This is a genomic window from Streptomyces sp. NPDC104581, from assembly GCF_055583685.1.
This window is the reverse complement of sequence record NZ_JBVJNN010000020.1, coordinates 1-57,671: the sequence shown is the minus strand read 5'-3', so window position 1 is coordinate 57,671 and position 57,671 is coordinate 1. Positions and strand designations below refer to the sequence as shown.

The 57,671-nt window shown below is 71.2% G+C and carries 43 protein-coding genes; 23 read left to right on the top strand and 20 right to left on the bottom strand.

The window, feature by feature from the left end:
* Nucleotides 1-246: 246 nt before the first annotated feature.
* Entirely contained in the window at nucleotides 247-768 is a 522-nt protein-coding gene (locus ACZ61E_RS18250) for a universal stress protein (RefSeq protein WP_469700635.1), read from the top strand.
* Between the two features lie 77 nt (nucleotides 769-845).
* On the opposite strand, the gene glmS is transcribed toward ACZ61E_RS18250, so the two are convergent.
* From glmS to ACZ61E_RS18235, 3 genes are all read right to left on the bottom strand, one after another.
* Entirely contained in the window at nucleotides 846-2,675 is a 1,830-nt protein-coding gene (gene glmS / locus ACZ61E_RS18245; protein WP_469700634.1) for a glutamine--fructose-6-phosphate transaminase (isomerizing), read from the bottom strand.
* A 79-nt stretch (nucleotides 2,676-2,754) separates the two neighbouring features.
* A complete protein-coding gene (locus tag ACZ61E_RS18240; protein ID WP_078077226.1) occupies nucleotides 2,755-3,036 on the bottom strand; it encodes a hypothetical protein in 282 nt (93 codons plus the stop codon).
* Nucleotides 3,037-3,124: 88 nt separating this feature from the next.
* Nucleotides 3,125-4,036: a DUF4429 domain-containing protein gene (locus ACZ61E_RS18235; protein WP_469700633.1), complete on the bottom strand. Its 912-nt coding sequence runs from the start codon at nucleotides 4,034-4,036 to the stop codon at nucleotides 3,125-3,127.
* Nucleotides 4,037-4,213: 177 nt separating this feature from the next.
* Between ACZ61E_RS18235 and ACZ61E_RS18230 the strand changes: the two genes are divergently transcribed.
* The 3 genes from ACZ61E_RS18230 (at nucleotide 4,214) to ACZ61E_RS18220 (ending at nucleotide 7,282) form a co-directional block, all read left to right on the top strand.
* Nucleotides 4,214-5,971 (top strand): beta-N-acetylhexosaminidase, encoded by a 1,758-nt coding sequence (locus tag ACZ61E_RS18230; protein ID WP_469700632.1) that lies wholly within the window; start codon nucleotides 4,214-4,216, stop codon nucleotides 5,969-5,971.
* A gap of 164 nt (nucleotides 5,972-6,135) precedes the next feature.
* Nucleotides 6,136-6,435, top strand: coding sequence for a hypothetical protein (locus ACZ61E_RS18225; protein WP_469700631.1), 300 nt, complete (start codon nucleotides 6,136-6,138; stop codon nucleotides 6,433-6,435).
* 154 nt (nucleotides 6,436-6,589) lie between these two features.
* Entirely contained in the window at nucleotides 6,590-7,282 is a 693-nt protein-coding gene (locus ACZ61E_RS18220) for a lysophospholipid acyltransferase family protein (protein ID WP_469700630.1), read from the top strand.
* A gap of 58 nt (nucleotides 7,283-7,340) precedes the next feature.
* On the opposite strand, the gene ACZ61E_RS18215 is transcribed toward ACZ61E_RS18220, so the two are convergent.
* On the bottom strand, nucleotides 7,341-8,258 hold the full coding sequence (locus tag ACZ61E_RS18215; protein ID WP_469700629.1) for a siderophore-interacting protein: 918 nt from the start codon (nucleotides 8,256-8,258) through the stop codon (nucleotides 7,341-7,343).
* Nucleotides 8,259-8,260: 2 nt separating this feature from the next.
* Nucleotides 8,261-9,286 (bottom strand): ABC transporter substrate-binding protein, encoded by a 1,026-nt coding sequence (locus tag ACZ61E_RS18210; RefSeq protein WP_469700628.1) that lies wholly within the window; start codon nucleotides 9,284-9,286, stop codon nucleotides 8,261-8,263.
* 148 nt (nucleotides 9,287-9,434) lie between these two features.
* On the opposite strand from ACZ61E_RS18210, the gene ACZ61E_RS18205 reads away from it, so the two are divergent.
* Entirely contained in the window at nucleotides 9,435-9,812 is a 378-nt protein-coding gene (locus tag ACZ61E_RS18205; RefSeq protein WP_469700627.1) for a VOC family protein, read from the top strand.
* Between the two features lie 50 nt (nucleotides 9,813-9,862).
* Here ACZ61E_RS18205 and ACZ61E_RS18200 read toward each other — a convergent pair whose 3' ends face one another.
* From ACZ61E_RS18200 to ACZ61E_RS18185, 4 genes are read right to left on the bottom strand one after another with little or no spacing between them, the layout of a single operon-like run.
* The gene (locus ACZ61E_RS18200) at nucleotides 9,863-11,017 is read right to left on the bottom strand and encodes an acyl-CoA dehydrogenase family protein (protein ID WP_469700626.1); all 1,155 of its coding nucleotides are present in this window, start codon (nucleotides 11,015-11,017) and stop codon (nucleotides 9,863-9,865) included.
* A 2-nt stretch (nucleotides 11,018-11,019) separates the two neighbouring features.
* Complete coding sequence (locus tag ACZ61E_RS18195) at nucleotides 11,020-11,955, bottom strand: hydroxymethylglutaryl-CoA lyase (RefSeq protein WP_469700625.1); 936 nt, start codon at nucleotides 11,953-11,955, stop codon at nucleotides 11,020-11,022.
* Nucleotides 11,952-14,066 (bottom strand): acetyl/propionyl/methylcrotonyl-CoA carboxylase subunit alpha, encoded by a 2,115-nt coding sequence (locus ACZ61E_RS18190; RefSeq protein WP_469700705.1) that lies wholly within the window; start codon nucleotides 14,064-14,066, stop codon nucleotides 11,952-11,954. Before ACZ61E_RS18190 ends, ACZ61E_RS18195 begins: the two co-directional genes overlap by 4 nt.
* Before the next feature lie 40 nt (nucleotides 14,067-14,106).
* Nucleotides 14,107-15,738 carry a carboxyl transferase domain-containing protein gene (locus ACZ61E_RS18185; RefSeq protein ID WP_469700624.1) on the bottom strand — a complete coding sequence of 544 codons (1,632 nt, stop codon included), beginning with the start codon at nucleotides 15,736-15,738 and terminating at the stop codon, nucleotides 14,107-14,109.
* A gap of 88 nt (nucleotides 15,739-15,826) precedes the next feature.
* On the opposite strand from ACZ61E_RS18185, the gene ACZ61E_RS18180 reads away from it, so the two are divergent.
* On the top strand, nucleotides 15,827-16,441 hold the full coding sequence (locus tag ACZ61E_RS18180) for an SACE_7040 family transcriptional regulator (protein WP_469700623.1): 615 nt from the start codon (nucleotides 15,827-15,829) through the stop codon (nucleotides 16,439-16,441).
* Between the two features lie 28 nt (nucleotides 16,442-16,469).
* Here ACZ61E_RS18180 and ACZ61E_RS18175 read toward each other — a convergent pair whose 3' ends face one another.
* Complete coding sequence (locus ACZ61E_RS18175; RefSeq protein ID WP_469700622.1) at nucleotides 16,470-16,955, bottom strand: peroxiredoxin; 486 nt, start codon at nucleotides 16,953-16,955, stop codon at nucleotides 16,470-16,472.
* Nucleotides 16,956-17,034: 79 nt separating this feature from the next.
* On the opposite strand from ACZ61E_RS18175, the gene ACZ61E_RS18170 reads away from it, so the two are divergent.
* Nucleotides 17,035-17,823 carry a phosphatase gene (locus ACZ61E_RS18170; protein ID WP_469700621.1) on the top strand — a complete coding sequence of 263 codons (789 nt, stop codon included), beginning with the start codon at nucleotides 17,035-17,037 and terminating at the stop codon, nucleotides 17,821-17,823.
* A 121-nt stretch (nucleotides 17,824-17,944) separates the two neighbouring features.
* Here the strand turns inward: ACZ61E_RS18170 and ACZ61E_RS18165 are convergent, their stop codons facing one another.
* From ACZ61E_RS18165 to ACZ61E_RS18155, 3 genes are all read right to left on the bottom strand, one after another.
* Complete coding sequence (locus tag ACZ61E_RS18165; protein ID WP_469700620.1) at nucleotides 17,945-18,823, bottom strand: acyl-CoA thioesterase; 879 nt, start codon at nucleotides 18,821-18,823, stop codon at nucleotides 17,945-17,947.
* Between the two features lie 20 nt (nucleotides 18,824-18,843).
* Nucleotides 18,844-20,001: an acyl-CoA dehydrogenase family protein gene (locus tag ACZ61E_RS18160; RefSeq protein WP_469700619.1), complete on the bottom strand. Its 1,158-nt coding sequence runs from the start codon at nucleotides 19,999-20,001 to the stop codon at nucleotides 18,844-18,846.
* A gap of 103 nt (nucleotides 20,002-20,104) precedes the next feature.
* Complete coding sequence (locus tag ACZ61E_RS18155; RefSeq protein WP_469700618.1) at nucleotides 20,105-21,559, bottom strand: PucR family transcriptional regulator ligand-binding domain-containing protein; 1,455 nt, start codon at nucleotides 21,557-21,559, stop codon at nucleotides 20,105-20,107.
* 144 nt (nucleotides 21,560-21,703) lie between these two features.
* Here ACZ61E_RS18155 and ACZ61E_RS18150 point away from each other — a divergent pair, with 144 nt between their 5' ends.
* The 5 genes from ACZ61E_RS18150 (at nucleotide 21,704) to ACZ61E_RS18130 (ending at nucleotide 34,302) form a co-directional block, all read left to right on the top strand.
* Complete coding sequence (locus ACZ61E_RS18150) at nucleotides 21,704-23,212, top strand: sodium:solute symporter family protein (RefSeq protein ID WP_469700617.1); 1,509 nt, start codon at nucleotides 21,704-21,706, stop codon at nucleotides 23,210-23,212.
* Nucleotides 23,213-23,366: 154 nt separating this feature from the next.
* On the top strand, nucleotides 23,367-24,380 hold the full coding sequence (gene speB, locus ACZ61E_RS18145) for an agmatinase (protein ID WP_469700616.1): 1,014 nt from the start codon (nucleotides 23,367-23,369) through the stop codon (nucleotides 24,378-24,380).
* A complete protein-coding gene (locus ACZ61E_RS18140) occupies nucleotides 24,377-26,071 on the top strand; it encodes a thiamine pyrophosphate-binding protein (protein ID WP_469700615.1) in 1,695 nt (564 codons plus the stop codon). The genes speB and ACZ61E_RS18140 overlap by 4 nt, the downstream gene beginning before the upstream one ends.
* Nucleotides 26,072-26,299: 228 nt before the next feature.
* Nucleotides 26,300-30,205 carry an ABC transporter ATP-binding protein gene (locus ACZ61E_RS18135; RefSeq protein ID WP_469700614.1) on the top strand — a complete coding sequence of 1,302 codons (3,906 nt, stop codon included), beginning with the start codon at nucleotides 26,300-26,302 and terminating at the stop codon, nucleotides 30,203-30,205.
* Nucleotides 30,206-32,874: 2,669 nt separating this feature from the next.
* A complete protein-coding gene (locus ACZ61E_RS18130; RefSeq protein WP_469700613.1) occupies nucleotides 32,875-34,302 on the top strand; it encodes a S28 family serine protease in 1,428 nt (475 codons plus the stop codon).
* A 345-nt stretch (nucleotides 34,303-34,647) separates the two neighbouring features.
* Here the strand turns inward: ACZ61E_RS18130 and ACZ61E_RS18125 are convergent, their stop codons facing one another.
* The 3 genes from ACZ61E_RS18125 to ACZ61E_RS18115 form a co-directional block, all read right to left on the bottom strand.
* Nucleotides 34,648-35,448 (bottom strand): sugar phosphate isomerase/epimerase family protein, encoded by an 801-nt coding sequence (locus tag ACZ61E_RS18125; RefSeq protein ID WP_469700612.1) that lies wholly within the window; start codon nucleotides 35,446-35,448, stop codon nucleotides 34,648-34,650.
* 13 nt (nucleotides 35,449-35,461) lie between these two features.
* A complete protein-coding gene (locus ACZ61E_RS18120; protein WP_469700611.1) occupies nucleotides 35,462-36,436 on the bottom strand; it encodes a bifunctional helix-turn-helix transcriptional regulator/GNAT family N-acetyltransferase in 975 nt (324 codons plus the stop codon).
* A gap of 137 nt (nucleotides 36,437-36,573) precedes the next feature.
* On the bottom strand, nucleotides 36,574-37,635 hold the full coding sequence (locus tag ACZ61E_RS18115; RefSeq protein WP_469700610.1) for a LacI family DNA-binding transcriptional regulator: 1,062 nt from the start codon (nucleotides 37,633-37,635) through the stop codon (nucleotides 36,574-36,576).
* A gap of 124 nt (nucleotides 37,636-37,759) precedes the next feature.
* Here ACZ61E_RS18115 and ACZ61E_RS18110 point away from each other — a divergent pair, with 124 nt between their 5' ends.
* From ACZ61E_RS18110 to ACZ61E_RS18090, 5 genes are all read left to right on the top strand, one after another.
* A complete protein-coding gene (locus tag ACZ61E_RS18110; RefSeq protein WP_469700609.1) occupies nucleotides 37,760-38,911 on the top strand; it encodes a Gfo/Idh/MocA family protein in 1,152 nt (383 codons plus the stop codon).
* Complete coding sequence (locus ACZ61E_RS18105) at nucleotides 38,908-40,137, top strand: dihydrodipicolinate synthase family protein (protein WP_469700608.1); 1,230 nt, start codon at nucleotides 38,908-38,910, stop codon at nucleotides 40,135-40,137. The genes ACZ61E_RS18110 and ACZ61E_RS18105 overlap by 4 nt, the downstream gene beginning before the upstream one ends.
* An 86-nt stretch (nucleotides 40,138-40,223) precedes the next feature.
* A complete protein-coding gene (locus tag ACZ61E_RS18100; RefSeq protein ID WP_469700704.1) occupies nucleotides 40,224-41,015 on the top strand; it encodes a sugar phosphate isomerase/epimerase family protein in 792 nt (263 codons plus the stop codon).
* Between the two features lie 367 nt (nucleotides 41,016-41,382).
* A complete protein-coding gene (gene recD2 / locus ACZ61E_RS18095; protein ID WP_469700607.1) occupies nucleotides 41,383-43,605 on the top strand; it encodes an SF1B family DNA helicase RecD2 in 2,223 nt (740 codons plus the stop codon).
* Nucleotides 43,606-43,887: 282 nt separating this feature from the next.
* On the top strand, nucleotides 43,888-45,177 hold the full coding sequence (locus tag ACZ61E_RS18090) for a citrate synthase (protein WP_078077265.1): 1,290 nt from the start codon (nucleotides 43,888-43,890) through the stop codon (nucleotides 45,175-45,177).
* 588 nt (nucleotides 45,178-45,765) lie between these two features.
* On the opposite strand, the gene ACZ61E_RS18085 is transcribed toward ACZ61E_RS18090, so the two are convergent.
* Both ACZ61E_RS18085 and ACZ61E_RS18080 read right to left on the bottom strand, forming a co-directional pair.
* Entirely contained in the window at nucleotides 45,766-46,083 is a 318-nt protein-coding gene (locus ACZ61E_RS18085) for a heavy-metal-associated domain-containing protein (RefSeq protein ID WP_469700606.1), read from the bottom strand.
* A gap of 141 nt (nucleotides 46,084-46,224) precedes the next feature.
* Nucleotides 46,225-46,956, bottom strand: coding sequence for a TetR/AcrR family transcriptional regulator (locus tag ACZ61E_RS18080; protein WP_469700605.1), 732 nt, complete (start codon nucleotides 46,954-46,956; stop codon nucleotides 46,225-46,227).
* A gap of 161 nt (nucleotides 46,957-47,117) precedes the next feature.
* Here ACZ61E_RS18080 and ACZ61E_RS18075 point away from each other — a divergent pair, with 161 nt between their 5' ends.
* Nucleotides 47,118-49,412 (top strand): MMPL family transporter, encoded by a 2,295-nt coding sequence (locus ACZ61E_RS18075; protein ID WP_469700604.1) that lies wholly within the window; start codon nucleotides 47,118-47,120, stop codon nucleotides 49,410-49,412.
* Nucleotides 49,413-49,519: 107 nt separating this feature from the next.
* Here the strand turns inward: ACZ61E_RS18075 and ACZ61E_RS18070 are convergent, their stop codons facing one another.
* Together ACZ61E_RS18070 and ACZ61E_RS18065 are read right to left on the bottom strand one after the other, a co-directional pair.
* On the bottom strand, nucleotides 49,520-49,717 hold the full coding sequence (locus ACZ61E_RS18070) for a helix-turn-helix transcriptional regulator (protein ID WP_078077269.1): 198 nt from the start codon (nucleotides 49,715-49,717) through the stop codon (nucleotides 49,520-49,522).
* A 254-nt stretch (nucleotides 49,718-49,971) separates the two neighbouring features.
* Nucleotides 49,972-50,883 carry a sugar phosphate isomerase/epimerase family protein gene (locus ACZ61E_RS18065; RefSeq protein WP_469700603.1) on the bottom strand — a complete coding sequence of 304 codons (912 nt, stop codon included), beginning with the start codon at nucleotides 50,881-50,883 and terminating at the stop codon, nucleotides 49,972-49,974.
* Nucleotides 50,884-51,009: 126 nt separating this feature from the next.
* Between ACZ61E_RS18065 and iolC the strand changes: the two genes are divergently transcribed.
* The 5 genes from iolC (at nucleotide 51,010) to ACZ61E_RS18040 (ending at nucleotide 57,524) form a co-directional block, all read left to right on the top strand.
* The gene (iolC, locus tag ACZ61E_RS18060; protein WP_469700602.1) at nucleotides 51,010-52,116 is read left to right on the top strand and encodes a 5-dehydro-2-deoxygluconokinase; all 1,107 of its coding nucleotides are present in this window, start codon (nucleotides 51,010-51,012) and stop codon (nucleotides 52,114-52,116) included.
* Nucleotides 52,113-52,994: a Cgl0159 family (beta/alpha)8-fold protein gene (locus ACZ61E_RS18055; protein WP_469700601.1), complete on the top strand. Its 882-nt coding sequence runs from the start codon at nucleotides 52,113-52,115 to the stop codon at nucleotides 52,992-52,994. Before iolC ends, ACZ61E_RS18055 begins: the two co-directional genes overlap by 4 nt.
* A 101-nt stretch (nucleotides 52,995-53,095) precedes the next feature.
* Complete coding sequence (gene iolB / locus ACZ61E_RS18050) at nucleotides 53,096-54,088, top strand: 5-deoxy-glucuronate isomerase (RefSeq protein WP_469700600.1); 993 nt, start codon at nucleotides 53,096-53,098, stop codon at nucleotides 54,086-54,088.
* Nucleotides 54,085-55,971 (top strand): 3D-(3,5/4)-trihydroxycyclohexane-1,2-dione acylhydrolase (decyclizing), encoded by a 1,887-nt coding sequence (iolD, locus tag ACZ61E_RS18045; protein WP_469700599.1) that lies wholly within the window; start codon nucleotides 54,085-54,087, stop codon nucleotides 55,969-55,971. The genes iolB and iolD overlap by 4 nt, the downstream gene beginning before the upstream one ends.
* Before the next feature lie 53 nt (nucleotides 55,972-56,024).
* Nucleotides 56,025-57,524: a CoA-acylating methylmalonate-semialdehyde dehydrogenase gene (locus ACZ61E_RS18040; protein WP_469700598.1), complete on the top strand. Its 1,500-nt coding sequence runs from the start codon at nucleotides 56,025-56,027 to the stop codon at nucleotides 57,522-57,524.
* Nucleotides 57,525-57,671: the final 147 nt, after the last annotated feature.

Genomic DNA, 57,671 nt, shown 5'->3' with positions numbered 1-57,671 from the left:
CGTGTCGGGGCTCCCCGGAGGGGCCCCTTTACAGGTCCCTGTGTACGGACCATCCGGCGTTGCGATCCCTCACGGGCTCGGGCATGCTCCCTGGAACGCCGCGTATGGAGCGGCGGCGCGTGGGCAGAAGAGGAGTGTCGCCGTACCCTTGGGGGTAAGGGGTTGGGAAGATGATTCCCGGACACAGCTCCGTTGCCACGTCAATTGTTGCTCCTTCACACAAGGACCCTCTTCGCCGAGACATCGATGGCCGGTCACGAAATCCCCGAACCCGCTGACCGCGAGCAGCTGACCGACCCCGCGTCGGACCTGCAAGCGGTGGAAGAGACACGCCACTCCTGCGACCCCGCCTTCCGGCACGGAGTGGTGGTCGGCTTCGACGGCTCGACGTCCAGTGAGCGCGCCCTCGCGTATGCCATCGGGATGGCCCGCAGACTCGGCTCTGCCCTGATCATCGTGCACGTCGCCAACCGGCTGCCCACCACCGTCTGGGCGGGCTGCGAGCCCCCCGTCTTCGTGGACGTCCCCGACCACCGCACCGAGGTCCTCGGTCTCGAACTGGCCTGCGCCGACTACCTCTCCGAGGTGCCGTGGATCCTGGTCGAGCGCGGCGGCGACATCTGCCACGAACTCGAAGAGGTCGGCCAGGAGTACTCGGCCGACGCGATCGTGGTCGGCTCCACGCACGGCATCGTCGGACGCATCTTCGGCACGGTGGCGGGGCGGCTGGCACGACGGGCCCAACGGCCCGTCGTGGTCATCCCGTAGCCCCGCCTCCCGTACCTCCGCCGTCCCCCGCAGCCGTACTGATCCGGCGTCAGTCACCGCTCCGCGGCGCCGGGTTGCTACTCCACCGTCACGGACTTCGCGAGGTTGCGCGGCTTGTCGATGTCCCGTCCCAGCGCCAGCGCCGTGTGATAGGCCAGCAGTTGCAGCGGAATCCCCATCAGGATCGGGTCCAGCTCGGTCTCGTTCTTCGGCACCACGATCGTCTGGTCGGCCTTCGGCTGCTCCTGGTGCGCGACCGCCAGGATCCGGCCGCTGCGCGCCTTGATCTCCTCCAGTGCCGCGCGGTTCTTCTCCAGCAGGTCGTCGTCCGGCACGATCGCCACCGTCGGCAGCGCCGGCTCGATGAGCGCGAGCGGTCCGTGCTTCAGCTCGGAGGCCGGATACGCCTCGGCGTGGATGTACGAGATCTCCTTGAGCTTCAGCGAAGCCTCCAGGGCCACCGGATAGCCGCGTACCCTGCCGATGAACATCATCGACTTCGCGTCCGCGTACTCCTCCGCCACCTTCTTGATCTCGGCCTCGGACCCGAGGATCTCCTCGATCTGGGCGGGCAGCCTGCGCAGCCCCTCGATGATCCGCTTGCCGTCGGCGACCGACAGGTCGCGGATCCGGCCCAGGTGCAGGGCCAGCAGCGCGAACGACACCACCGTGTTGGTGAAGCACTTCGTGGAGACGACACAGACCTCGGGGCCCGCGTGCACGTACACACCGCCGTCGGTCTCGCGGGCGATCGCCGAGCCGACGACGTTGACCACGCCGAGCACCCGCGCGCCCTTGCGCTTGAGCTCCTGCACGGCGGCCAGGACGTCGTACGTCTCGCCCGACTGCGACACGGCGATGTAGAGCGTGTCGGGGTCCACGACGGGGTTGCGGTAGCGGAACTCGGACGCGGGCTCGGCGTCCGCCGGGATCCGCGCCAGCGACTCGATCAGCCCGGCGCCGATGAGACCCGCGTGGTACGAGGTCCCGCAGCCGAGGATCTTGATGCGCCGCACCCCGCGCGCCTCCCGCGCGTCCAGATTGAGGCCGCCCAGGTGCACGGTGGAGAACCGGTCGTCGATCCGGCCGCGCAGCACCCGGTCCACGGCGTCGGCCTGCTCGGAGATCTCCTTGTGCATGTACGTGTCGTGGCCGCCCATGTCGTACGACTCGGCCTCCCACTCCACGGTGGTCGGCGTGGCCGAGGTGCGCGAGCCCTCGGTGGTGTACGTACGGAAGTCGTCGGCCTTGATGGTGGCCATCTCGCCGTCGTCCAGCGTGACGACCTGGCGGGTGTGGGAGACCAGCGCGGCGACGTCGGAGGCGACGAACATCTCCTTCTCGCCGATGCCGAGGACGACGGGCGAGCCGTTGCGGGCGACGACGATGCGGTCCGCGAAGTCGGCGTGCAGCACGGCGATGCCGTACGTGCCCTCCACCAGCTTCAGCGACTGGCGGACCTTCTCCTCCAGCGTCTCGGCCTGCGAGCGCGCGATCAGATGGGTCAGGACCTCGGTGTCGGTCTCGGAGAGGAACACCACACCGTCCGCCTCCAGCTTCACGCGCAGCTCGGTGGCGTTGTCGATGATGCCGTTGTGGACGAGGGCGACCTTGTTCTCGGGGTCGATGTGCGGGTGCGCGTTCTCGTCGCTCGGGGCGCCGTGGGTGGCCCAGCGGGTGTGGGCGATACCGGTGGTGCCGGCGAAGCGCTTGGGCACCCGGGACTCCAGCTCGCGGACGCGGCCCTTGGCCTTGACCATCTTCAGGGCCGCGGGCTTGCCCGCGGCCGCCTTGCCGGTGATGACCAGGCCCGCGGAGTCGTAACCCCGGTACTCCAGCCGCTGCAAGCCCTCCAGCAGCAGTGGAGCGACGTCACGCCTTCCGATGTAACCGACGATCCCGCACATATCAGTCTCTGCCCCTCCGTCGATGCGTCAGTGTCCTGTGGTGCCCATGAGGCGCCGATCCGGCGGCCCCACGGCGTGCTCAGCCGTAGACGATGCGCCGGAGCTGTCTGAGGGACAGCTCCGGCGGCGCCACCGCGCGGTGCGGCAGCTCGGCCGCGATCCGCTCGAAGATCTCCGGGTTCTGCGCGCCGCCGCCCTGGAGCTCGCGGTGCCTGCGCCGGACGAACTCCTCGGTGGTCTCGTCGAAGTACGCCAGGACGTCCAGGACCACCCGGGCAGCCTCCCCGCGCGGGAGCGCGGTGCTGCGGACCAGATGGTCGACGAGGTCGTCGTGGGACGAGGGTGAACGGCGTTCGAGCACCCGTAGATACTGCGGGCGAATCAGACTCTTTGCAAGAATCCTGCCCGATATCGGGCAGGAGGGCTCATGATCTCCGCCGGAAGGGTCTTCAGAGACGCTTCAGTACGGCCTGCTTCGCGGTCGTGAACTCTTCCGCCGTCAGGATCCCGGCCTGGTGCAGCTCACCCAGCTCCCGCAGCCTGCGCAGCAGCGCGTCGTGATCGTCACCGCTCGCCGGGGCGGGAGCGGTCGCGGATGCCGGCGCGGGGACGGCGTCGGCGGGCCCGGGCGTCTTGGCCAGGAGGGCGGGCGCGGCGGCTCCCGCGTTCGGGTGCGGCAGCCGGGCGACCACGGCGGCGGCCACCAGCGCCATCAGCGGGTCCTTGCGGAAGCCGTACAGCTCCACGGCGTGCGGGTCGTGCTTGGGCGCCGGCGAATTGCCCCTGCCGACCCGGAAGCGCAGGAAGCCGTTCTCCATACCGGCGCTCGGCCGCCACTCCACCCCCTCCACGTCGCCGAGCGAGAGCGTGGTGGTGCCCCGCGAGGACTTCGACTCCTCGGTCTTCCAGTTCCACTCCAGCCGGATCTCCTCCCCGTCGAAGGTCGCCGTCCCGTCGCCCGCGCCCATCGTGATCGGCACGGCGGGGCCGGGCAGCAGATAGCGATCGGTGGGACCCGTGTCGACCTCGTCGAGCAGCAGCGAGTTGCGCACCTCGTCGACGAAGTACTCGGCGACACCCGCGCGGTCCTTCTCCACCGTCAGCAGGTACGGGTCGGAGCCGTCGTCCAGCTTGCCCCCGGCGACCCTCGTGAGCGGGTCGGCGCCGTCGCGCAGCCGCAGTCTGAGCCGCCCGGACTTGCGGTCCGGCTCGAAGGTGACACCCGCCAACGCCCGCAGCGGCACTGCGACTTCACCGAGTGACTTGCGCAGCGGACTCACGCGCTTGCCGCTCCCGGGCACTATGCGGACCGTCTCGCCGTCGAAGGTCCAGGTGCCGTCCGTCTGGATGATTTCCGCCATGCGCCGATTCTTCCATCGACGCCCGGGAGGTGGCCCGCCCTTGACCGCCGACGGGGCGCCGGGTTCCGATGGGGTCGTTCGGTTGCTCCGCACCACAGTCCTGAATTCCCTGAAGGGGCCTTGCCTGTGAGACAGCACGGAACGTCCCCCACATCCCCCACATCCCCCACAACTCCCGTGTCCCGGGCCTTCTCCGCGTCACACCCGCCCGCCGCGCGCCGGCCCGCGTCCCGCCGGCTGCGCGCGCCGCTCCTCGTCGCCGTCGCCCTCTTCTCCTGCGTGGCCGCATCCGGCGGAGTCGCCGCCGCGGACCCCGGAGACGGGGGCGGCGGCGGTGTGGGCGGTGGCGGTGGCGGTGGCGGCGGTGGTGGCTGGCGTACGGCGGCCGGTGCCGCCGAGTCCGCCCGCCCGCTCGGCGACGTCGTCCCCGCGCCCGCCTCGGTGCGGCCGGGCGGGACGGCGTACTCCCTCACCGGCTCGACCCGTATCCGGGTCGACGGCTCCCGCGAGGTGCGGAGCGTCGGCACCTATCTGGCGGGGCTGCTGAGGCCCGCCACCGGCTACGACCTGCGGATCACCGACGACCGCCCCGGCCGCGGTGCCCGCGGTGCCCGCGGTGACGACGGGATCCGGCTGCGGCTGGTGTCCGGCGACCGGGAGCGCGCGCTCGGCGACGAGGGCTACCGGCTGGAGTCGGACCGGGACGGTGTCACCCTCACCGCCCGCGAGCCCGCCGGGCTCTTCCACGGCGTCCAGACCCTGCGGCAGCTCCTGCCGGCCGCCGTGGAGCGCGACAGCCGGCAGCGCGGCCCCTGGAGGATCGCGGGCGGCACGATCACGGACAAGCCGCGCTACGCCTACCGGGGCGCGATGCTCGACGTCTCACGGCACTTCTTCACCGTCGACCAAGTCAAGCGCTACATCGACCAGTTGGCCCTCTACAAGATCAACACGCTGCATCTGCACCTCTCCGACGACCAGGGCTGGCGCATCGCGATCGACTCCTGGCCGCGCCTGGCCACCCACGGCGGTTCGACACAGGTGGGCGGCGGCCCCGGCGGGTACTACACCAAGGCCCAGTACCGCGAGCTGGTGCGCTACGCCACGTCCCGCCATCTCGAAGTCGTCCCGGAGATCGACATGCCGGGCCACACGAACGCGGCGCTCGCCTCGTACGCGGAGCTGAACTGCGACGGTGTCGCCCCGCCGCTCTACACCGGCACCGCCGTCGGCTTCAGCTCATTGTGCGCGTCCAAGGAGATCACGTACGACTTCGTGGACGACGTGGTGCGCGAGCTGGCCGAGCTGACGCCCGGCAGGTATCTGCACATCGGCGGCGACGAGGCGCACTCCACCAGCCACGAGGACTATGTGGAGTTCATGCGGCGGACGCAGGAGGTGGTGGGCACGTACGGCAAGAAGGTGGTCGGCTGGCACCAGCTCACGGGCGCCGATCCGGTGCGGGGAGCGGTGGCGCAGTACTGGGGCTACGACGCGACGGGCGCCGCCGAGCGCGCGCAGGTCGCCGAGGCGGCGCAGGGTGGCACAGAGCTGATCCTCTCGCCCGCCGACCGGGTCTATCTGGACATGAAGTACGACCGGAACACCCAACTGGGCCAGTCCTGGGCCGGGTTGGTGGAGGTGAACCGCTCCTACGACTGGGACCCGGCGACCTATCTCGCCGACGCGGGGGTCGCCCCGGGCGCGGTGCTGGGAGTCGAGGCGCCGCTCTGGTCGGAGACCCTGTCGACCAGCGACCACATCGAGGAAATGGCGTTCCCGAGGCTGCCGGGCGTCGCGGAGATCGGCTGGTCGCCGCAGTCGGCGCGGGACTGGGACACGTACAAGCACCGGCTCGCGGCGCAGGGCCCGCGGCTGACGGCGCTGGGCATCGACTACTACCGCTCACCGGTGGTGCCGTGGCCGGAGGGGTGAGCGGGGCCGTCCGTACGCGCGCCGGACGAACGCGCCGGGGGTCGTGAACCGGACGGCAGCGAACACGCTCGTGGAGGCGGGCGCCCGTGTGGGATCCTGTGTTCTCGCGCGGGCGCCCGGACAGCGTGCCGGACGGGGCGCCGGGTCTCGATAGGGTGCGGCGCATGTCTGTGAACATTCATCTCTCCCTCCGGGTGGACAAGCTCGAATCCCTCGCACAGGCCGAGAGGGTCAAGGCGGCGCTCGCGGAGGTCCTGCGGGAGCACTCGATCGAGCAGGACGTGCGGCTCCGGAAGTTCCGGGAGCCGATATCGGTGAAGGTGACGACGGGCAGATGGCCGTTGATCATCCGGGGTTTCGGGGTGTGGAGCACCACTTTCGAGCGCGACGTCACGGCGGCCGTCCACGGCGTCGTGCCGTCGGCCGCGATCGATCTGGAGTGGGGCTACCCGGACGAGGAATGAACGCGGGCGTGCGGCGGGCGGGTTGGCGGCGGGCCGGGACGGAGCCGCGGTTGAGTACGCGTACTCACGCCGCCGCCCGCGCTCCCGGCGACCATGAGAAGCCACCGCACGCGTGGTCCATGAACCCGTCCACCACGGAGCCCGGAGGCCCCTCATGCTCAGCCGTACAGCCGCCGCACTGGTGCCGTTCTTCGGCCGCCTCACGGTCACGCTGGACGGGGCCGCCGAACTGGCGCCCGGGAGCATCGTCGCCGCGAACCACACCTCGCTCAGCGACCCGGCGATCGTGCTCGCCGCGCTCCACCGGCTGGGCGTGGAGCCGGTCGTGATGGCCGCCGCCGGGCTGTGGCGCGTACCGTTCCTCGGCCGCGCGCTCGCCCATGACGGGCACATTCCCGTCCGCCGCGCCGACCCGGGGGCCGCCGCCTGCCTGGAGGACGCCGCCGCCGCGCTGGCGCGCGGCCGGCTCGTCGTCATCTACGGCGAGGGCGGCATACCGGACTTCGAGTCCGCCACCGAGACGCCTCCCCACCCGTTCCGCAGCGGCCTCGCCCGCCTCGCCGCCGCCACCGGCGCGCCGGTGGTGCCTCTCGGGCAGAGGGGGGCCCGGAGCATCATGTCGGGCAGCGGGCCGGGGCAGTTCACGAGCCTGGCGAGCGCGCCGCTGCGCCGCCCGGAGCTGCGCGTGCACATCGGCGCCCCGGTGCGGCTGACGGGCGATCTGCCGACGGCGACGGCCCGGGCCCGCGCCGCGGTCACCGCCGCGTGGCTGACCGCGGGCGGCCACGCCGTGACGCCGTCCGCCCCGGCCCCGGTTCCGGTTCCGGCGGTCGAGGCGGCTGCCTGACGACGGCCGTACGCGTCCCGTACTCGGCTGCGGATGATCCGCACGACTCGGACCGGCCCTACCCGGTCTTCGCCGCTTCCTCCCGCAACTGCTCCTCGCTCAGCCCCCGGCGCCAGTAGCCCACGAACGTGACGTGCCCGCGGTCCAGCCGCCGCTCCCGTACGAGATGACGCCGCAGTTCCTTCACCGTCCCCGCCTCGCCCGCGAGCCACGCGTACGGTGTGGCGCCGGGCAGTTCGGCGGCGCGCACCGACTCCAGGGCCGAGGGCGCGTTCTCGTCGCGCGCCAGCCAGTGGACGGTCGCGTCCGCCTCCGTCGGCAGCTCCATGCGGTCGGCCGCGAACGGCACGTCGAGCCAGACCCGCGCCCTCGTCCCGGCGGGCAGCCACTTCAGGACGGCGGCGGCCGCGGGCAGCGACGTCTCGTCGGCCCAGATCAGCACGGAGTCCGTACCGGCCGGGGGCCGGAAGCGGACCCCCGTGTTGTCGGCGGCCGCCGGTCCGAGGACCAGCACGCGGTCGCCGGGCGTCGCGGCCTCCGCCCAGCGGCAGGCCGGTCCGCCGTCGGGGTGCAGGGCGAAGTCGATGTCCAGCTCGTCGGGGTCGTGGCGCTGTTCGCGCGCCGTGTACGAGCGCATCACCGCGCGCACGTCCTCGGGCAGCGCCCGCCAGGCCGCCCACCAGCCCTCGCCCTCCTCCACCGGGACCACGGGCGCCGGCTGCCCCGGCCTCGGCAGGAAGAGGGACAGGCTCTGGTCGCGCCCGCCGGCGGCGAAGCCCGTGAGCCCCGCGCCGCCGGTCGCGTTGCCGGGGCTCGTGTCGCCGCCGAACGTGACGCGTACCAGGGACGGGCCGAGACGGCGGGTCCGTACGACCTGGAGGGCGAAGAAGCGGAACGGGGCGGTGCCGGCCGCCGCCGTCCCGGGGCCCGCGGGCCTGCCGGGCGTCGCGGGTGTCCCTGGCGTCGCGCTGGTCACGGTCAGGCGACCTTCCTGGCCTTCTCGATGGCGTCGGCGAGATCCTCCAGGATCGGCGCGCACTTGTCGTACGAGTAGATGGGCTCCGTCACCCGGGGGACCACCTGGCCCGCCTCGACCGCGGGCAGCCGCGCCCAGGTCGGCTTCGACGTCAGGGCCCCGGGCTGGAGGGCGGAGGAACGGTTGTCCATCATGATGATGTCGGCCGGGTACTTGTCGACGTTCTCCCAGCTCAACTCCTCGAAGAAGCCCTGCGCGTTCACCTTCGGCTCGACGAACCGCACGCCCAGCTCCTGGAGGTAGAGCGTGTCGGCGGACATCTTGGCGAGGGAGACGTAGAACAGGTCCTGGCTGGCCGAGCCGATCATCACCTTGATGTCCGGCTTGGACTTCGCCGCCGCCCGCAGCCGGCCCGCGGCCTTCTCGAACCGCGCCTTGGCGTCCGTCACCTTCTTCGCCCCGAGGTCCGCGCCCAGGGACTCGGCGAGGTCCGCGTGGCGCTGGATCGCCTTGGGGACGGTGGTCTCGGCCGCCAGGAGCGCCACGCTCGGAGCCAGCTTGAGGATCTTGTCCTTGGACTGCTCGGGGACGTACCAGAGTTCACCCTCGACCCACTGGGTGGTCACGAGCAGGTCCGGGGCGAGAGCCGCGTACTTCTCGACGTTGAACTCGCCCCAGACGTTGCCGAGTATCTCGACCTTGGTGACATCGAGGTCGCCCGCCTGGATGTCCGGCTCGCCGCCCTTGGTGGTGGTCGGCCCGAAGACGCCCTTGACCTCGATCCCGTAGTCGTGGAGCGCGGCGGCGGTGCCGGTGAAGGCGACGATGTTCTTCGGGACGCTGCCGGCCTCCGCCGTCTCGCCGCGGTCGTCCTTGAAGGACCAGGGACCCGCCTTCGCGTCACCGCCCGCGTCCGTACTCTTGTCGTCGCCGCTTCCGCAGGCGGCGAGCGCGACACCGAGACCGACGGCGCCGCCGGCGGCGAGCACGCCGCGGCGGCTGAGGGGCGAATGCAGGGCGTTGGGCATGTCGGTGTCGCTTTCGTACGCGCCGAGGTCCGGCCGATGGGCAGTTCAGGTAGGTTAGCCTAACCTTTCTTACCTTTGCGTACGGGGTGGGTGTCCGAGGTCCGGGGCACAGTGGGGGAGTCGGTCCACCTCTCCCAGGGAGTCAGCGATGTCGATCCGCCGCGTCGTGCCCAACATCCAGGTGCAGCCCGAAGGGCTGGCCCGGAGCCGGGAGTTCTACGGTCTGCTCGGCTTCGAGGAGGTCATGAACCTGGGCTGGATCATGACCCTCGCCCCACCGTCCGACCCCACCGCCCAGGTGAGCTTCCTGACGCGGGACGAGACGGGGCCGGTGGTCCCGGACATCAGCGTGGAGGTGGACGACGTGGACGCGGCGTACGCCGTCGTACGGGCGAGCGGCGCGGAGATCGTCCACCCCCTGCGCGACGAGGAGTGGGGCGTCCGCCGCTTCTTCGTACGGGACCCGGCCGGCCGGGTCGTGAACGTGCTGGAGCACGGGCAGCCCGCTGACCGCGCCGTCTCATGACGCGGCCGGCCGGGAGCGCGCCCCCGGCCGGCCCACGTCCCGACGGGTCCTTACAGGCCCAGCTCCCGTGCGATCAGCATCCGCTGGACCTCGCTCGTGCCCTCGCCGATCTCCAGGATCTTGGAGTCGCGCCACATCCTGGCCACCGGGTACTCGTTCATGAAGCCGTAGCCGCCGTGGATCTGGGTGGCCTCGCGGGCGTTGTCCACCGCCACCGTCGAGGAGTAGAGCTTCGCCAGCGCGGCCTCCTTCTTGAAGGGCTCGCCGTGCACCAGCCGGGAGGCCGCGTCGCGCCAGCCGAGGCGGGCCATGTGGGCCCGCGTCTCCATGTCGGCGATCTTGAACTGGATGGCCTGGTTCGCGCTGATCGGCCGGCCGAAGGCGTGGCGCTCCTTCGCGTACTTCACCGACTCGTCCACGCAGCCCTGCGCCAGCCCCGTGGCCAGCGCGGAGATCGCGATGCGGCCCTCGTCCAGGATGCGGAGGAACTGGGCGTACCCGCGGCCTTCTTCGCCCACCAGGTTCGCCAGCGGCACCCGGACGTCGGAGAAGGAGAGTTCACGGGTGTCCGACGCGTTCCAGCCGACCTTCGAGTACGGGGCCGCGACCGTGAAGCCGGGGGTGCCGGACGGGACGATGATCGAGGAGATCTCCGGCCTGCTGTCCTCCTTGCGGCCGGTGACGGCCGTGACCGTGACCAGTCCGGTGATGTCCGTGCCCGAGTTGGTGATGAAGCACTTCGAGCCGTTGATGACCCACTCGTCGCCGTCCCGGACGGCGGTGGTGCGCGTGCCGCCCGCGTCCGATCCGGCCTCGGGCTCGGTGAGGCCGAAGGCGCCGAGGACCTCGCCCGAGCACAGGCGCGGCAGCCACTCCCGCTTCTGCTCCTCCGTACCGAAGAGGTGCAGCGGCATCGCGCCCAGGGAGACGCCCGCTTCGAGGGTGATGGCCACCGAGGAGTCGACACGGGCCAGCTCCTCCAGGGCGATGCCGAGCGCCATGTAGTCGCCGCCCATGCCGCCGTACTCCTCCGGGAAGGGCAGGCCGAACAGGCCCATCCGGCCCATCTCGCGCACGATCTCGTACGGGAACTCGTGCCGCTCGTAGAAGTCGCCGATCTTGGGCGCGACGACGTCCTGTGCGAACGCCTCGACGGTACGGCGCAGTTCGTCGTGCTCGGGTGAGAGCCGGTGGTTCAGGGGCATGGCTAGGACTCCTTGTGGGAGAGGGCGCTGACGGTGCGGGAGGGGCTGGGTCGCCCCAGTTGTCCGGCCATCCACACGCTGGTGGCGGTGAGGAGGCCGAGGTCGACCCCGGTGTCGATACCGAGGCCCTGCAACATCCACAGGAGGTCTTCGGTGGCGAGATTCCCGGTGGCGCTCTTGGCGTAGGGGCAGCCGCCGAGGCCGCCCGCCGACGCGTCCACGGTGGTCACCCCGTGCTGGAGCGCGGCGAAGGTGTTGGCGAGCGCCTGGCCGTAGGTGTCGTGGAAGTGCACGCCGACCCTCGACAGGTGCACGCCCTCCTCGATCAGGGTGGCGAGCAGGCTCTGCACATGGCCGGGGGTGGCCACGCCGATCGTGTCGCCGAGGCTCACCTCGTCGCAGCCCATGTCGACGAGTGTCCTGACGAGGCGGGCGACCTGGTCGACGGGGACGGGGCCCTCCCACGGGTCGCCGAAGCACATCGACAGATAGCCCCGGACATGGAGCCGTTCGTCGCGGGCGCGGGCCACGACCGGCTCGAACATGGCGAGCGACTCGTCCAGCGTGCGGTTCAGATTGGCCTTGGCGAACGACTCGGTCGCGCTGGCGAAGACGGCCACCTGACGGACGCCGAGGGCCAGCGCCCGGTCCAGGCCCCGGTCGTTCGGGACGAGGGCGGGCAGCCGTACGTCCTCCAGATCGCGCACCATCGGGAACAGCCGCTCGGCGTCGGCCAGTTGGGGCACCCAGTCGGGGTGGACGAAGCTCGTCGCCTCGATGGTGGTGAGTCCGGCGGCGGCGAGGCGGTGGATGAACTCCGCCTTGATCTCGGTCGGGACGATCGCCGACTCGTTCTGGAGGCCGTCGCGCGCGCCCACCTCGTGGATCCGGATCCGGGTCGGCAGGCCCTCGTCCATGACGGTCATGGGGAGCGTCATTTCTCCTCCTCGGGAGCCGTGGGGACGGCGACGCCGGCCGCCGCGGCGGGGACGGCGGTGACCTCGACGGCGACCGGGCCCGCGGCGGCCGTACCGTCAGCGGCGGTGCTGTCGGTGGCGGTGCTCCCGGTGGGGGTGTTCCCGGTGGGGGCGGCGGGCGCGACCACGGCCAGTACCTGGTCCATGGCGACGGTGGAGCCCGCCGTCACGTCCAGCTCCGTGACTGTCCCGTCGTGCGGGGCCGCGACGACGTGCTCCATCTTCATCGCCTCCACCACCAACAGGCCCTGCCCGGCGACCACTTCGTCCCCGACCGCCACCTTGACGACGGTGACCGTGCCGGGCATCGGGGCCGTGAGCGCGTCGACGCCACCCGCGCCGGCGGCTCCGAGCAGCGCCGCCTCCACCGGATCGTGGTCCTGTACGTGCCAGCTGTCGCCGTCCCTGCCGAGCCAGTCGTCCGCCCGGTGGAAGGTGTGCGTCATCCCGTCCACGGTGACGGTGACCCGGTCGGCCTCCACACGGGACGCGCCGCTGCCGAGCAGCCTGTGGGTGACGGGTTCATGTCCCGGTACGCGCAGATGGTGGGCCACCGGCACGGTCATGCCGCCCATCCGCCACCCGTTCGGTGCGGAGAAGGGATCGGTCCAGCCGCCTCCGGAGCCGCCCTCCGGGGAACGAGCGGGGGCCAGCCCGTGCTCCCGGACCGCCGCCGCCGCTTCGTACACCTCGGCCGGCACCTCCGCCGGCACCAGTGTGTCCGCGTCCCGCTCCACCAGGCCCGTGTCCAGCTCGCCCGCCACCACGGCGGGGTGGGCCAGCAGCCTCCGCAGGAAGCCGGCGTTGGTCGGGACGCCCAGCGTCACCGTCTCCGCCAGGGCCGCCCGGAGCCGGCGCAGCGCCGTCGCGCGGTCCGGGGCGTGCACGATCACCTTCGACAGCATCGGGTCGTACAGGCTCCCGACCTCCGTGCCCTCGCTCAGGCCCGAGTCGGTCCGCACCCCCTCACCCTCCGGCTCGCGCAGCGACAGCACCCGGCCGCCCGCCGGCAGGAAGCCACGCGCGGGGTCCTCCGCGCAGATCCGGGCCTCGATCGCGTGCCCGGTGAGGGTGATGTCCTCCTGGGTGAAGGGAAGCCGCTCACCGGCGGCCACGCGCAGCTGCCACTCGACCAGATCCAGACCGGTGACCAGCTCGGTGACGGGATGCTCCACCTGGAGGCGGGTGTTCATCTCCATGAAGAAGTACGACGCCGGGTCCTCGCCCGGCACGATGAACTCCACCGTGCCCGCGCCCCGGTAGCCGCAGGAGCGCGCCGCCTGCACCGCCGCCTCGCCCATCGCCGCCCGTGTCCTCTCGTCCAGCAGGACGGACGGCGCCTCCTCGATGATCTTCTGGTGGCGGCGCTGCAAGGAGCACTCGCGCTCCCCGAGATGGACCACGTTGCCGTGCCCGTCGGCCAGCACCTGGATCTCGATGTGGCGCGGCCGGTCGATCCACCGCTCGACCAGGAGCGTGTCGTCGCCGAAGGAGGCGCGGGCCTCGCGCCGGGCCGCCGCGATCTCGTCGCGCAGGGCCGACTCCAGGCGGGTGAGCCGCATGCCCTTGCCGCCGCCGCCCGCCGACGGCTTCAGCAGTACCGGCATCCCGATCTCCCTGGCCGCCTCGGCCAGCTGGTCGTCGCTCAGTCCGCTGCCCGAGGAGCCGGGCACCACCGGCACTCCGGCCGCCGCCACGGTCTCCTTGGCGCGGATCTTGTCGCCCATCAGTGAGATGGCGTCGGCGGTCGGGCCGATGAAGACGAGACCGGCGTCCGCGCAGGCCCGCGCGAAGTCCGCGTTCTCCGCGAGGAAGCCGTAGCCGGGGTGGACCGCCTGGGCGCCCGTGCGGGCGGCGGCCTCCAGCAGCCGGTCGCTCACGAGATAGCTCTCGGAGGCGGGCGCCGGGCCGATCCGTACGGCGGTGTCCGCCTCACGTACGTGCCGGGCACCGGCGTCGGCGTCACTGAAGACCGCGACGGAACGGATGCCGAGCGCGCGCAGCGTCCGGATGACGCGCACCGCGATCTCGCCGCGGTTCGCGACGAGGACCGTGTCGAACATGCTGGTCATGGGCTGGGAGGTCCTGATCGTCCTGGTGGTCATCTGTCACTCACATCCGGAAGACGCCGAAGCCGGGGGCGTTGCTGTCCTTCTGGGGAAGCGGGGAGTTGGCGCAGGCCGTCAGCGCCAGACCCACCACCTGACGGGTCTCCAGCGGGTCGATCACCCCGTCGTCCCAGAGCCGCGCCGTCGCGTAGTAGGCGTTGCCCTGCGTCTCGTACTGGGCGCGCACCGGGTCCTTGAACGCCTCTTCCTCCTCGGCGGGCCACTGCTCGCCGCGGCCCTCGATCTGGTCGCGCTTGACCGTCGCCAGCACCGAGGCGGCCTGCTCCCCGCCCATGACCGAGATCTTGGCGTTGGGCCACATCCACAGGAAGCGGGGGGAGTAGGCCCGGCCGCACATCGAGTAGTTGCCCGCCCCGTAGGAACCGCCGACCACGACCGTCAGCTTGGGCACGCGGGCGCACGCCACGGCCGTCACCATCTTCGCGCCGTGCTTGGCGATGCCGCCCGCCTCGTAACTGCGGCCCACCATGAAGCCCGAGATGTTCTGGAGGAAGAGCAGCGGGATGCCGCGCTGGTCGCACAGCTCGATGAAGTGCGCGCCCTTCTGGGCCGATTCGGAGAACAGGATGCCGTTGTTGGCGACGATTCCCACCGGGTGGCCGTGGATCCGGGCGAAGCCCGTCACCAGCGTCGTGCCGAACTCGGACTTGAACTCCGCGAACCGCGAGCCGTCCACCAGCCGGGCGATCACCTCGCGCACGTCGTACGGCGTGCGCGAGTCGACCGGCACCGCCCCGTACAGCCCCGCGGGGTCGACCTTCGGCTCCTCGGCCGGCTCGACCTTCCAGGGCAGCGCCCCGCGCTCGGGGAGAGTCGAGACGATGGTGCGGACGATCCGCAGCGCGTGCGCGTCGTCCTCGGCGAGGTGGTCCGTGACCCCCGACGTACGGGAGTGGACCTCGCCGCCGCCCAGCTCCTCGGCGGTGACGACCTCGCCGGTCGCCGCCTTCACCAGGGGCGGGCCGCCCAGGAAGATCGTGCCCTGGCCGCGGACGATCACGGCCTCGTCGCTCATCGCCGGGACGTACGCGCCGCCCGCCGTGCAGGAGCCGAGCACGGCCGCGATCTGGGGGACGCCGGCGCCGGACATCCGCGCCTGGTTGTAGAAGATCCGGCCGAAGTGGTCACGGTCGGGGAAGACCTCGTCCTGCATCGGCAGGAAGGCGCCGCCCGAGTCCACGAGATAGACGCACGGCAGTCTGTTCTCCAGCGCGACCTCCTGGGCGCGCAGATGCTTCTTCACCGTCATCGGGTAGTACGTGCCGCCCTTGACCGTGGCGTCGTTGGCGACCACGACCACCTCACGGCCGCTGACCCGGCCGATCCCGGCGATCACCCCGGCGGCGGGCGCCTGGCCCCCGTACATGTCCTCCGCCGCCAGCGGGGCCAGCTCCAGGAAGGGCGAGCCCGGGTCCAGCAGGGTGTCCACCCGGTCGCGGGGCAGCAGCTTGCCGCGCGCCACGTGCCGGGCGCGGGACTTCTCTCCGCCGCCGAGCCGGGCGGCGGTGAGCCGGGCGCGCAGAGCCTCGGAGAGCCGCTGATGCGCCGCCTCGTTCACACGCCAGCTCTCGGAGGCCGGGTCCGCGGCGCTCGCCAGCACGGGTGCCTGCTGCATCGATCGAGCTCCCTCGCAGGGTTAATGAGCGTTAACGTATTCTGCTCAGGTTAACGACCGCTAACCCTCCTGTCTAGAATGGTTCTCCATGGGCACCAGGACCGCGGCACCGACGCGCCGCGAGCAGATCCTCAACGAGGCCGCCAGGCTCTTCGCCGAGCGCGGCTTCCACGGCGTGGGCGTCGACGAGATAGGGGCGGCCGTCGGCATCAGCGGGCCGGGCCTCTACCGCCATTTCGCGGGCAAGGACGCCATGCTCGCCGAGCTGCTCGTCGGTATCAGCGGCCGGCTCCTCGACGGCGGCAGGAAGCGGGTGGCGGCCTCCGCCGGAGACCCGGCGGCCGTGCTCGCCTCGCTGATCGACGGCCACATCGACTTCGCGCTGGACGACCGCCCGCTGATCACGCTGCACGACCGTGAACTGGACCGGCTGCGGGACAGCGACCGCAAGCTCGTACGGCAGCTCCAGCGCCAGTACGTGGAGCTGTGGGTCGGTGTCGTCCGCGAGATCCACCGGGACGTTCCCGAGCCGGTCGCGCGCGGCGCCGTGCACGCCGTCTTCGGCCTGCTGAACTCGACACCGCACCTGAGCGCCGACGGGCGCGGCACCCCCCGGCGGGCGGTGGCGGAAACGCTCCTGCGCCGCCTGGCGCACGGCGCGTTCGCCGCCCTCGGTGAGGAGGACGGCGCGCCGGGCGCGTGACGGGCGGTCGCCGGTCCGCCCGGGGTGGTCAGGCGCGCAGCGCGGCGAGCTCCCGGGCCAGGGTCTCCACCGACTGGAACGTCGCCCCGAGCAGCGACACGTGCTTCCAGCGCAGGGTGCCGTCCGGCGCGATCAGGAAGACCGCCCGGCGCAGCCCGATCCCGGGGGCGGCGATCCCGAACGCCCGCGCCACCGCGCGGTCGGTGTCGGCGAGCAGCGGGATCCGCAGGTGGTACCTGCGGGCGAACGCCTCGTGGCTGTCGACGTCCTGCGGGCTGATGCCCCAGACCTCGGCCCCCAGCTCCGTGAACGTCTCCAGGCCGCTGGAGTACGAGCACAGCTGCCGGGTGCACACGGCGGTGTCGTCACCCGGGTAGAAGGCCAGGACCAGGGGGCTGCCCCGGTGCTCGTCGAGGCGGTACTCCCTCCGTACGAAGGTGTCGTCGCCGTCGAGCACTCCGCCGGGCAGGGCGAAGTTCTCCACGGGACGGCCGGGACCGGGTGATGGCGGCACAGGGGCTCCTCTGTTCGTCGTGACGTCCGGTCAACGGGACGAGCGGCACCGCGCGGACACCTGACGGCACAATGGGGTCATGCCGATACCCAGCCGCGAAGCTCTCGTCGACCACCTCGTCCGCACGCGTATCGCCGGAGACGTGGCCACTCCCAGGGACAACAACCTCTCCCACTATCGCAAGCTCGCCAACGGCGACCGCCACTTCTGGCTGGGCCTGGAGCTCGGCGACCGCTGGAACGACGAGCAGGACGTGCTCGCCGTGATGGCCGAGCGGTGCGGAGTCAGCGACGATCCGGAGCACCGGCACGGCCAGGACACCATCGACCCCGAGCTGACCGTCGACGCCCTGGGGCGGATGGCCGCGCGGCTGCGCAAGGCGGCGGCGGGCCGGGAGCGGGTGCTGTTCGCCACCGGCCACCCGGGCGGGCTGCTGGACGTGCACCGGCAGACGGCGGACGCGCTGCGGCTGGCGGGCTGCGAGATCGTCCGGATCCCCGGCGGGCTCATGGCCGACGAGGGCATGGTCTTCCAGTTCGCGGGAGTCGCGATGCTGGAGCGCGGGGCCACGCTCTGGCACACCCACTCGCCCGAGCCGATGCGGGCCATCCTGGACGGCCTGGAGCGCGAGGGCAGACCGCAGCCCGACCTGGTGCTCGCCGACCACGGCTGGGCGGGCTGCGCGGGCCAGCGGGGACTCGACTCGATCGGCTACGCGGACTGCAACGACCCGGCCCTGTTCATCGGTGAGGCCGAGGGCACCCTCCAGGTGACGGTCCCGCTCGACGACCATGTGACGAACCCCCGCTTCTACGACCCGATGACGGAGTACCTGCTGAACGAGGCGGGCCTCACGAACACCGTCTGAGGCCCGGCGCGCGCCGCGTCCCCCCGGCGGCGCCCCCGGACCCCACGCGGCACCTCCACAGGAGGCCGCGCGCGACCGCGTCGTGGCCCCGGCGGGTCCCGGCGCCGAGGAGCGGCCCGGCTCAGCCGCGCTCCCTGGGCACACGCATGACGCCCTCCTGAATCACCGAGATCGCGAGCCGCCCGTCCTGGGTGTAGATCCGGGCCTGGCCCAGCCCGCGGCCGCCGGACGCGGACGGTGAGGTCTGGTCGTACAGCAGCCACTCGTCCGCGCGGAAGGGGCGGTGGAACCACATCGCGTGGTCCAGACTCGCCCCGACGATGTCACCGGTCGCCCAGCCGCCCCGGCCGTGAGCGAGCAGCACCGAGTCCAGCAGCGTCATGTCGGAGACGTACGTGGCCATGCAGACGTGCAGCAGCGGGTCGTCGGCGAGCTTGCCGGCCGTGCGGAACCACACCTGTGAGCGGGCCTCGCGCGGCTCCCCGGCCGTGGCGTACGGCGGGGCGTCCACATAGCGCAGATCCACCGCCGCCCGCGCCTCCAGCAGCCGGCCGGCCACGGACGGGTCGGTGAACCGGTCCGCGTACCTCGGCAGCAACTCCCGCGCCGTCGGCAGGCTTTCGGGATCCGGCGCGGCCGGCATGCCGCTCTGGTGCTCCAGGCCCTCCTCGTACGTCTGGAAGGACGCCGACAGGTGGAAGATCGGCCGGCCGTGCTGGACGGCCACCACCCGGCGTGTGGTGAAGGACCGGCCGTCGCGGATGCGGTCGACCGTGTAGACGATCGGCGCGCCCGGATCGCCCGCCCGCAGGAAGTACGAGTGCAGGGAGTGCGCCGGGCGGTCGGCGGGGACGGTACGGCCCGCCGCCACCAGGGCCTGTGCGGCGACCTGGCCCCCGTAGACACGGGGGATCGCCGCGGGGCGGCTGAGGCCGCGGAAGATGTCCTCGTCGATCCGCTCCAGGTCGAGCAGATCGACGAGGGACTCCAGTGCGTTCACCGCTCTGATCGCTCGACGTTCTACAGACCCATGGACTTGGCGATGATCATCTTCATGACCTCACTGGTGCCGCCGTAGATGCGGTTGACGCGGTTGTCCGCGTAGAGACGGGCGATCGGGTACTCGTTCATGTAGCCGTAGCCGCCGTGCAGCTGGAGGCACTTGTCGATCACGCGGTGCGCGACCTCCGTACAGAAGAGCTTCGCCGACGCGGCCTCGGCGGCGGTCAGCTCGCCCGCGTCGTGCGCTTCGAGCGCGCGGTCGCAGACGGCCTCGGCGGCGTCGACCTCGGCCTTGCAGGCGGCCAGTTCGAACTTGGTGTTCTGGAAGGAGGCGACCGTCTTGCCGAAGACGGTGCGGTCCTGGACGTACTCCTGGGCGAACCGGATCGCGGCCGACGCCTGCGCGTACGCGCCGACGGCGATGCCCAGCCGCTCCTGCGGCAGGTTCTGGCCGAGGTAGGAGAAGCCCTTGTTCTCCTCGCCGAGCAGGTCGTCGACGGGCACCTTGACGTCGCTGAAGGACAGTTCGGCGGTGTCCGACGACTTCAGGCCCAGCTTGTCGAGCTTGCGCCCGACCGCGTACCCCTCGGACCTGGTGTCCACGACGAACAGCGAGATGCCGTGCCTGCGGTCCTCCGCGCTCGGCGGGGCGGTGCGGGCGCAGACGATGACGCGGTCGGCGTGCACGCCGCCGGTGATGAAGGTCTTCGCGCCGTTGAGGACGTAGTGCGAGCCGTCGGCGGAGAGTTTGGCCGTGGTCTTCATGCCCGCCAGGTCGGAGCCGGTGCCGGGCTCGGTCATGGCGATGGCGTACATGGTCTCGCCGGTCACGAAGCCGGGCAGCCACCGCTTCTTCTGCTCCTCGGTGGCGTACGCCTTCACATACGGCAGGCAGAGCGCGACATGCACACCGGAACCTCCGAAGGAGACACCTGCGCGGGCGCACTCCTCGGAGACGATCGCCTGGAACTTGAACGACTCCTCACCCGCGCCGCCGTACTCCTCCGGCACCTCGATCCCGAAGACGCCCAGCTCGCCGAGCTTGTAGTAGAACTCGCGGGGGACCAGGCCCTCGGCGTACCACTCGTCGTAGACCGGCACGACCTCGGCCTCGATGAAGGCGCGCAGGGTCTCCCGGAACGCCTCGTGGTCCTCGTTGTAAACGCTGCGGCGCACGGAAGCCCTCACTCTCGCTCTGACTCGCTGTCTAAGCGCTTGCTCATTTCAAAGTTACCCGGCGGTTCGCACGGGTGTCCAGGGACTGGGGATGTCGGCGCCGTCACAGCCGCCGCAGCGCGAACCAGAGGTCCATCCGGACGTCCGCCTCGTCCAGGTCCGCGTTCAGCAGCGCCGCGCAGCGGGCGATGCGCTGGCGCACCGTGTTGCGGTGGACGGTCAGGGCCACCGCCGTACGGTCCCAACTGCCGTGCAGGGAAAGCCAGGTGCGCAGCGTCTCGGTCAGTGCCGGTGAGCCGGCGATCGGGGCCAGGCGGGCTCGGGCGTGGGCCGCGGCCTCTTCAGGAGGCACGAGCGCGGTGAGGGCGTCCGGGCCCGGCTCGCGGTGGTGGACCAGGCCGGCGCGCGTGGCCTCCGCGTGGCGCAGCGCTCGCCCCGCGTCTGTGTCGGCCTCGGCCAGTGCCGCGGGGCCGACGGGGGCGCTCGCCCCGAGCGTCCAGCCCGGCTGGGCGGTGACCGGCCGGTCGGTGAGCACACGGACCGTCGCGCCGTCCGTCTCCGCCAGGGCGCTGCCGAGCGCCGCCGCCAGCGCGGACGGGGCGAAGGGCGTGTCACCGCCGTGCGCGTGCACCACCGTCCAGGGCCCGGGGCCGAGCAGCGGAGCCGCCTCGGCGGGCGTGGCGCCCAGCAGCAGCCGTACGAGGGCCGCCGAGCGCCCGGCCTCCGCCGCGCCCTGGTGCGGCGCCGTGAGCAGCGACAGCAGGACGACGGCCATGCCCGTGACGGTGTGGTCCCCGGCCTCCCGGCCTCCGGCGGCGACACCGAGGACCAGGCCCTGGCCGCCGCCCAGCGCGTACGCGGCCAGACGCGCGCCGCCGACGGTGTCGGTGGCGGAGGCCGGCGGGGACGCGGCGCCCGGTGGATTGACCACACGGGCCAGCCGGGCCAGCGCCGTACGCGATCCCGGCGCCGGGTCGCGCCCCGTGGCGTGCAACTCCGCGCCGTCCGGGGCGAACAGCACCGCGCGCCCGCCGAGCCGCACCGCGAGCTGCCGCAGCACCGCGGGGACCGGATCCGGCCGGGCCGCCGCCGCGGCCAGGCCCTGCTGGGCCTCGGTGACCCGGCGCAGCTCCCGGTGGCGGGCCTCCGCCATCAGCCGCCACACCCCGCGCGCCACGGTGGTGAACGGGGTGCGCCGGGGGATCTCCAGCAGCGGCAGCCCGTGCCGGCCGCACGCCTCGGCCAGGCTGTCCGGCACCGTGTCGTACACCGGCGCGACCCCGAAGCCGAGTGCCGCCGCACCCGCCTCCACGACCCTCTTCACATAGGTCTCGGCGTGCGCGTCCGTCAGCTGGACGCCCGCCGTCAGCAGCAGCTCACCCCCGAGCAGATACGGGTAGGGGTCGGCCATCTCCGAGGTGTGCACCCAGTGGACGGCCACCCGCTCGGTCCGGGTGTCCGGCAGGCCCGCGATCAGCCGCAGGCCGAGCGAGCCGTCCGCGAGCAGCGCGGCCAGCGAGACCGGCGGGGTGGGAGGCGGAGCGGAGGGTTCCGGCATGGACGGTCCATCCATCGGCGGCGGAAAGAATGGATGAAACGTACACTTCAGCGTTCCATTCCGGCCACCTACCGTCGACTCGCACAAGGCCCGACACGGACCGGACCCCCCGGTTCCCCCCGGAGTCGATCAGGAGGAAGCCCCATGGCTGTGGACTACGCGGTGATCGTCGTCTATCTCGCCGGCATGCTCGCCATGGGCTGGTGGGGCATGCGCCGTGCCAGGTCCAAGGCCGAGTTCCTGGTGGCGGGCCGCCGGCTCGGCCCCGGGATGTACTCCGGCACGATGGCCGCCATCGTCCTCGGCGGCGCGTCGACCATCGGCGGCGTCGGCCTCGGCTACCAGTACGGTCTCTCCGGCGCCTGGATGGTCTTCACCATCGGCCTCGGACTGCTGGCCCTGTCGGTGTTCTTCTCCGCACGCATCGCGCGGCTGAAGGTCTACACCGTCTCCGAGATGCTCGACCTCCGGTACGGAGGACGCGCCGGCATCATCTCCGGACTGGTGATGTGGGGCTACACCCTGATGCTCGCGGTCACCTCGACCATCGCGTACGCCACGATCTTCGACGTCCTGTTCGACATGCACCGCACCGTCGCGATCGTCCTGGGCGGCGCGATCGTCGTCGCGTACTCGACCCTCGGCGGCATGTGGTCGATCACGCTCACCGACATGGTGCAGTTCGTCGTCAAGACGATCGGCGTACTGCTGCTCCTGCTGCCCATCGCCGTCGTCAAGGCGGGCGGGTTCGGCGAGATGAAGGCGCGGCTTCCCACGGAGTACTTCGACCCCCTGGGCATCGGCGGCGAGACGATCTTCACCTATGTGCTGATCTACACCTTCGGCATGCTGATCGGGCAGGACATCTGGCAGCGGGTGTTCACCGCGCGCGGCGACTCCACCGCCCGCTGGGGCGGCACCGTCGCCGGTACCTACTGCCTGGTCTACGCGATCGCCGGAGCCGTCATCGGCACCGCCGCCAAGGTCCTCTACCCCAAGCTGCCGAGCGCCGACGACGCGTTCGCCACCATCGTCAAGGACGAACTCCCGCCCGGCGTGCGGGGACTGGTGCTGGCCGCCGCCCTCGCCGCCGTCATGTCGACGTCCTCCGGCGCGCTCATCGCCTGCGCCACCGTCGCCAACAACGACATCTGGGCGCGGCTGCGGGAGCTGTTCGGGCAGCGGGCCGGCCGGCCCGAGGTGGCGGGGGAGCGGGACGAGGTACGGGACAACCGCGCCTTCATCCTGGTCATGGGCATCGCCGTCATCTGCATCGCCATCGCCCTCAACGACGTCGTCGGGGCGCTGACCGTCGCCTACAACCTGCTCGTCGGCGGCCTGCTGGTGCCCATCCTCGGCGGCCTCCTGTGGAAGCGCGGCACCGTGCAGGGCGCGCTCGCCGCGATGGTCGTCGGCGGGATCACCGTCATCTCCCTCATGGCGGCGTACGGCATCCTGGCCAACGAACCCATCTACTACGGACTGCTCGCCTCGCTCGCCGTGTACCTCGTCGTCAGCCTCCTCACGAAGCCGACGGACCCGGACGTGCTGGCCGCGTGGCGCCGCCGTCTCGCGGGCGAGGGACCGGGCGGCGCCGAGCCCGGACGGGACGGCGCCCGCGAGCCCTCCGTCCCCGCCACGAGCACGGGCTGACCAACGGCGCGGCACGGCCGCACTGCAACCGGCACGGCCGGGCAGGACCCGGGCACGAGCCGAGCCCCGCCCACCTGCGGCGCCCCCTGTCGGCGCTGTCGGTGGCGCGGGGCATCCTGGACACGTACACGCACCACGAAAGGGCGCCACGAGCATGAGCAGCGCAACAGGACCCGACACCCCCGGCGCCACGGCGGCCGAGAGCCGGGAAGACGGCCCGCGCGGGCCCGTCGACTCCTCCCGCGTGCCCCGGTTCGCGGGGCCCGCCACCTTCGCCCGGCTGCCCAGGCTGGACGAGGTCGGGACCACCGACGTCGCCGTCGTCGGCGTCCCGTTCGACAGCGGCGTGTCCTACCGGCCCGGCGCCCGCTTCGGCGGCAACGCCATCCGCGAGGCGTCCCGCCTGCTGCGCCCGTACAACCCCGCCCAGGAGGCGTCGCCGTTCGCACTCGCGCAGGTCGCCGACGCCGGTGACATCGCCGCCAACCCGTTCAACATCAACGAGGCCGTCGACACGATCGAGGCCGCGGCCGACGGCCTGCTCTCCACCGGGGCGCGCCTGATGACCCTCGGCGGCGACCACACGATCGCGCTGCCCCTGCTGCGCTCGGTCGCCAGGAAGCACGGCCCCGTCGCGCTGCTCCACTTCGACGCGCACCTGGACACCTGGGACACCTACTTCGGCGCCGAGTACACCCACGGCACCCCGTTCCGCCGCGCCGTCGAGGAAGGCGTCCTCGACACCGAGGCCCTCTCCCACGTCGGCACCCGCGGGCCGCTGTACGGAAAGAAGGACCTGGACGACGACCACCGCATGGGCTTCGGCATCGTCACCTCCGCCGACGTCATGCGGCGGGGCGTCGACGAGGTCGCCGACCGGCTCCGGCAGCGCATCGGGGACCGCCCGCTGTACATCTCCATCGACATCGACGTGCTCGACCCGGCCCACGCGCCCGGCACCGGCACGCCGGAGGCCGGCGGGCTCACCTCCCGCGAACTCCTCGAAATCCTCCGGGGGCTGGCCTCCTGCCACCTCGTCTCGGCCGACGTGGTCGAGGTCGCCCCGGCGTACGACCACGCGGAGATCACGTCCGTCGCCGCCTCCCACACGGCGTACGAACTGACCACGATCATGTCCCGCCAGATCGCGGAGGACCGCGCGAAGTGACACACGACCACCACCACGAGGTCCCCCGCTACACCCCCGAGCAGACCGCACGGGCCCTGAACCCGCCCGCCGGGCGCAACGGCGGCGACCTCGTGATCGAGACCCTGCACGGCCTCGGCGCCACCACCGTCTTCGGCCTGCCCGGCCAGCACGCCCTGGGCATGTTCGACGCCCTGCGCCGCTCCGGCCTCGACTACGTCGGCCTGCGCGTCGAGAACAACGCCGGATTCGCCGCCGACGCCTACGGCCGTGTCACCGGCGAGGCCGCGCCCCTGCTGCTGTCCACCGGACCGGGCGCCCTGACCTCGCTCGCCGCCCTCCAGGAGGCCGCGGCGGCGTCCTCACCCGTACTCGCGATCTCCAGCCAGATCCCCTCGGCGGGCCTCGGCGGCGGCAGACACGGCTACCTCCACGAACTGCGCGACCAGCAGGCGTCGTTCCGCGACGTCGTCAAGTCCGTCCACGTCGTCCGGGCGCCCTCCCAGATCCCGTCCGCGATCGCCGCGGCCTGGGAGTCCGCGCTCACCGCACCGCACGGACCCGTCTGGGTCGAGATCCCGCAGGACGTCCTCCTGAAAGAGACGACACTGCCGCTCGTGACCGCCGTCGACGCCACCCCGCGCGAACTGCCGCCGCGCCCGGAGCTGATCGCCGTGGCGGCCCACGCCCTGTCCCACGCGGAGCGCCCCGTGATCATCGCGGGCGGCGGGGTCGTACGGGCGGACGCCGCCGGGAAGCTGCGGGCCGTCGCCGAGAAGCTGGCCGCCCCCGTCGTCACCACCTTCGGCGGAAAGGGCGCCTTCCCCTGGGAACATCCGCTGTCGCTCCAGTCCTGGCTGGAGGACCGGCACACCACCGACTTCCTGGAGGACGCCGACGTGGTGCTGGTCGTCGGCTCCGGCCTCGGGGAGTTGTCGTCGAACTACTACACCTTCCGCCCGCGCGGCCGGGTGATCCAGATCGAGGCCGACCTCGGCAAGCTGGAGTCCAACCTCCCGGCCCTCGGCATCCACGCCGACGCGCGGGAGGCCCTGTCGGCGCTCCTGGAGTCGGTGACGGCACGCACCGGCCCGGCGGCCGGCGAGTCCGCGCGGGACGCCGTCCGTACGGTGCTGGCGAAGGTACGGAGCCGGATCGACGCCCAGGACCTGGCCCTGGAACAGCGGGTGCTCGCCTCCGTACGAGAGGCGCTGCCCGCCACCTCCCCGAGCTTCTGGGACATGACGATCCTCGCCTACTGGGCCTGGTCCGCCTGGCCCGGCCCGATGCACTCCGGCCAGGGCGCAGGCGGTCTCGGCTACGGCTTCCCGGCGGCCCTGGGCGCGGCGGCGGCCGACGTCGGCAGGCCCGTCCTCGCGGTCTCCGGCGACGGCGGCGCCATGTACTCGATCGCCGAGCTGGCCACGGCCCGGCAGTACGACCTTCCCGTCACCTGGCTGATCGTCGACGACGGCGGCTACGGCATCCTGCGCGAGTACATGACCGACGCCTTCGGCGAGACCACCGGCACCGAGCTGGCCCGCCCCGACTTCGTCGCACTGGCCGAATCCTTCGGGGTGCCCGCGGTCCGTACGACCCCCGAGGCGCTGCGGGACGACCTCGCGAAGGCGCTGGCGGCCCCCGGCCCGTCCGTGGTGGTCCTCCCGGCCCTCCTGAAGCTGTTCGCCCCGACCCACCTGCCCACACCGTAGCCACCCGCCGGGCGCTGCCCTCACCGGCCGGACCGCGCGGCCCCCGGCGCCCCCGGACCGGACCCGGTCATCAGTCCTAGGTCCTCCGGCGGGCGCATGGGACCAGCGACGGGTATTTGTTGCGGTGGGATGAAATCCGCACGTGGCCGCGTTGATGTCATCCGGCAGGTGGCCCACGGGGGACGCCCGCGTACCGAACGAGCGGCAGGGCAACGGGAGGCGGCAACAGTGGCGGCGCAGCGGACAGAACCGGAGCGTGCGAAGCCCGGTGAGAGCACGGCGGACGAGCCCCGGACGGCGGGCTGGGCCCGCCGTCTCACCGGCTACGCCTGGCGCTACCGGCGCAACGTGATCCTCGCCCTCGGCTCCTCCCTCGCCGGCATGGCCGTCATGGCCCTCGTCCCGTTGATCACCAAAGTCGTCATCGACGACGTCATCGGCACCGGCACCCGGTCCATCGCCGTCTGGACCACCCTCCTGATAGCGGCGGCCCTCGTCATCTACGCCATGACATACATCCGCCGCTACTACGGAGGACGCCTCGCCCTGGACGTCCAGCACGACCTCCGTACGGAGATGTACGACACCATCGCCCGGCTCGACGGCCGCCGCCAGGACGAGCTGTCCACCGGACAGGTCATCGGCCGCGCCACCAGCGACCTCCAGCTCATCCAGGGCCTGCTCTTCATGCTGCCGATGACCATCGGCAACGTCCTGCTCTTCATCATCTCCCTCGTGATCATGGCGTGGCTCTCGCTGCCCCTGACCCTCGTCGCCCTCGCCGTCGCACCCGCCCTCTGGTACATCGCCCGCCGCAGCCGCACCCGGCTGCACCCCGCCACCTGGTACGCGCAGTCGCAGGCCGCGACCGTCGCGGGAGTGGTCGACGGATCCGTCTCCGGCGTACGCGTCGTCAAGGGCTTCGGCCAGGAGGACCAGGAGACCGGCAAACTGCGCGCCGCGGGACGCAAGCTCTTCGCCGGACGGCTGCGCACCATCAAGCTCAACTCGCGCTACACACCCGCCCTCCAGGCCGTCCCGGCCCTCGGACAGGTCGCGATGCTCGCGCTCGGCGGCTGGCTCGCCACCCGCGGCCAGATCACCCTCGGCACGTTCGTCGCCTTCTCCACCTACCTGGCGCAGCTCGTCGGCCCCGTCCGCATGCTGGCCATGGTCCTGACCGTCGGCCAGCAGGCACGCGCCGGCGTCGAGCGGGTCCTCGAACTCATCGACACCGAACCGTCCATCGAGGACGGCACCAAGGACCTGCCCGCCGACGCCGAGGCGTCCGTCGAGTTCGACGACGTGACGTTCTCGTACGCGGACGGCCGCACCGTCCTCGACGGCTTCTCCCTGGAGATCCGCCCCGGCGAGACCGTCGCCGTCGTCGGCTCCTCCGGCAGCGGCAAATCCACCGTCTCGCTGCTCCTGCCGCGCTTCTACGACGTCACCCACGGCGCCGTCCTCGTCGGCGGCCACGACGTACGCGAACTGACCCTCGACTCCCTGCGCGCCGCCATCGGGCTCGTACCGGAGGACAGCTTCCTCTTCTCCGACACCGTCCGCGCCAACATCGCCTACGGCAAGCCCGACGCCACCGACGAGGAGATCGAACGCGCCGTCCGCGCCGCCCAGGCCGACCGCTTCATCGCCGAACTGCCCGCCGGTTACGACACCACCGTCGGCGAACAGGGCCTGACCCTCTCCGGCGGCCAGCGCCAGCGCATCGCCCTGGCCCGCGCCATCCTCACCGACCCGCGACTGCTGCTCCTGGACGACGCCACCTCCGCCGTCGACGCCCGCGTCGAGCACGAGATCCACGAGGCGCTGCGCTCGGTCATGGCCGGGCGTACGACGCTGCTCATCGCCCACCGCCGCTCCACCCTCGGCCTCGCCGACCGGATCGCCGTACTCGACGACGGGCGCCTCGCCGACATCGGCACCCACGAGGAACTCCAGGAACGCTCCGCCCTCTACCGCCGCCTGCTCACCGACCCCGACGAACTCGGCGGCGTGTCCCCGGGCCACATCCCGGCGGTCGTCGCCTCCACGGCCGCCGAGGACGACCGCACCGTCCAGCAGGAGATGGACGCTGAGTTCGACGCCGAACGCGGCATCACGCCCGCCCTCTGGGTACGTGAGGAGGCCCCCGCCGAGGAATCGGCGGCGCCCGGCGCCACCCCCGAACTCCTCGCCCAGGTCGAGGCGTTGCCGCCCGCCGACGACGTCCCGTCGATCGACGAGGCCCGCGCCGTCGGCTCCGAGTCGTCGTACGGGCTGCGCAGGCTGCTGCGCGGCTTCGGAGCGCCGCTGGCGGTCAGCCTCGCCCTCGTCGCCGTCGACGCCGGCATGGGCCTGCTGCTGCCCGTCCTCATCCGGCACGGCATCGACGAGGGCGTGGAACAGCTCGCGCTCGGCGCCGTGTGGGCCGCGTCCCTGCTCGGCCTGGTCGTGGTGCTCGTCCAGTGGACGGCCCAGATCGGCGAGACACGGATGACCGGCCGGACCGGCGAACGGGTGCTGTACTCGCTGCGCCTGAAGATCTTCGCCCAGCTCCAGCGGCTCGGACTCGACTACTACGAGCGCGAGTTGACCGGCCGGATCATGACCCGTATGACGACGGACGTGGACGCGCTGTCCACCTTCCTCCAGACCGGACTCGTCACGGCCTTCGTCTCCGTCGTCACCTTCTTCGGCATCCTCGTCGTCCTGCTCGTCATCGACGTGGAGCTGGCGCTGGTCGTCTTCGCGACCCTGCCCGTGCTGATCGTCGGCACCGTCTTCTTCCGGCGCAAGAGCGTCAAGGCGTACGAGCTGGCGCGCGAGCGGATCAGCGTCGTCAACGCCGACCTCCAGGAGTCGGTGTCCGGGCTCCGTATCGTGCAGGCGTTCGGCCGTGAGAAGGACGGCGCGCGGCGGTTCGCCGAGCGCAGCGACCACTACCGGCAGGCGCGGGTGCGCGGCCAGTGGCTGATCTCCGTGTACTTCCCCTTCGTCCAGCTGCTGTCATCGGTGGCCGCGGCGGCCGTCCTGATCGTCGGCGCCGGCCGGGTGGAGGCCGGGACACTGACGACCGGCGCGCTCGTCGCCTACCTCCTGTACATCGAGCTGTTCTTCGCGCCGGTGCAGCAGCTGTCACAGGTCTTCGACGGCTACCAGCAGGCCACCGTCTCGCTCGGACGCATCCAGGAGCTGCTGCGCGAACCGACGTCCACGGCGGAGGCGGCCGAACCGCTCGGCGTGCCGTCGCTGCGCGGCGAGATCGCCTTCGAGGACGTGCACTTCGCCTACGGGAACCCGGAAGCCGGACTGGCCGAGGGCGGCGGCGCGGGCGACCCGGACGAAGCCGTCGTCCTGGCGAAGGCCCCGGTCCAGGAGGAGACCGCCCTCATGGGCGTCAACCTCCGTATCCCCGCCGGTCAGACGGTCGCCTTCGTCGGTGAGACGGGCGCGGGCAAGTCGACGCTCGTCAAGCTCGTCGCCCGCTTCTACGACCCGACGTCCGGCCGTGTCACGGCGGACGGCACCGACCTGCGCGACCTGGACATGACCGCGTACCGGCACCGGCTCGGTGTCGTACCGCAGGAGGCGTACCTCTTCGCCGGCACCGTGCGCGACGCCATCGCCTACGGGCGGCCGGGCGCGACCGACGCGGAGGTGGAGTCGGCGGCCCGCGCGGTCGGCGCGCACGAGATGATCGCCACGCTGGACGGCGGCTATCTGCACGAGGTCGCCGAGCGGGGCCGGAACCTCTCGGCCGGACAGCGGCAGCTGATCGCCCTGGCCCGCGCGGAACTGGTCGACCCGGACGTCCTGCTCCTGGACGAGGCGACCGCGGCGCTCGACCTCGCCTCCGAAGCCCTGGTCAACCAGGCGACGGACCGGCTGTCTGGCCGGCGGACGACGCTGGTGGTCGCGCACCGGCTGACGACGGCCGCACGCGCGGACCGGGTGGTCGTGCTGGACCACGGCCGGGTCGTGGAGGACGGTACGCACGGGGAGTTGCTGACGCTCGGCGGCTCGTACGCGCGGCTGTGGAGCAGCTTCATCGGCGAGCCGGATCCGGGGGCGGGCCCCCGGACCGGACCGGGGTCGGAGCCCGAGGAGGAGCGGGCCACTGTCGCGGGGGCGTGAGGACGAGGGCGGGGCGTCACCACCGGAGGGTGGGGCCCCGCAGGGACGTTCTCCGTACGGAGGCAGCCGGCGGGCAGGGGGGTGTGGTCACCGGCAGGGGAGGGGACCGGCCGGCCGGTGCTGGGGGCACCGCGCGGCAGGACCGCTCCTCCCCTGCCGGGTGGTGAGGGGCGGCCGGCATCCGGTCGGCCGGGCGTCGGCGAGCCCGTTCCCCGACCGGATGTCGTCGGGCACCTTGAATGCGGGGCAGGGGAACGGCAATTGGCCGTGATTCGGCAGCCGCCCGAATGACATGAGCCGCTGATGACGCGTCAGGGATTCACCGGGACTGCCTTCGCGGTGCTTCATGAATACCGCGTCGCCTGTGCCGTTCACAGCGGGCCGATTGTCGTTCCGGCCCGGACAGGAGAAGACCTTCGAGGCGTCCGGTGAACTCAATTCGAGCTGGATGAGGAGCTGTGCGGCCGTCTTTTCCTTGTGACCGCCGACAGCCGGCGCGCAAGGGCTGTCCCGCCGATATTGATCCTTTTCGCCTGCCACATGCGTTTTCTATCGCGAGGGGCGGGCGGTGGACAACGAAATTGACCGCCATCGGCCACCCCGGTCGGGGCAGGGCGGGACGGGTGACGTGCCCGATCGCGGAGCCGGTCCCGTGAGGGGCGGCGTACGGGCCGCACGAGGGCCGGGTGCCGTACGGGTACGGGGCGCCGTCGTACGGTCGTTCCAGGGGGTCGTACGGGCGCCGTGGGACGCGTGGTCGGTGCGACTCGGGCGCGGGCCCGGCGCGGTCCCGGCCCGGGGGCCGGCGTGGGCGTCGACGCACCCCCGGCGGGGCGGCAGAACGCCGTGACCTGTATTTCGTCGGACCGCCCACGCGGGCCGAGCAGGGAAAACCCTACCCGCGTGGGAGGTCGTTCGAGGTTCGGGCCGGGGAACGGCGGCCGGTGACGATTCCTCCGCTAACCGTCACGCGACGCCGCCGTTCGTGGTGCCGAACCGTCCGAACCGGCATTACGTAATTTCGTCGCCCGCGTGTGTGGGGTGGTGCCTCGTGGTGCTGTCACGCGTGGTGCTTATCGCGCTTGCCGTGCTTGTGCTGCTTTTCTCGACTGCTGCGCGGGCGATTGTTCTTCCGATGGGACGGGTCAGACGATTCTCCGCCGAACGGCCCACACGACCGCTTCGATCGGCGTTTCGACGTCGACTCGTTCACATATGGTCCGCAGTTTACGGCGCAGTGTGCGGTCACTCATTCCCATCCGGCGAGCGACCTGCGCCATTGTGCAGCCCTGCGATACCAGTTGAAGGATTCTCAAGTGATCATTTTCCAGTCCGAGGTGGGGGGCTCTGAGGACACTTCGTGGATTCACCTGTATCAACCTCACGGTCGTCCGGCGGTGAGGCGCCGGATTCCGAGATGCTCGACGGCCTGAAACAACAAGCTCGTTCACAGTGCTGCCGCCGGAAGAGCTGCTTTATCCGGTCCGGTCGAGCGCGGTCCGGGACGTACGGATTTTCGGTCTATGCGTCAGTCAATTACGGCCCCCGTTTCACTCGTCGGATCGGAGTGGTCATCCGATCCTTGTGCCGGTCACGCGAGAGTCTCCTCCCCCGTGGTCGAGTCGGGCGAGGTGTCGGCCGCCCGCGGCCATGACACCTCTCCACCTCGCCTCCACTTCGTATGTTCAAACGGTCCGGTGGGGGAGGTGAACAGGGTGGGATGTGATCGCCCTGTGCTGTCGACTCGTCACAGGTCGGTCCGGGGGGTGCCCGTACGGTCTCCCAGCTTCACTTTTGCGCCCCGGAGCGGGGCGTTCGAGGGTGGCGCGACACGCCCGGAAGATGTGATGTAGATCACAACATCCTTTGAGGGTTGTCGTGAGTCACTCCGGTGTCGTGATGTCCGTAAGGTCGCTAACGGGTACCCGGGTGGGGTGTGTGTCGAAGGTTTCGGTGTGATCGTCCGTCAGTTCGCCGGGGTCGGCCAGAAGGGCCCCCGCGACCACCGTCGCGGGGGCCGGCTCCACGCCCCGAACGCCCAGTTCCATGAGTGGAGAAGTGCTGCCGAACCGACCAATTGAGGCCGTCCCGGGCGGGGTTGATAAATGGCCGAATGGCTCAATGGAACGTGTTCGTGGCGTGAGTCCGATGATGGCATTCCGGACATGGCAAGGCGCCGCGCCGGTTACGTCGGGAAAGGCCATGTCCTGGTTGTGTTGGCCGTGTTAAGCGTTGGTGGAGGCGTTCGAGTCCCCTTCGGGGAGGGTGCGGAATTCCGGTCACGAAGGCTCTGCGGCCGGTTCCGCTTTCGAGTCCTGACCGCTCTCCACTCTCCCTTCACGTATCCTTCGTGCCCCCTCCGTGTCCCTCTCTCCCCGAAGTCCCCGCCGGGCCGCTCGTCCTGCCGCGCCGACCTGCCTCCCCGACCCGCCTGCCGCACCGACCAGTTCGCCCTACCGGTGCGGTTCGTACCGGCTGTCCGTACCGGCTGTCCGTACCGGCTGTCCGCGGCGGCCCTGTCCGCGGCGACTCGGCCGAGGTGGGCGCCGCGGGCGGGGGCCGCACCGCACCCGAGGTGTCATCCGGGTGCGACGCCTCGTGGGGGCTGGCGGCGCGGGCACATCCCCGGCTAGGTTCGCGGGCGTCTGTCATGAACACAGGGAGTGTGAATGCGCAAGGCGCTGAGATGGCTGCTGTCGCTCGTGCTGCTCGTCGGCACGCTGGGCACGGCCGGCGCGGCAACGGCCGCCGAGGGGAACGCGGGATCCGCGGCCCCCGACATCAAGGACCAGATCCTCGCCATCCCGGGGATGAGCCTGATCGAGGAGAAGCCGTACCCCGGTTACCGATACTTCGTCCTCAACTACACCCAGCCCGTCGACCACCGAAGGCCGTCGAAGGGCACCTTCAAGCAGCGCCTCACGCTGCTGCACAAGGACACCAGCCGCCCCACCGTGTTCTTCACGAGCGGGTACGGGGTGTCCACCAACCCGAGCCGCAGTGAGCCGACACGGATCATCGACGGCAACCAGGTCTCGCTCGAATACCGCTTCTTCACGCCGTCCCGGCCCGAGCCGGCCGACTGGTCCAAGCTCGACTACGAGCAGGCCGCGGCCGACCAGCACCGGATCTTCGGCGCGCTGAAGAAGATCTACCCGCAGAAGTGGCTCGCCACCGGTGGTTCGAAGGGCGGCATGACCGCCACGTACTACGAGCGCTTCCACCCCCGGGACATGGACGGCGTCGTCGCCTACGTCGCACCCAACGACGTGGTCAACAAGGAGGATTCCGCCTACGACCGCTTCTTCGAGAAGGTCGGCACCGCGGAGTGCCGCGCCAAGCTCAACGCCGTGCAGCGCGAGGCGCTGATCAGGCGCGCGCCGCTGCAGAAGATGTACAAGGCGTGGGCCGAGGCCGAAGGCGCGACGTTCAGCACCGTCGGGACGCTCGACAAGGCGTACGAGGCCGTGGTGCTCGACTTCGTCTGGGCCTTCTGGCAGTACAGCCTGGAAGCCGACTGCGCCGACATCCCGCCGGCCACCGCGTCGGACGAGGAGATCTACAACATCATCGACGCGATCTCCGGCTTCTCCTTCTACACCGACCAGGGCCTCGCCCCGTACACGCCGTACTACTACCAGGCCGGCACCGAACTCGGCTCGCCCGCGATCAAGCTGCCCCACCTGGGCAACCTGAGCCGCTACGGCTACCAGCCGCCGCGGAACTTCGTCCCCCGCGAGATCCCCATGAAGTTCCGGCCGTGGGAGATGGCGTCCGTCGACAACTGGGTCCGCCGCAACGCGAACCAGATGATGTTCGTCTACGGCGAGAACGACCCGTGGGGCGCCGAGCGCTTCCGCCCGGGTCGCGGCACTCACGACACCCACGTGTACACCGCGCCGGGCGCCAACCACGGTGCCAACGTCGCCGGTCTCGTGGCCGACGAGCAGGCCGAGGCCACGGCCAGGATCCTCGACTGGGCGGGCGTCGCACCGGCGACCGTGCAGCAGGACGCCGCCAAGGCGAAGCCGCTGGCCGCGTACGACGCGAAGCTCGACAAGCAGAACATGGAGCGGATGCCGACGCTGCGTCCGTAACCCGCGAGCACGGAACCGCCACCGGCGCATACAAAGGGGGGCGCACCGGTGGCGGTGTGCTGCCCGGACGCAGGCGGCCTGGAGAGGGGAGTCAGCGATCGTAGCCGGTGATTACGAGAGCCGACACCGCGCTGCGGAGAGTCGACGGGAGCACTATGAGCTAGGACGGGCGGACGCGGCGGGAAGTTCCAAGGAAGCGAAGATTCCGCCTATTTCATCGAAAAGGCGGGGTAAGCCGGAAGAGGGCGCGCGGACCCCCTGCGCCTTCGGCAGGTTCCGCCTGAGGGCTGTCCCGTGATCCCCGCCCCGGCCACCGGTCCGCTCCGTGCCTTCGCCTGCCGTCGGTCAGTGCCCCCGCGCCGACAGTGATTCCAGATACTCACGGCCGGGGACCAGCAGGCCGGGGAGGTCCCGCGCGTCCGGGTACCAGCGCTTCTCGTACTCCCAGCAGAGCCACCCGTCGTCCCCGTCCCCGGCGAACAGGCCGACGCACTCGCCCAGCGGCAGGACTCCCGCCCCCAGCGCCACCGGCGTGGTGTCCTGCGCCGAGGCGATGTCCTTGACCTGTACGTAGCCGAGGTGGGGCGACAGCGACGCATGGCTGGTGACCGGACGTTCCCCGCCGAGCCAGGTGTGCATCACGTCCCAGATCGCCCCCACCTGCGGGTGGCCGACAAGGCCGAGAACGCGGATCGCGTCGGCGCCCGTGCGGTGGGAGTCGTGCGTCTCCAGCAGGATCCGCACCCCCGACTCCGCGGCGAGGGGCGCCGCCGAGGCCAGCCGGCGGGCGGCCGTCGCGTCGGCCGCCTCCGGGTCCTGTTCACCGCCGCCCGGGAAGACCCGCACGTACGCCGCGCCCAGGTCCCGCGCCAGCCGGATCAGTTCCTCCAGCTCCTGACCCGACTGCTCCTCGTCGCCGTCTTCCGCGGCGACCCGCACATAGCCCGCGACCGCCAGGATCTCAACCCCGTGACGCTTGAACTCGTCGACCACGGCGGCCCGTTCCCGCGCGCCGATGCCGGGGTGCACCGGCTCCTCGGGGTGGGCGCGCAACTCCACACCTTGGTAACCGGCCTCCTTGGCGAGGGCGGCGACCTCGGGAACGGGGAGGCCGGGGACACCGAGGGTCGAGAAGGCGAATTTCACTCCGTGTTTCCTTTCACGAGGCTGAGTCCGCGACGGACTCGTCGGTGAGCGGGAGCCGCCAGTCCTGGCCGACCAGGTCCGCTCCGTAGGAATGGTGCGGCTTCTCGGCGACCAGCGTGAATCCCGCCCGCACGTACAGCTTCCGGGCCGCGGTCAGCAGGTCGTTGGTCCACAACACCACCTCCCGATACCCCGCATCGCGGGCGAAACCCACAACCGCCCCGACCATTCGCTCACCCAGGCCGTGCCCGCGCGCCCCGGGCTCGACCAGGAGCAGGCGCAAGCGCGCGGCGTGCGGCGCCTCGTCGTCCCGCACACACATCACCGAGCCCACCGGCCTGCCGTCCAGCTCGGCTATCCACACCCGCTCCCGCCGCTCGTCGTGGCCGGCGGCGAAGTCGGCGACGATCCTGGCGACGAGGCCCTCGAAGGTGGCGTCCCACCCGTACTCCGCCGCGTACACCGCGCCGTGCCGTTGCACGATCCACCCCAGGTCGCCCGGGACCGGATCCCGCAGCACCGGTCCCTCGCGGCGGGCGGATGCCCGGCGGCCGTCCCCGGGCGCCGCACCCGCGCTCAATATCTCCCGGGCCGTCCGCAACGCCTCCACGAGGCGCGGGCGTTCGTCGGGCTCGACCCGGTCCAGCAGGGTGCCGACCGCTTCACGCGCCCGCTCGTCGAGGAGTGCCGCGGTCCCCCGCCCCTGCGGCGTCAGAGTGATCCGCTGCCGCCGGGCGTCCTGCTCCGACGGGGCGCGCTCAAGCAGCCCTTCCCGCTCGAACTTGGTCAGCATTCTGCTCAGATAGCCCGCGTCCAGGGACAGCTCGGCGCGGAGCTCCGCCGCGTCCGTGCGCGGCGCGTGCGCGAGCTCGTACAGCAGCCGTGACTCGGTCAGCGTGTACGGCGTGTAGAGGTGCTTGCCGTAATTCAGCGCGCCGATGAGGTTGGTGTAGAAGCGGTTGAACGCGCGGATCTCTTGAATGGTCATGGCCCCCCGACCCTTCACTCATCCATTTTTTTCCTTGACTGAGTCAACGGTACGTCGGGATCGCCAAGCTCAGCAAGACACTCGTTCGGGTGATCGCCCCGCTGATCGACGCCCGCCTGACCGGCCCCCGCCCGGCTTCAGCTCCGCGGCGGGGCCGTCGACGCCCGCGCCATCAGCTCCGCGGCGATCGTCGCGATCCCGCCCGGCGGCGGGGCCTCCGTCCCCATCGCGAGCCGCCCGGCCCGTGCCCCCGCCTCGTACAGGGGCAGCCGCACCGTCGTCAGGGCCGGCACCGCGTCGACCGAGAACGGCAGGTCGTCGAAGCCCGCGACCGAGATGTCCTCGGGAATGCGCAGCCCCCGGTCACGCACCGCCGCGCAGGCGCCGAGCGCCACGGTGTCGTTCGCGGCCACCACCGCCGTCAGGTCCGGCGCGCGCCGCAGCAGCTCCAGCGTCGCCTCGTAGCCCGAGCGCCGGTCGTAGGGGCCGTGCACCGTCAGCGGGCCCTGGTCCTCGGTCAGTCCCGCGGCGGCCAGTGCCGCCCAGTGGCCCTCCAGGCGGTGCCGGGTCGTGGTCCGCTCCGTCGGCCCCGCGACGTATCCGATCCTGCGGTGCCCCAGCGCCAGCAGGTGCTCGGTCAGCCGGCGCCCGCCACCCCGGTTGTCGAACGCCAGTGACGCGACGACCGCGCTGCTGCCCGGCAGCGGCGGCCGTCCGCACAGCACCACACGCGTTCCCGCGTCGGCGAGTTTGGTCAGTTTGGCCGACATCGCCGCGATGTGGGTGGGGTACTCGAGGGCTCCACCGGTGAGGATCACGGCGGCGGCCCGCTGGCGCTGGAGGAGGGTGAGATAGGTCAGTTCCCGCTCCGGGGAGCCGCCCGTGTTGCAGACGACCGCGAGCTTCTCGCCGCCCGCCCGGCCGGTGCCCTCCTGGCCGCCGATCTCGGTCTGCGCGGCCCCGGCCATGATCCCGAAGAACGGGTCGGCGATGTCGTTCACCAGGATTCCGACCAGGTCGGACGTGGCCGCCGCGAGCGAACTGGCCGGTCCGTTCAGCACGTAGTCCAGCTCGTCCACCGCCCGCAGCACACGCTCCCTGGTGGACGCGGCCACCGGGTAGTTCCCGTTCAGCACACGGGAAACGGTGGCGGGTGACACCCGGGCACGGGCCGCCACATCGGCCAGGGTGACTGTCATCGGCTGTTCCTCCGGAAGGTGGGTGATGCGGCGGATCGGTGCCGGACTCTTGTCCGGTCGCTTTCGGCAGGCTAGCTTCATACCTTATAGAAAGCGCTTGCTACGGCCGTATGGAGGGAACTTCGTGACACGCAGGACAGTGCGGATCGCCATGAACGGCGTCACGGGGCGGATGGGGTACCGGCAACACCTGGTGCGCTCCATCCTCGCGATCCGCGAACAGGGCGGACTGGACCTCGGCGACGGCGAGGTGCTGTGGCCCGAGCCCGTCCTCGTGGGGCGCCGTGAACACGCCCTCAGGGAGGTCGCGGAGCGGCACGGCCTCACGGAGTGGTCCACCGACCTCGACACCGTCCTCGCCGACGACACCGTCGACATCTACTTCGACGCGCAGGTCACCTCCGCGCGGGTCGAAGCCATCAAGAAAGCCGTTGCGGCCGGGAAGCACATCTACACGGAGAAGCCGACGGCGACCGATCTCGAAGGCGCGCTCGACCTGGCCCGCCTCGCCCAGAGCGCCGGCATCAAGCACGGTGTCGTCCAGGACAAGATCTTCCTCCCCGGCCTGCTCAAGCTGAAGCGCCTCATCGACGGCGGCTTCTTCGGCGAGATCCTGTCCGTCCGGGGCGAGTTCGGCTACTGGGTCTTCGAAGGCGACTGGCAGGAGTCGCAGCGCCCCTCCTGGAACTACCGCACCGAGGACGGCGGCGGCATCACCGTCGACATGTTCCCGCACTGGGAGTACGTCCTGCACGAGCTGTTCGGCAGGGTCGACTCCGTCTCGGCGCACATCACCACCCATATCCCGCGCCGCTGGGACGAGCAGGGCAAGCCGTACGCGGCCACCGCCGACGACTCCGCCTACGGGATCTTCGAGCTGGAGGGCGGCATCGTCGCCCAGATCAACTCCTCCTGGGCGGTGCGGGTCAACCGCGACGAACTCGTCGAGTTCCAGGTCGACGGCACCCACGGGTCGGCCGTCGCCGGGCTGCGCCGCTGCCGTGTCCAGCACCGCAGCTCCACCCCCAAGCCCGTCTGGAACCCGGACCTCGCCGCCACCGAGTCCTTCCGCGACCAGTGGCAGGAGATCCCGGACAACACCGAGTTCGACAACGGCTTCAAGGCGCAGTGGGAGCTGTTCCTGCGCCACGTCGCGCTCGGTGAGCCCTACCGCTGGGACCTGCTCGCCGGCGCGCGTGGCGTCCAACTGGCGGAACTCGGGCTCAAGTCCTCGGCGCAGGGACGCCGCTTCGACGTACCGGAGCTCTCACTGTGACCACCCGAACCACACCCCCCACGGCGTCCGGCGCTCCCTCCGCGGGGAAGCCGGGCCGGGGGCTCCGGCTCCCGGACGCGGACGGCGGGCTGCGCACGTACCAGCCGCGCCCGGAACCCGCCGCCTTCGTCACCAAGGGCGCCGACGCCGCCCCGCTCGTCTCCCGTACCGTCTTCTCCGCCGCGCACGTGGTGGCCGACCCGTACGCCGACACCAGCCCCGGAGCGCCGGTCGTCGTCGACTGGGACACCACGCTCGCCTTCCGCCGCCATCTCTGGTCGCACGGCCTCGGGGTCGCGGAGGCCATGGACACCGCCCAGCGCGGCATGGGCCTGGACTGGGCGGGGGCGGCCGAGCTGATCCGCCGTTCGGCGGCGGAGGCACGCTCCACCGGAGGCCGGATCGCGTGCGGAGTGGGCACCGACCAGCTTCCCCCGGGGGCGCACTCTCTTCAGGAGGTGCGGGCGGCGTACGAGGAACAGCTCGCGCTCGTCGAAGAGACGGGCTCCCAGGCCATCCTCATGGCCTCACGCGCGCTCGCCGCGGCTGCCGGGGGGCCGGAGGACTATCTGGCCGTCTACGCCCATCTGCTGCGGCAGGCGGACGAACCCGTGGTGCTGCACTGGCTCGGCCCGATGTTCGACCCGGCGCTGGACGGCTACTGGGGCAGTACGGACCTCGACGCGGCCACCGAGACGTTCCTCCAGGTCATCTCCGAACACCCGGACAAGATCGACGGGATCAAGGTCTCGCTGCTGGACGCGCGTCGCGAGGTCGAGCTGCGCCGACGCCTCCCGCAGGGCGTGCGCTGCTACACCGGCGACGACTTCAACTACCCCGAGCTGATCGCGGGCGACGAACGGGGCTTCAGCCACGCGCTGCTGGGCATCTTCGATCCGCTCGGGCCGGTGGCCGCCGAAGCCGTCCGCGTCCTGGACACGGGTGACGCGAAGGGATTCCGGGAACTGCTCGACCCCACGGTCGAGTTGTCGCGTCATCTCTTCCAGGCGCCCACCCGCTTCTACAAGACGGGTGTGGTGTTCCTGGCCTGGCTGGCCGGCCACCAGGACCACTTCGCCATGGTCGGCGGCCTCCAGTCGGCCCGTTCGCTCCCGCATCTCGCGCGGGCGTACGAACTGGCGGACGGACTAGGTCTGTTCCCGGATCCGGCGGCGGCCGAAGGCCGGATGAAGTCCCTGCTCGGCGTGTACGGAGTGGACCAGTGACGGACGTGAACGAGACGACCGACGTGACCGACGTGACCGAGGCGACCGGAGTCCCGGGCGACCTCAGCCGCTTCAGCATCAACCAGATGACCGTCAAACAGCTCACGCTCCCCGAGCTGACCGAGGCGTGCGTACGGCTCGGCGTCCCTGGTGTGGGGCTCTGGCGCGAGCCGGTGCGGGCGTACGGCACGGAGGCCGCCGCCAAGCTCGTGCACGACGCCGGACTCGCCGTCACCACCCTGTGCCGCGGCGGCTTCCTCACGGCGAGCGATCCCGCGGCACGGGCCGAGGCCCTGGACGACAACCGCGCGGCGATCGACGAGGCGGTGACCCTGGGCACCGACACCCTGGTCCTGGTGTCGGGCGGGCTGCCGCCCGGCAGCCGTGACCTGCACGGGGCGCGTGAGCGGATCGCGGACGCGCTCGTGGTCCTGGCGCCGTACGCCGGTGAGCGCGGCGTACGGCTGGCGATCGAGCCGCTGCACCCGATGTACGCCTCCGACCGCTGCGTCGTCTCCACGCTCGACCAGGCGCTGGATCTCGCGGAGCGCTTTCCCGCCGACCAGGTCGGGGTCGTCGTGGACACGTACCACCTCTGGTGGGACGACCGCGCCCCGGCGGCGATCGCCAGGGCGGGGGACCGGATCCACTCCTTCCAACTGGCGGACTGGACGACGCCGTTGCCCGCCGGGGTACTGAACGGCCGCGGTCTGATCGGCGACGGCGTCATCGACCTGCGGGCATGGCGCGAGCGGGTCGACGCCGCCGGATACGAGGGGCCGATCGAGGTCGAACTCTTCAACGACACCCTGTGGGTGCGGGACGGCGCGGAGCTGCTGGCGGACGTCGCGCAGCGGTATGTGAGGCATGCGCTGTAAGAGAGGCCCGTCTGTCACGACGAAGAAGCGCTCATCGTCTTTCATGCGTAAATAGATATGTCTGTCATCTTCTGTCGTCGTTTCCGACGGCAGGAAAAATAACTGCCCGCAACCGTGCAACCCTTTCGGGGTGACGGTGGTCGTACATGGCATCAAGGCTTCCGGGGAGGGGTCCGGGGGGATCGGGAAGCCTTGTCGGAGGGGGGAGCGCGTGGGGCCCGGTCAGTGGACCGGGCCCCTAAAGCTTTTCCGGCGGTCTCTTCGGAGGAGCCCTCGCCGAGGGGGAGTTGTCCACGGGCACGAGTGCCGAGGGCGAGGTTGTCCACAGGGCGGGCCCGCTGTCGTACCCAGACGGTAGCGTCGGATCATGTCCAACCCGGCCGTGCTCGAAGGCGTTCTTGAGCGGATCACGTACAGCAACGAGGAGAACGGCTACACGGTCGCCCGCGTCGACACCGGCCGTGGCGCCGACCTGCTCACCGTGGTCGGCTCGCTTCTCGGCGCGCAGCCGGGCGAGTCGCTGCGGATGGAGGGCCGTTGGGCCTCCCACCCGCAGTACGGCAAGCAGTTCACGGTGGAGAACTACACGACGGTCCTGCCCGCGACGATCCAGGGCATCCGCCGCTATCTCGGCTCCGGTCTGATCAAGGGCATCGGACCGCGCATCGCCGAGCGGATCGTCGAGCATTTCGGTGTCGACACCCTGGAGATCATCGAGAAGGAGCCCGAGCGCCTCGTCGAGGTCCCCGGCCTCGGACCCAAGCGGACGAAGATGATCGGCGCCGCCTGGGAGGAGCAGAAGGCGATCAAGGAAGTCATGATCTTCCTTCAGGGGGTCGGTGTCTCCACCTCGATCGCCGTCCGCATCTACAAGAAGTACGGCGACGCCTCGATCTCCGTGGTGAAGAACGAGCCCTACCGGCTGGCCGCCGACGTCTGGGGCATCGGCTTCCTCACCGCCGACCGCATCGCCCAGGCCGTCGGTATCCCGCACGACAGTCCGGACCGCGCCAAGGCCGGACTCCAGTACGCGCTCTCCCAGTCGACCGACCAGGGCCACTGCTTCCTGCCGGAGGAGCAGCTCATCTCGGACGCGGTGAAGCTCCTCCAGGTCGACGCCGGTCTGGTGATCGACTGCCTCGCCGAGCTCGCCGCCGAGGAGGAGGGCGTCGTCAGGGAGAAGGTGCCGGGGCCTGACGGGGGCGAGCCGGTCACCGCCGTCTACCTGGTGCCCTTCCACCGCGCCGAGCTGTCGCTCTCCGCCCAGCTGCTGCGGCTGCTGCGCGCGCCGGAGGACCGGATGCCGGCCTTCCAGGACGTGGCCTGGGAGAAGGCCCTGCCCTGGCTCGCGAGCCGTACGGGCGCCGAACTGGCCCCCGAGCAGGAAGCCGCGGTGCGGCTCGCCCTCACCCGTAAGGTCGCCGTCCTGACCGGCGGACCGGGCTGCGGCAAGTCCTTCACGGTCCGCTCGATCGTGGAGCTGGCCAGGGCCAAGAAGGCCAAGGTGGTCCTCGCGGCGCCCACGGGTCGCGCGGCCAAGCGCCTCGCCGAGCTGACCGGCGCCGAGGCGTCCACGGTCCACCGGCTGCTGGAACTCAAACCCGGCGGGGACGCCGCCTATGACAGGGACCGGCCGCTCGACGCCGATCTGGTGGTGGTCGACGAGGCGTCCATGCTGGATCTGCTGCTCGCCAACAAGCTCGTCAAGGCGGTGGCACCCGGTGCGCATCTGCTGCTCGTCGGGGATGTCGACCAGCTGCCGTCGGTCGGGGCGGGCGAGGTGCTGCGGGATCTGCTGGCCGACGACGGGCCCGTGCCACAGGTACGGCTGACCCGTATCTTCCGGCAGGCCCAGCAGTCGGGCGTGGTCACCAACGCCCACCGCATCAACTCCGGTGTCCAGCCCATCACTCAGGGGCTCAGTGACTTCTTCCTCTTCGTGGAGGACGAGACGGAGGAGGCCGGGAAGCTCACGGTGGACGTCGCCGCCCGCCGGATCCCGGCCACCTTCGGGCTCGACCCGCGGCGCGACATCCAGGTACTCGCCCCGATGCACCGTGGCCCGGCCGGCGCGGGCACCCTCAACGGCCTGCTCCAGCAGGCCATCACCCCCGCCCGGCCCGAACTGCCCGAGAAGCGGCTCGGCGGCCGCGTCTTCCGCGTCGGTGACAAGGTCACCCAGATCCGCAACAACTACGACAAGGGGCAGAACGGCGTCTTCAACGGCACGGTCGGGGTCGTCACCTCGCTGAACCTGGACGACCAGAGGCTGACGGTGCGGACCGACGAGGACGAGGAGGTGCCGTACGACTTCGACGAGCTGGACGAGCTGGCCCACGCCTACGCGGTGACGATCCACCGCTCGCAGGGCAGCGAGTACCCGGCCGTGGTCATCCCCGTCACCACCGGCGCCTGGATGATGCTCCAGCGGAACCTGCTGTACACGGCCGTCACCCGAGCCAAGAAGCTCGTCGTCCTGGTCGGCTCCCGGAAGGCGATAGGGCAGGCGGTCCGCACGGTCTCCGCGGGCCGGCGCTGCACCGCGCTCGACCACCGGCTGTCCGGCAGCCTCCGGTCCGGGAACTTCTGAGCCGGCGGACCGGCGGTACCTGACCGGACGGACGGGATCGCGTACCCGCGCTCGTCCGTCTTCGGGCGGATCGTCCTCCCCCAGGGGAGTGTCCGGCGACGGGATTGCCGCCCCGGACTTTCGGAACCGGGGCGAAGGGGGCAGGATGTGAAACTTGGCGGCACTCAGTGCCGCGAATAGGCCCAATGGTCGACCCCGAGTGCACTCTCCTGAGCCAAATGGGGGATGGTAGAGACAGTCAGGGCACCTCGAAGAAGAGGCACTACGTCGGTGAGGGATGACGTGAGCGACAACTCTGTAGTACTGCGGTACGGCGATGGCGAGTACACCTACCCGGTGATCGACAGCACCGTCGGCGACAAGGGCTTCGACATCGGGAAGCTGCGGGCCCAGACCGGCCTGGTGACTCTGGACAGCGGCTACGGCAACACCGCCGCCTACAAATCCGGCATCACCTATCTCGACGGTGAGCAGGGCATCCTCCGCTACCGCGGCTACCCCATCGAGCAGCTGGCCGAGAGCTCGACGTTCCTCGAGGTGGGCTACCTGCTCATCAACGGTGAACTTCCCAAGGTCGACGAGCTGTCGTCCTTCAAGAACGAGATCACCCAGCACACGCTGCTGCACGAGGACGTGAAGCGGTTCTTCGACGGCTTCCCGCGTGACGCGCACCCGATGGCCATGCTGTCCTCCGTGGTCAGCGCGCTGTCGACGTTCTACCAGGACAGTCACAACCCGTTCGACGAGAAGCAGCGTCATCTGTCGACGATCCGGCTGCTGGCCAAGCTGCCGACGATCGCCGCGTACGCGTACAAGAAGTCGATCGGCCACCCCTTCGTGTACCCGCGCAACGACCTCGGGTACGTCGAGAACTTCCTCCGTATGACGTTCTCGGTTCCCGCCCAGGAGTACGAGCTCGACCCGGTGGTCGTCTCGGCCCTCGACAAGCTCCTGATCCTGCACGCGGACCACGAGCAGAACTGTTCGACCTCCACCGTGCGTCTGGTCGGCTCGTCGCAGGCGAACATGTTCGCCTCGATCTCCGCCGGCATCAGCGCCCTGTGGGGCCCGCTGCACGGTGGCGCCAACCAGTCGGTGCTGGAGATGCTCGAAGGCATCCAGGCCAACGGCGGCGACGTCGACTCCTTCATCCGCAAGGTGAAGAACAAGGAGGACGGCGTCCGGCTGATGGGCTTCGGCCACCGCGTCTACAAGAGCTTCGACCCCCGGGCGAAGATCATCAAGGCGGCGGCGCACGATGTCCTCTCGGCGCTCGGCAAGTCCGACGAGCTGCTCGACATCGCCCTGAAGCTGGAGGAGCACGCGCTCTCCGACGACTACTTCGTCTCGCGCAACCTCTACCCGAACGTGGACTTCTACACGGGTCTGATCTACCGGGCCATGGGCTTCCCGACCGAGATGTTCACCGTGCTCTTCGCGATCGGCCGGCTTCCCGGCTGGATCGCCCAGTGGCACGAGATGATCAAGGAGCCCGGCTCCCGCATCGGCCGCCCGCGCCAGATCTACACCGGTGAGGTCCTGCGCGACTTCGTCCCGGTCGAGAGCCGCTGAACCCTCGGCGGAGGGTTCTCGCCGTCCGGTCGGCGGTTGCGCGAGCCGGACGGCCACCCGAGCAACAGAAAGCGCCCCGCTTCCCGATCCCCCCACGGGTCGGTATAGCGGGGCGCTTCCCATATCCCCGGAGCGGATTCCCCCCACGGGATCCGGGCCGGGCGTCTGCGGTTGCCGGCAGAAGCCAGTTTCACGCGGTCTGCCGGGGTACGTACGAACCAGGGGGGCCGCTCAAAGCTCCCCAGTTGCACGTGCCCCGGCCAACGCTTGCCTGAGACATCCCCCAAGACATCTCATGAACGTCCCCCAAGACGTTCTCGGCATCGCCTCTTAGACTCGCGAGCTGCCCGGATGGTTACCCCTAAATCTATGTGATCTAGATCTCTTTGTGAAGGTCCTGTGCCTCATGTGAAGGGAGCCGGACCGTAAATTGTTGGTTACTACGAAAGCGCGTGGCCGGGGTGCCGTGCCGACGCTTCGATCACCCCGCTGAGCAGGGGTGTTGCGTCGGGGGGCGGGCGGAACGGCGGAGGGGCCGTACGCGGTCCGGAGGGTGTCCGGCCGCGTACGGCCCCGTACGGGGGTTGTTCAGACCGGGCCGGCCAGCTCGTAACCCGCCTCGTCGACCGCCGCGCGCACCTCGTCCTCCTTGAGTGGAGCCTCGGAAATCACCGTCACCCGGCCGGTGGCGGCCTCGGCCTTGACCGACGTGACGCCCTGGAGTGCGGAGATCTCGTCGGAGACCGCGCCCTCGCAGTGGCCGCAGGTCATGCCGGTGACCGCGTACACCGCGGTGACGGAGTCCGCCGTGGCCCCGGCGGCGCCGTCGTGGCAGGAGCCGGCGGGCGAGCAGCAGGAACCGGCGGCCCGGGCGGTCTCCGTCTCGGTCTTCGTCTCTGCGGTCATGGCGTTCTCCTCCGGGGGCGGTGTGCGGGGCATGGCGCGCCAGGGGTCGACGGGAACGCCAAGACGCCCTGGGCTCCTCAGCTTATACCCCTAGGGGGTATGAATGCGAGCCGGGCGGAGGTGCTGCGTCCAGGTGTGGCGTCAGGACTCCGCCCCCGTGGTCTCCCGCGGTGGCGGACTCTGCGGGAGCGCGTCCCCCACGACGGGGCACAGATAGCGGAACATGGCGCTCTTCAGCTCCCCGATGTACGCCTCCCGCTCCTCCCCCTCGTGGGACAGGATCAGGTCCATGCCGCCCTTGAACAGCGCGAAGGCGAACTCCGCCGTCCTGGTGCGCTCCGCCCGCGGGGTGTCGGGGAGGTAGCTGCCGAGGATCTCCTCGACCCGGGTGAGCAGGGTCGAGTGCAGGAGGTCGTGCTCCTCCGTCACCTGCCCCGGGATCTCCGACCCGTGCATCAGCACCGCGAACGCCGGGTTCTCGCAGTTGAACGTGATCAGGGGGTCGAGAACGGCGTCCAGCATCTCGGGCAGCGGCAGATTCATGTGGGCGGGGGTGAACGCCTGGCCGTACGTCGTGCGCCAGCGATTGAGCAGTACGTCGCCCAGCTCGACCGCGATGGCTTCCTTGTTGGGGAAGAACTGGTAGAGCGTGCCGGGGGAGACGCCGGCCTCGCGGGCGATGGAGTTGGTGCTCGCCGCCGTGTAGCCGCTGGTGCAGAAGACACGGCCCGCCGCTTCGAGGAGCTGGGCGATACGGCGCTCGCCGCGGGCCTGGCGGCGGCGCGGCTTTCCCGTGACGTCGGCGGGTCCGCCCTTGGTCGCGCCGTCCTGGCTGCCTCGCTCCACGGCTCCGCCTCTCCTCGTTTCAGGCATCTGAATCCCCGAATCCCCAGGATCCCTCGACCGGTTGATCACGGTTGACAAACGCGAGTGGTCGCTCGCATTCTTGGCCAATGCGAGCGATCGCTCGTGTTTTTCATTCCATGGCAGTCGCCGACCCATGTGCTGGGTCACGGTGAAGGGGACACCGCACTATGTCCGAAGTCAACAGGGGGTCGCGAATCGGCGGCTGGACCCGGTTCGTCACGGCGCGCCCACGACTTTCGCTGCTGGTCGCCCTCGTGATCACGGCGCTGGCGGTCGTCGCGGGGAGCGGGGTGGGCGACCGGATGGGCAGCGGTGGCTGGGAGGACCCCGACGCCTCCTCGACCTATGCCACACAGGCCCTGGAGCGTGAGTTCCCCGCCTCCCAGCCGAATCTCCTGCTGCTCGTCGACGCGGGCGGGAAAGGGGTGGACGACCCCGCCGTCGTCGCCGGGGCCGAGCGCCTCACCGAGCGCCTCTCGGCCGAGGACGGCGTCGTGGGTGTGGGGTCCTACTGGCAGACGCGATCGCCCGCGCTGCGCGCCGAGGACGGAGGTGAGGCGCTGATCGCGGCCAGGATCGTGGGGACGGAGAAGCAGGCAGGGGAGACCCTGGAGCGGATAGCGCCCGAATTCCGGGGCGCACAGGGGCCGGTGGAGGTCTCGGTCGGCGGACCCGTCGCGGTACGGCACGAGATGCAGGCCACCATCCAGGAGGACCTGCTGCGGGCCGAGCTGATCGCCCTTCCGGTGACGCTGGTCCTGCTGGTGATGGTCTTCGGCAGTGCCGTCGCCGCCCTGCTGCCCCTGGGGATCGGCATCGTCGCGATCCTCGGCACCAACGCCGTGCTGCGGGGAATCACCGAGATCACGGACGTCTCGGTCTTCGCGCAGAACCTCACCACGGCTCTCGGGCTCGGACTCGCCGTGGACTACGCGCTGTTCATCGTGCGCAGATTCCGGGAGGAGCTGGCCGAGGGCGCGCAGGTGCGGGACGCGGTGGGGACCACGCTCCGCACCGCCGGGCGGACGGTGCTGTTCTCCGCGCTGACGGTGGCCGTGTCGCTCGCGGCCATGATGGTCTTCCCCCATTACTTCCTGCGCTCGTTCGCCTATGCGGGGATAGCGGTCGTGCTGCTCGCCGCCGCTGCCGCGCTGATCCTGCTGCCGGCCGCGCTGACGCTGCTCGGCCACCGGGTCAACTCCCTCGATCTGCGGCGGCTGTTGCGCCGGAAGAGGTCCGCGCCGGGCGACGGGGACGCGGCCCGGCCCCGGCCGGAAGGACAGGCGGACCCGGCGGACCCGGCGGCGGCCGGAGGATGGGGGCGTACGGCGACGCTGGTGATGCGCAGGGCTCCGCTCTTCGCCGTCGCGACGGCCACGGGTCTGGTGCTTCTCGGACTGCCCTTTCTGGGCGTGCAGTTCGGCACGGCGGACCACCGGCAGTTGCCGTCGGGCGCCGAGGCGCGCGTGGTGCAGGAGGACATCGGGAGCGGCTTCCCGGGCAGCCCCGGCGGCGGGCTCGAAGTGCTGGGCGAGGGCGGGGCGACCTCCGCCGAGTACGCGGACTACCGCGACCGGGTGGCCGCTCTGCCGGGCGTGGAGCGGATCGACGGTCCGGTCGTCTCCGGAGACCACGCGTACTTCACCGTGCTGCCGCGCGGTGAGGCGGTGGGCCAGGAGGCCCAGAGGCTCGTCCGTGAGCTCCGGGCCGAGCCCGCCGCCTTCGACACCTCCGTCACCGGTACGGCCGCCGTACTGGTCGATTCGAAGGACGCGATCGCCGACCGTTTGCCCCTGGCCGCGGGCATCATCGCCGTGGTGACGCTGCTGCTGGTCTTCCTGCTCACCGGCAGCGTCCTCGTGCCGATCCAGGCGGTGGTGCTCAACGCACTCAGCCTGACGGCGATGTTCGGGGCGGTCGTCTGGGTGTTCCAGGACGGCAATCTGTCCGGGCTCCTCGGTTTCACCTCGACGGGTGACATAGAGACGACCCTTCCGGTGCTGATGTTCTGCGTCGCCTTCGGACTCTCCATGGACTACGGGGTCTTCCTGATATCCCGGATGAAGGAGGAGTACGACCGCGGTGGTGACCACGAACACGCCGTCGTCTTCGGGCTCCGGCGCACGGGAGGGCTGATCACCGCGGCGGCGGTGATCCTGGCGGTGGTCATGGTCGCCATCGGCACCTCGCGGGTCACCAACACCAAGATGCTCGGTCTCGGTATCGCGCTCGCGGTGGTCATGGACGCGATGGTGGTGCGCAGTCTGCTGGTCCCGGCGGTGATGAAGCTGACGGGGAGGGCGACTTGGTGGGCGCCGGGGCCGTTGCGCCGCCTTCACGACCGGTTCGGACTGAGCGAGGGCGAGTCGCACCCGCCGGCCGGGGCGGCCGGGGGGAACGGCGCGGAGGGTGCGGACGGGACCGCGTCCGGGGCGGGGAAGTGGGACAAGGTCGGGGTCTGAGCCCTGAAACGCCACGAGGGCCCCGTACTCCGCACCACCGGTGGTGCGGAGTACGGGGCCCCTGGCCCGGTCCTCGGGGCGGCCCGGCGCGGATGAGGCTCCGCGCCCTACTCTCTGCGGCCTCTGTTCCCCGGGCGTTTGGCCACCCAGGCGCGGACGGTGTCCGCGTACCAGTAGGGCTTGCCGTTCTCCACGTGGTCCGGCCGCGGAAGCAGACCGTGCTTGCGGTACGAACGGACGGTGTCCGGCTGTACGCGGATGTGTGCGGCGATCTCCTTGTAGGACCAGAGACTTCTGTCCGTCATGTGTGGCACCTCCCTGCGTCCGCCGCAGCGGCGGCCGGGGGGCCGTCGGGAGAGCTGCGACTGAAGCGCTGGTGATCACTGAGCCTGTGCCCGTTGAACGACGCAGAGTGATGGTGGGGGAGGGGCTGTCGCGTCCCTGTGACGGAAAACCCGTTTAATGGAGACAAGTGTGACGTCAGGCGGATCTCTGTGACAGAAACAGCGCATGGGGGACAGATGCGCTGATGCTCCAATTGTTCGACAGGAGGCCGGAGTTACGCACCGCAGGAGCGGAGGAAACGGCGGGTCCGCTTGGCGATCGGATAGGGCTTGTCGGGCGGGCAGGGATACATGTCCTGCTCGACGATGGCGAAGAGATCGACGTCCAGGTTCTGGGCCGCCGTCAGCACCGGCTCCAGCGCGGGCACTCCGTTCGGCGGCTCGCACATCACGCCGCGTCCCACGGCCGGCCCGAACGGCACCTCGTTGGCGATGACATCCGTGAGGATCTCCGGATCCACCTGCTTGAGGTGCAGATACCCGATCCGCTCCCCGTAGGTCTCGATCAGTTTGACGCTGTCGCCGCCGCAGTACGCGTAGTGCCCGGTGTCCAGGCACAGTGACACCAGATCGGGATCGGTGGCGTCGAGGAAACGGCTGACGTTGTCCTCGCTGTCGATGTGGGTGTCCGCGTGCGGATGGACCACGATGCCGAGCCCGAAGCGATCCCGCACCTCGCGGCCGAGCCGCTCGGTCTGAGTCGTCAGATCGTGCCACTGCGCCGGGGTGAGCGTCCGGTCCTCCAGTACCTGACCCGTCTTGTCGTCACGCCAGAAGGACGGGATGACGACAAGATGGTCCGCGCCCATCTCCCTGGTGAGCGCGGCGATGTCGGCGACATGCGCCCAGGTCTTCTCCCAGACCGCGGGCCCGTGATGAAGGCCGGTGAACACGGTGCCGGCCGAGACCTTCAGGCCGCGCAGGGCGGTCTCGTCGGCGAGCCGCACCGGATCGGTCGGGAGGTAGCCGTACGGACCGAGTTCGATCCACTCGTATCCGGCCTCGGCCACTTCGTCGAGGAAGCGCTGCCAGGGGACCTGTCGCGGATCGTCGGGAAACCACACGCCCCAGGAGTCGGGAGCCGACCCGACCCTGATGCGGTTCAGCGGGGGTACGGAGGAGGTCATAGCGGTCAGCCTCCCGGCCGTCCGAGAAGAGTGTCAAGCCTTCGTCCGAATGTAAGGACAAAACGTTGACAGGGGTCGGGAGTGAGCACTAGACCTGGCACTGGCCGTCGAAACGAGGGGACGCGTATGCCTGAGCCGTACGACGTGATCACCATGGGACGGATCGGCGTCGACCTCTACCCGCTGCGCACCGGAGTCCCGTTGGCGCAGGTCGACACCTTCGGGAAGTTCCTCGGCGGCTCCGCGACGAACGTGGCGGTGGCCGCCGCCCGGCTCGGCCGCCGTACCGCCGTGATCAGCCGCACCGGCCGGGACGCGTTCGGGGACTATCTCCACCACGCGCTGCGGGAGTTCGAAGTCGACGACCGGTGGGTGACACCCGTCGACCAGTGGCCCACCCCGGTGACGTTCTGTGAGATCTTCCCCCCGGACGACTTCCCGCTGTACTTCTACCGGCAGCCCAAGGCGCCCGATCTGGAGATTCATCCGCACGAGCTGGACCTGGACGCCGTCAGGGCCGCGCGGATCTTCTGGATGACCGGTACCGGTCTGTGCGAGGAGCCCAGCCGGACCTCGACCCTCACGGCCCTCGGAGCGCGGGGCCAGGCGCGGGCACCCGGCCCCGACGGGCGGGGGCCAGGAGGCCGGCCCGGCACGGACATCACCGTCTTCGACCTCGACTGGCGCCCCATGTTCTGGAAGGCACCCGCCGGCGACGCCCGTTCCGGCGGCCGGTCTTCCGACGCCCCGCCTTCCGGCGGCCCGCGCGCACTCATGGCGGCGGCCCGGCCCTTCTACGAACGGGCCCTGCGACACGCCACGGTCGCCGTGGGCAACCTGGACGAGTGCGAAGTCGCCGTCGGGGAGCGCGAACCGTACGCCGCCGCCCACGCGCTCCTCGCCGCCGGACCCGAACTGGCCGTCGTCAAACAGGGCCCCAAGGGCGTCCTCGCCGTCCATCGCGACGGCACCACCGCCGAGGTGCCCCCCGTGCCCGTCGAGGTCGTCAACGGACTCGGCGCCGGCGACGCGTTCGGCGGCGCGCTCTGCCACGGTCTGCTGGCCGGCTGGGAGCTGGAACGCGTCATGCGCTACGCCAACGCCGCGGGCGCCATCGTCGCCGCCCGGCTCGCCTGCTCCTCCGCCATGCCGTACGCCGGGGAAGTCACCCAGGTCCTCTGCGGAGGCCCCGTCCCCGCACCGGGAACGCCGCCACCGGAGGCCGCTCCGTGACCCGAGTCGACGCGTCGGAGCTCGTACGGATCCGGACGCACCACCCCGAGGCGGTCGCCGAGGCCGCCGCCCGCCGTGGCCGGCGCCCCCTGCTGCGCACCGGCGGACGGCTGATGATCGTCGCGGCCGACCACCCGGCCCGGGGCGCCCTCGCCGTCGGGAACCGCCGGCTGGCCATGGCCAACCGCGTCGACCTCCTTGAACGCCTCTGCCTCGCGCTGTCCCGGCCCGGCGTGGACGGGGTCCTCGCCACCGCCGACATACTCGACGACCTGCTGCTCCTCGGCGCCCTGGAGAACCGCGTCGCCATCGGCTCCATGAACCGCGGCGGTCTCGCCGGCGCCGACTTCGAAATCGACGACCGCTTCACCGGCCACCGCGCCGAGGACATCGCCCGCCTCGGCTTCGACGGGGGCAAACTGCTCCTGCGGATCGACTACGAGGACGCGCGCTCGCCCGACACCCTCCTGTCGGCCGCCCGCGCCGTCGACGCGATGGCGGAGCGGCGGCTGCCCGTCTTCGTCGAGCCGTTCATCTGCCGCCGCACCGGCGGGCGGCTCCGCAACGACCTCTCGGCCGAGGCGGTGACCCGCTCCATCGCCATCGCCTCCGGCCTCGCCGGCACCTCCGCCTACACCTGGCTGAAGGTTCCGGTCACCGAGAACCCGGACGACATGGCCCGCGTGATGGAGACCTCCACGCTGCCCGCCGTCCTGCTCGGCGGCGAGATCGGCGACGACCAGGAGGGCGCGTACGAGAAGTGGCGCAAGGCGCTGCGGCTGCCCACCGTGCAGGGCCTGGTCGTGGGTCGCTCGCTGCTCTATCCGGTGGACGGGGACGTCGCGGCGGCCGTCGACACCGCCGTGGGCCTCTTGTAGGGCCGGGGAGCGAGGGCCGGGCGCCGCGGGACGGGTGACAGGTCCCAGCCGCGGGGGACACGGGGAGAGTAGGCAGACGTGCGGAGGGATACGGAACGATCATGACGACGGACACGACGGACACGACGGACACCGACGCGGGCTCCGACGGCGAGTTCCTGGAACGGCACGTGCCCGCGGGCAGCGCGGCGAGCGGTCCGTACGCGCTCGACATCGAACCGCGGCGGGCCGGCTGGCTGCACAGCGCCCTGCGCGTCCTCGACCTGCCGCCGGGCGGCACACACACGCTCGACAGCGGGGACAGCGAATGGATCGTGCTTCCCCTCAGCGGCGGTTGTACGGTGCACACTCAAGGCGAGATCTTTGAACTGCTGGGCAGAGAAAGCGTGTTCAGCTCCGTCACGGACTTCGCGTACGTTCCGCGTGACGCCCACGCCCAGATCGCCTCCGGTGCGGGGGGCCGCTTCGCCCTGGCAGGAGCGAAGTGCGAGCGACGACTCCCCGCTCGCTACGGCCCCGCACCGGAGGTACCGGTCGAACTGCGGGGCAGCGGCACCTGCTCCCGCCAGGTCAACAACTTCGCCGCCGCCGACACCTTCGACTGCGACCGGCTGATCGCCGTCGAGGTCCTCACGCCCGGCGGCAACTGGTCGTCGTACCCGCCGCACAAGCACGACGAGGACCACCCCGGTGTCGAGTCCCGGCTGGAGGAGATCTACTACTTCGAGATCGAGGACGGCGGCCTCGGCTACCACCGGGTCTCACCCTCCAGGCCCGGTGGCACCGACGTACTCGCCGAGGTCCGTACCGGCGACACCGTCCTGATCCCCGACGGCTGGCACGGCCCGTCCATCGCCGCCCCCGGCCGCGCCATGTACTACCTCAACGTGATGGCCGGACCGGGTGAGACCAGACAGTGGCTGATCCGCGACCACCCCGACCACGGCTGGATCCGCGACACCTGGGCGGACCAGGCGGTCGACGCACGGCTGCCGATGTACGAGGCACCCCGTCCGAGGCCGTCGCGGACCCCCTCACAGGAGCCGCCGAGCCAACCTCCTTATGAGGACGAGGAGAAGGAGACCCCCCGATGAGCACGCGCCGTCTCACCGTGGCCCAGGCACTGATCGCCTTCCTGTCCCGCCAGTACACCGAACGCGACGGCAACCGCCGCCGGCTCATCGACGCCACCTGGGGCATCTTCGGCCACGGGAACGTGGCGGGCATCGGCCAGGCGCTCGTCCAGGCCGGCCCGGAGATGCCGTACTTCCAAGGACGCAACGAACAGGCCATGGTGCACGCCGCCGTCGGCTACGCCCGTCAGAGCAACCGCCTCTCCACCCACGCCGTGACCACCTCCATCGGCCCCGGTGCCACCAACCTCGTCACGGGCGCCGCCCTCGCCACCGTCAACCGGCTGCCCGTGCTGCTGCTGCCCGGCGACATCTTCGCGACGCACCCCGCCGACCCGGTCCTCCAGCAGCTCGAAGTGCCCCACGCGGGCGACGTCTCCGTCAACGACGCGCTGCGCCCCGTCTCGAAGTACTTCGACCGTGTCTCGCGTCCCGAGGCGCTCGTCCCGGCCGCGCTCGCCGCCATGCGGGTGCTCGCCGACCCCGCCGAGACCGGCGCCGTCACCCTCGCCCTGCCGCAGGACGTCCAGACGGAGGCGTACGACTGGCCGGAGGAGTTCTTCGCCGAGCGTGTCTGGCGGGTGCGCAGGCAGGGGCCCGACCCGTACGAACTCGCCGACGCCGTCGAGACGGTCCGCGCCGCCCGCCGTCCGCTCCTCGTCGCCGGCGGCGGCGTCCACCACAGCGCGGCCGAGGACGCGCTCGCCGCGTTCGCGACGGCGACCGGCATCCCCGTCGCCTCCACCCAGGCCGGCAAGGGCTCCCTGCGCCACGACCATCCGGCGGACGTCGGCGGCATCGGCCACACCGGCACCGCCACCGCCGACGAACTGGCCCGCACCGCCGACCTGGTGATCGGCGTCGGCACCCGCTGGTCCGACTTCTCCACGGCTTCGTCGACGCTCTTCGCGAACCCGTCCGTCCGCTTCCTCAACATCAACGTCACCGGCTTCGACGCCCACAAGCTCGCCGCCGCGCCGCTGGTCGCCGACGCCCGCACCGCCCTGGAGGAGCTGACCGAGGCCCTGGCCGGCCACCGCGTCGACGCCGCCTACGCCACCGAGTACGCCGACGACAAGGAGCGCTGGGAGCACCGGGTCGACGCCGCGTTCGACACCTCCGAGGACCTCCTGAGGCCCACCCAGCCGCAGGTCCTCGGACTGCTCGACGCGCTCGTCACCGACGACGACATCGTCATCAACGCGGCCGGATCGCTCCCCGGCGACCTCCACAAACTCTGGCGGTGCCGCTCCCGCGACCAGTACCACGTCGAGTACGGCTACTCGTGCATGGGTTACGAGATCCCGGCGGCCATCGGCGTGATGCTGGCCGACCCCGGGCGCCCCGTCTGGGCGCTCGTCGGCGACGGCACCTACCTGATGAACCCCACCGAGATCGTCACCGCCGTACAGGAACGCCTCCCACTGAAGGTGGTGATCCTCCAGAACCACGGCTACGCGTCGATCGGCGGGCTCTCCGAGTCGGTCGGCGCGGAGAGGTTCGGTACGGCGTACCGCTACCGCGAGGCCGACACGGTCGGCTCGCCGACGTACACCGGCGACCCGCTCCCCGTCGATCTGGCCGCCAACGCGGCCTCGCTCGGGATGCGCGTCATCCGGGCCAAAACCATTCGTGACCTGCGCGAAGCCCTTGTCGCCGCACGCGAGTCCGACGTCCCCACATGTGTCTACGCGGAGACCGAAACGGCAGACACTGTGTCGGGCGCGCCTCCGGCCCAGGCGTGGTGGGATGTCCCCGTGGCCGAGACGGCGACCCGAGCGCCGGCGGTCACGGCACGCGAGGAGTACGACCGCAGAGCCGCGGCCCGCCGCCGCCATCTCTGACCCCCCGGGGCGCCGCCCGCGCCGATCGACTCGATGGACCCGAAGGAGACGTAATGAAGACCGTCAACCACTGGATCGGTGGCAAGACCGTCGAAGGCGCCTCGGGCAACTGGGGCCAGGTCACCGACCCGGCGACCGGCGCGGTCACCACGCGGGTGGCGCTCGCCTCGCCGGAGGAGGTGGACGCGGCCGTCACGACGGCGAGGGCCGCGTACGCGAGCTGGGGCACGTCCTCCCTCTCGGCGCGCACCGGCATCCTGTTCGCCTACCGCGCGCTGCTCGACGCGCACCGTGACGAGATCGCCGCGCTGATCACCGCCGAGCACGGCAAGGTCCACTCCGACGCGCTCGGCGAGGTGGCGCGCGGTCTGGAGATCGTCGAGCTGGCCTGCGGGATCACCACGCAGCTCAAGGGCGAGCTGTCGACGCAGGTCTCCAGCAAGGTCGACGTCTCCTCGATCAGGCAGCCGCTGGGCGTCGTCGCCGGCATCACACCGTTCAACTTCCCCGCGATGGTGCCGATGTGGATGTTCCCGCTGGCCATCGCCTGCGGCAACACCTTCGTACTGAAGCCGAGCGAGAAGGACCCCTCGTCCGCGAATCTGCTGGCCGAGCTGGCGGCCGAGGCGGGCCTTCCGGACGGCGTCCTCAACGTCGTCCACGGCGACAAGGTGGCCGTGGACTCCCTCCTGGCCCACCCGGACGTCGCGGCGGTCTCCTTCGTCGGCTCCACACCGATCGCCCGCCACATCCACGCGACCGCTTCGGCCAACGGCAAGCGCGTACAGGCGCTCGGCGGTGCCAAGAACCACATGCTGGTCCTGCCGGACGCGGACCTGGACGCGGCGGCGGACGCGGCCGTGTCGGCGGCGTACGGCTCCGCGGGCGAGCGCTGCATGGCGATCTCCGCGGTCGTCGCGGTCGGCTCGATCGGCGACGAACTCGTGAGCAAGATCCGTGAGCGGGCCGAGAGGATCAAGATCGGTCCCGGCACCGACCCGGCCTCCGAGATGGGCCCGCTGATCACGGCGGCCCACCGCGACAAGGTCGCGTCGTACGTGACGGGCGCGGCCGCGCAGGGCGCCGAAGTCGTCCTGGACGGCACCGGGCTGCGCGTCGACGGTTACGAGGACGGCCACTGGATCGGCCTGTCGCTCCTGGACCACGTCTCCACCGACTCGGACGCCTACCGCGACGAGATCTTCGGCCCCGTGCTGTGCGTGCTGCGCACGGAGACGTACGACGAGGGCGTCGCCCTCATGAACGCCTCGCCGTTCGGCAACGGCACGGCGATCTTCACCCGCGACGGCGGCGCGGCCCGCCGCTTCCAACTGGAGATCGAGGCGGGCATGGTCGGCGTGAACGTGCCCATCCCGGTGCCGGTGGGATACCACTCCTTCGGAGGGTGGAAGGACTCGCTCTTCGGCGACCACCACATCTACGGCAACGACGGCGTGCACTTCTACACGCGAGGCAAGGTCGTCACGACCCGGTGGCCGGACCCGGCGGACGCCCCGTCGGGCGTGGACCTGGGCTTCCCCCGCAACCACTGACCCCGGACAGCACGCACCCCCGACCGCGGGGGGGGGGGGGGGGGCCCCCTTTGCTTGTGGGGGGGGAGCGAGGGGGGGTGGTTCCCCTGCCGAAGGGGGGGGGGAGGAGGGGGGGATAGGGGGGGCGAGGGTGGTTTGTATCTCGCG

What these genes read in the sequence shown, in the direction of transcription:
- ACZ61E_RS18170 (WP_469700621.1), top strand. Translation starts at nt 17,035, where the DNA reads ATGCCGATACCCAGCCGCGAAGCTCTCGTCGACCACCTCGTCCGCACG.
- ACZ61E_RS18040 (WP_469700598.1), top strand. Translation starts at nt 56,025, where the DNA reads ATGAAGACCGTCAACCACTGGATCGGTGGCAAGACCGTCGAAGGCGCC.
- recD2 (WP_469700607.1), top strand. Translation starts at nt 41,383, where the DNA reads ATGTCCAACCCGGCCGTGCTCGAAGGCGTTCTTGAGCGGATCACGTAC.
- ACZ61E_RS18130 (WP_469700613.1), top strand. Translation starts at nt 32,875, where the DNA reads ATGCGCAAGGCGCTGAGATGGCTGCTGTCGCTCGTGCTGCTCGTCGGC.
- ACZ61E_RS18210 (WP_469700628.1), bottom strand. Translation starts at nt 9,286, where the DNA reads ATGCCCAACGCCCTGCATTCGCCCCTCAGCCGCCGCGGCGTGCTCGCC.
- ACZ61E_RS18065 (WP_469700603.1), bottom strand. Translation starts at nt 50,883, where the DNA reads ATGACCTCCTCCGTACCCCCGCTGAACCGCATCAGGGTCGGGTCGGCT.
- ACZ61E_RS18120 (WP_469700611.1), bottom strand. Translation starts at nt 36,436, where the DNA reads ATGACCATTCAAGAGATCCGCGCGTTCAACCGCTTCTACACCAACCTC.
- ACZ61E_RS18250 (WP_469700635.1), top strand. Translation starts at nt 247, where the DNA reads ATGGCCGGTCACGAAATCCCCGAACCCGCTGACCGCGAGCAGCTGACC.
- ACZ61E_RS18070 (WP_078077269.1), bottom strand. Translation starts at nt 49,717, where the DNA reads ATGACGGACAGAAGTCTCTGGTCCTACAAGGAGATCGCCGCACACATC.
- ACZ61E_RS18085 (WP_469700606.1), bottom strand. Translation starts at nt 46,083, where the DNA reads ATGACCGCAGAGACGAAGACCGAGACGGAGACCGCCCGGGCCGCCGGT.
- ACZ61E_RS18190 (WP_469700705.1), bottom strand. Translation starts at nt 14,066, where the DNA reads ATGACCAGCATGTTCGACACGGTCCTCGTCGCGAACCGCGGCGAGATC.
- iolB (WP_469700600.1), top strand. Translation starts at nt 53,096, where the DNA reads ATGACGACGGACACGACGGACACGACGGACACCGACGCGGGCTCCGAC.
- ACZ61E_RS18185 (WP_469700624.1), bottom strand. Translation starts at nt 15,738, where the DNA reads ATGCAGCAGGCACCCGTGCTGGCGAGCGCCGCGGACCCGGCCTCCGAG.
- ACZ61E_RS18225 (WP_469700631.1), top strand. Translation starts at nt 6,136, where the DNA reads ATGTCTGTGAACATTCATCTCTCCCTCCGGGTGGACAAGCTCGAATCC.
- ACZ61E_RS18155 (WP_469700618.1), bottom strand. Translation starts at nt 21,559, where the DNA reads ATGCCGGAACCCTCCGCTCCGCCTCCCACCCCGCCGGTCTCGCTGGCC.
- ACZ61E_RS18100 (WP_469700704.1), top strand. Translation starts at nt 40,224, where the DNA reads ATGACCGTCAAACAGCTCACGCTCCCCGAGCTGACCGAGGCGTGCGTA.
- ACZ61E_RS18200 (WP_469700626.1), bottom strand. Translation starts at nt 11,017, where the DNA reads ATGCCCCTGAACCACCGGCTCTCACCCGAGCACGACGAACTGCGCCGT.
- glmS (WP_469700634.1), bottom strand. Translation starts at nt 2,675, where the DNA reads ATGTGCGGGATCGTCGGTTACATCGGAAGGCGTGACGTCGCTCCACTG.
- ACZ61E_RS18220 (WP_469700630.1), top strand. Translation starts at nt 6,590, where the DNA reads ATGCTCAGCCGTACAGCCGCCGCACTGGTGCCGTTCTTCGGCCGCCTC.
- ACZ61E_RS18235 (WP_469700633.1), bottom strand. Translation starts at nt 4,036, where the DNA reads ATGGCGGAAATCATCCAGACGGACGGCACCTGGACCTTCGACGGCGAG.
- ACZ61E_RS18180 (WP_469700623.1), top strand. Translation starts at nt 15,827, where the DNA reads ATGGGCACCAGGACCGCGGCACCGACGCGCCGCGAGCAGATCCTCAAC.
- ACZ61E_RS18080 (WP_469700605.1), bottom strand. Translation starts at nt 46,956, where the DNA reads ATGCCTGAAACGAGGAGAGGCGGAGCCGTGGAGCGAGGCAGCCAGGAC.
- speB (WP_469700616.1), top strand. Translation starts at nt 23,367, where the DNA reads ATGAGCAGCGCAACAGGACCCGACACCCCCGGCGCCACGGCGGCCGAG.
- ACZ61E_RS18205 (WP_469700627.1), top strand. Translation starts at nt 9,435, where the DNA reads ATGTCGATCCGCCGCGTCGTGCCCAACATCCAGGTGCAGCCCGAAGGG.
- ACZ61E_RS18195 (WP_469700625.1), bottom strand. Translation starts at nt 11,955, where the DNA reads ATGACGCTCCCCATGACCGTCATGGACGAGGGCCTGCCGACCCGGATC.
- ACZ61E_RS18150 (WP_469700617.1), top strand. Translation starts at nt 21,704, where the DNA reads ATGGCTGTGGACTACGCGGTGATCGTCGTCTATCTCGCCGGCATGCTC.
- iolC (WP_469700602.1), top strand. Translation starts at nt 51,010, where the DNA reads ATGCCTGAGCCGTACGACGTGATCACCATGGGACGGATCGGCGTCGAC.
- ACZ61E_RS18075 (WP_469700604.1), top strand. Translation starts at nt 47,118, where the DNA reads ATGTCCGAAGTCAACAGGGGGTCGCGAATCGGCGGCTGGACCCGGTTC.
- iolD (WP_469700599.1), top strand. Translation starts at nt 54,085, where the DNA reads ATGAGCACGCGCCGTCTCACCGTGGCCCAGGCACTGATCGCCTTCCTG.
- ACZ61E_RS18115 (WP_469700610.1), bottom strand. Translation starts at nt 37,635, where the DNA reads ATGACAGTCACCCTGGCCGATGTGGCGGCCCGTGCCCGGGTGTCACCC.